At 67.9% G+C, this 54495-nt stretch carries 56 protein-coding genes (1 of these 56 only partly in view); 39 read left to right on the forward strand and 17 right to left on the reverse strand.

Going from position 1 to position 54495, the window contains the following annotated elements; translation table 11 throughout:
* The first annotated feature begins 195 nt into the window (after positions 1-195).
* From HPA01S_RS16140 to HPA01S_RS16165, 6 genes are all read left to right on the forward strand, one after another.
* Positions 196-1236, forward strand: a complete 1041-nt coding sequence (locus HPA01S_RS16140) for a methionine ABC transporter ATP-binding protein (RefSeq protein ID WP_066271796.1) — start codon at positions 196-198, stop codon at positions 1234-1236.
* Positions 1229-1906 carry a methionine ABC transporter permease gene (locus HPA01S_RS16145; RefSeq protein WP_066271797.1) on the forward strand — a complete coding sequence of 226 codons (678 nt, stop codon included), beginning with the start codon at positions 1229-1231 and terminating at the stop codon, positions 1904-1906. The genes HPA01S_RS16140 and HPA01S_RS16145 overlap by 8 nt, the downstream gene beginning before the upstream one ends.
* A 165-nt stretch (positions 1907-2071) precedes the next feature.
* Complete coding sequence (locus HPA01S_RS16150; RefSeq protein ID WP_066271798.1) at positions 2072-2869, forward strand: MetQ/NlpA family ABC transporter substrate-binding protein; 798 nt, start codon at positions 2072-2074, stop codon at positions 2867-2869.
* Between the two features lie 115 nt (positions 2870-2984).
* The gene (locus HPA01S_RS16155) at positions 2985-4352 is read left to right on the forward strand and encodes an LLM class flavin-dependent oxidoreductase (protein ID WP_066271799.1); all 1368 of its coding nucleotides are present in this window, start codon (positions 2985-2987) and stop codon (positions 4350-4352) included.
* A 19-nt stretch (positions 4353-4371) separates the two neighbouring features.
* Positions 4372-5667 (forward strand): O-acetylhomoserine aminocarboxypropyltransferase/cysteine synthase family protein, encoded by a 1296-nt coding sequence (locus HPA01S_RS16160; RefSeq protein ID WP_066271800.1) that lies wholly within the window; start codon positions 4372-4374, stop codon positions 5665-5667.
* A gap of 19 nt (positions 5668-5686) precedes the next feature.
* A complete protein-coding gene (locus HPA01S_RS16165) occupies positions 5687-6625 on the forward strand; it encodes a CysB family HTH-type transcriptional regulator (RefSeq protein ID WP_066271801.1) in 939 nt (312 codons plus the stop codon).
* A gap of 342 nt (positions 6626-6967) precedes the next feature.
* Here HPA01S_RS16165 and HPA01S_RS16170 read toward each other — a convergent pair whose 3' ends face one another.
* The 5 genes from HPA01S_RS16170 to HPA01S_RS16190 all read right to left on the reverse strand — a co-directional run bounded on the left by HPA01S_RS16170 (position 6968) and on the right by HPA01S_RS16190 (position 12365).
* Entirely contained in the window at positions 6968-7927 is a 960-nt protein-coding gene (locus HPA01S_RS16170; RefSeq protein ID WP_245638674.1) for a M14 family metallopeptidase, read from the reverse strand.
* A gap of 8 nt (positions 7928-7935) precedes the next feature.
* Entirely contained in the window at positions 7936-8916 is a 981-nt protein-coding gene (locus HPA01S_RS16175; protein WP_066271803.1) for a Bug family tripartite tricarboxylate transporter substrate binding protein, read from the reverse strand.
* Positions 8917-9015: 99 nt separating this feature from the next.
* On the reverse strand, positions 9016-9909 hold the full coding sequence (locus HPA01S_RS16180; RefSeq protein ID WP_066271804.1) for a LysR family transcriptional regulator: 894 nt from the start codon (positions 9907-9909) through the stop codon (positions 9016-9018).
* A 217-nt stretch (positions 9910-10126) separates the two neighbouring features.
* Positions 10127-11137, reverse strand: coding sequence for an AraC family transcriptional regulator (locus HPA01S_RS16185; protein WP_066271805.1), 1011 nt, complete (start codon positions 11135-11137; stop codon positions 10127-10129).
* Positions 11138-11177: 40 nt separating this feature from the next.
* Positions 11178-12365, reverse strand: coding sequence for a serine hydrolase domain-containing protein (locus tag HPA01S_RS16190; RefSeq protein ID WP_066271806.1), 1188 nt, complete (start codon positions 12363-12365; stop codon positions 11178-11180).
* A 274-nt stretch (positions 12366-12639) separates the two neighbouring features.
* On the opposite strand from HPA01S_RS16190, the gene HPA01S_RS16195 reads away from it, so the two are divergent.
* The 7 genes from HPA01S_RS16195 (at position 12640) to HPA01S_RS16225 (ending at position 19278) form a co-directional block, all read left to right on the forward strand.
* Entirely contained in the window at positions 12640-12930 is a 291-nt protein-coding gene (locus HPA01S_RS16195; protein ID WP_066271807.1) for a DUF1330 domain-containing protein, read from the forward strand.
* 97 nt (positions 12931-13027) lie between these two features.
* Positions 13028-13882, forward strand: a complete 855-nt coding sequence (locus tag HPA01S_RS16200) for an alpha/beta fold hydrolase (protein ID WP_066271808.1) — start codon at positions 13028-13030, stop codon at positions 13880-13882.
* A 96-nt stretch (positions 13883-13978) separates the two neighbouring features.
* Entirely contained in the window at positions 13979-14860 is an 882-nt protein-coding gene (locus tag HPA01S_RS16205) for a TauD/TfdA dioxygenase family protein (RefSeq protein WP_084360751.1), read from the forward strand.
* 49 nt (positions 14861-14909) lie between these two features.
* Entirely contained in the window at positions 14910-15929 is a 1020-nt protein-coding gene (locus tag HPA01S_RS16210) for an ABC transporter substrate-binding protein (RefSeq protein ID WP_066271810.1), read from the forward strand.
* Positions 15929-16825 (forward strand): ABC transporter ATP-binding protein, encoded by an 897-nt coding sequence (locus tag HPA01S_RS16215; RefSeq protein ID WP_245638675.1) that lies wholly within the window; start codon positions 15929-15931, stop codon positions 16823-16825. The genes HPA01S_RS16210 and HPA01S_RS16215 overlap by 1 nt, the downstream gene beginning before the upstream one ends.
* On the forward strand, positions 16822-17697 hold the full coding sequence (locus HPA01S_RS16220) for an ABC transporter permease (RefSeq protein WP_066271811.1): 876 nt from the start codon (positions 16822-16824) through the stop codon (positions 17695-17697). The genes HPA01S_RS16215 and HPA01S_RS16220 overlap by 4 nt, the downstream gene beginning before the upstream one ends.
* A 60-nt stretch (positions 17698-17757) precedes the next feature.
* A complete protein-coding gene (locus tag HPA01S_RS16225) occupies positions 17758-19278 on the forward strand; it encodes an FAD/NAD(P)-binding protein (RefSeq protein WP_066271812.1) in 1521 nt (506 codons plus the stop codon).
* On the opposite strand, the gene HPA01S_RS16230 is transcribed toward HPA01S_RS16225, so the two are convergent.
* Entirely contained in the window at positions 19275-20288 is a 1014-nt protein-coding gene (locus tag HPA01S_RS16230; protein ID WP_157085067.1) for a LysR family transcriptional regulator, read from the reverse strand. The genes HPA01S_RS16225 and HPA01S_RS16230 overlap by 4 nt on opposite strands.
* A 137-nt stretch (positions 20289-20425) precedes the next feature.
* Here HPA01S_RS16230 and HPA01S_RS16235 point away from each other — a divergent pair, with 137 nt between their 5' ends.
* Positions 20426-22321 carry an amidohydrolase gene (locus HPA01S_RS16235; RefSeq protein WP_218005354.1) on the forward strand — a complete coding sequence of 632 codons (1896 nt, stop codon included), beginning with the start codon at positions 20426-20428 and terminating at the stop codon, positions 22319-22321.
* 55 nt (positions 22322-22376) lie between these two features.
* Here HPA01S_RS16235 and HPA01S_RS16240 read toward each other — a convergent pair whose 3' ends face one another.
* The 4 genes from HPA01S_RS16240 to HPA01S_RS16255 form a co-directional block, all read right to left on the reverse strand.
* Positions 22377-22835 (reverse strand): tetratricopeptide repeat protein, encoded by a 459-nt coding sequence (locus HPA01S_RS16240; protein ID WP_218005355.1) that lies wholly within the window; start codon positions 22833-22835, stop codon positions 22377-22379.
* Positions 22836-22837: 2 nt separating this feature from the next.
* Positions 22838-23641, reverse strand: a complete 804-nt coding sequence (locus HPA01S_RS16245; protein WP_066271814.1) for an ABC transporter ATP-binding protein — start codon at positions 23639-23641, stop codon at positions 22838-22840.
* A gap of 137 nt (positions 23642-23778) precedes the next feature.
* Positions 23779-24621 (reverse strand): ABC transporter permease, encoded by an 843-nt coding sequence (locus tag HPA01S_RS16250; protein WP_084360747.1) that lies wholly within the window; start codon positions 24619-24621, stop codon positions 23779-23781.
* 92 nt (positions 24622-24713) lie between these two features.
* Positions 24714-25808: an ABC transporter substrate-binding protein gene (locus HPA01S_RS16255; RefSeq protein ID WP_066271815.1), complete on the reverse strand. Its 1095-nt coding sequence runs from the start codon at positions 25806-25808 to the stop codon at positions 24714-24716.
* Between the two features lie 222 nt (positions 25809-26030).
* On the opposite strand from HPA01S_RS16255, the gene HPA01S_RS23185 reads away from it, so the two are divergent.
* From HPA01S_RS23185 to HPA01S_RS16280, 5 genes are all read left to right on the forward strand, one after another.
* A complete protein-coding gene (locus tag HPA01S_RS23185; RefSeq protein ID WP_169801546.1) occupies positions 26031-26876 on the forward strand; it encodes a transporter substrate-binding domain-containing protein in 846 nt (281 codons plus the stop codon).
* A gap of 8 nt (positions 26877-26884) precedes the next feature.
* Positions 26885-27955 carry a cytochrome-c peroxidase gene (locus tag HPA01S_RS16265; protein WP_066271817.1) on the forward strand — a complete coding sequence of 357 codons (1071 nt, stop codon included), beginning with the start codon at positions 26885-26887 and terminating at the stop codon, positions 27953-27955.
* Between the two features lie 144 nt (positions 27956-28099).
* Entirely contained in the window at positions 28100-28873 is a 774-nt protein-coding gene (locus tag HPA01S_RS16270) for an SDR family oxidoreductase (protein WP_066271818.1), read from the forward strand.
* Between the two features lie 10 nt (positions 28874-28883).
* Entirely contained in the window at positions 28884-29153 is a 270-nt protein-coding gene (locus HPA01S_RS16275) for a hypothetical protein (protein WP_066271819.1), read from the forward strand.
* 35 nt (positions 29154-29188) lie between these two features.
* The gene (locus HPA01S_RS16280; protein WP_066271820.1) at positions 29189-30097 is read left to right on the forward strand and encodes a LysR family transcriptional regulator; all 909 of its coding nucleotides are present in this window, start codon (positions 29189-29191) and stop codon (positions 30095-30097) included.
* Between the two features lie 36 nt (positions 30098-30133).
* On the opposite strand, the gene HPA01S_RS16285 is transcribed toward HPA01S_RS16280, so the two are convergent.
* Positions 30134-31486, reverse strand: coding sequence for an LLM class flavin-dependent oxidoreductase (locus HPA01S_RS16285; RefSeq protein ID WP_066271821.1), 1353 nt, complete (start codon positions 31484-31486; stop codon positions 30134-30136).
* Between the two features lie 376 nt (positions 31487-31862).
* On the opposite strand from HPA01S_RS16285, the gene HPA01S_RS16290 reads away from it, so the two are divergent.
* The 5 genes from HPA01S_RS16290 (at position 31863) to tam (ending at position 37100) form a co-directional block, all read left to right on the forward strand.
* Positions 31863-32330, forward strand: coding sequence for a rhodanese-like domain-containing protein (locus HPA01S_RS16290; protein ID WP_066271822.1), 468 nt, complete (start codon positions 31863-31865; stop codon positions 32328-32330).
* Between the two features lie 10 nt (positions 32331-32340).
* Positions 32341-33288: a serine O-acetyltransferase EpsC gene (gene epsC, locus HPA01S_RS16295; protein WP_066271823.1), complete on the forward strand. Its 948-nt coding sequence runs from the start codon at positions 32341-32343 to the stop codon at positions 33286-33288.
* Between the two features lie 117 nt (positions 33289-33405).
* Positions 33406-34335 (forward strand): family 2A encapsulin nanocompartment shell protein, encoded by a 930-nt coding sequence (locus HPA01S_RS16300; RefSeq protein ID WP_066271824.1) that lies wholly within the window; start codon positions 33406-33408, stop codon positions 34333-34335.
* Entirely contained in the window at positions 34310-36178 is a 1869-nt protein-coding gene (locus tag HPA01S_RS16305; RefSeq protein ID WP_066271825.1) for a family 2A encapsulin nanocompartment cargo protein cysteine desulfurase, read from the forward strand. The genes HPA01S_RS16300 and HPA01S_RS16305 overlap by 26 nt, the downstream gene beginning before the upstream one ends.
* A gap of 157 nt (positions 36179-36335) precedes the next feature.
* Positions 36336-37100, forward strand: a complete 765-nt coding sequence (gene tam / locus HPA01S_RS16310; protein WP_066271826.1) for a trans-aconitate 2-methyltransferase — start codon at positions 36336-36338, stop codon at positions 37098-37100.
* A 28-nt stretch (positions 37101-37128) separates the two neighbouring features.
* Here tam and HPA01S_RS16315 read toward each other — a convergent pair whose 3' ends face one another.
* Entirely contained in the window at positions 37129-37698 is a 570-nt protein-coding gene (locus HPA01S_RS16315; RefSeq protein ID WP_157085068.1) for a cupin domain-containing protein, read from the reverse strand.
* Between the two features lie 203 nt (positions 37699-37901).
* On the opposite strand from HPA01S_RS16315, the gene HPA01S_RS16320 reads away from it, so the two are divergent.
* The 6 genes from HPA01S_RS16320 (at position 37902) to HPA01S_RS16345 (ending at position 43275) form a co-directional block, all read left to right on the forward strand.
* A complete protein-coding gene (locus HPA01S_RS16320; protein WP_066271828.1) occupies positions 37902-38543 on the forward strand; it encodes a peroxiredoxin in 642 nt (213 codons plus the stop codon).
* 13 nt (positions 38544-38556) lie between these two features.
* Positions 38557-39144 carry an RBBP9/YdeN family alpha/beta hydrolase gene (locus tag HPA01S_RS16325; protein WP_066271829.1) on the forward strand — a complete coding sequence of 196 codons (588 nt, stop codon included), beginning with the start codon at positions 38557-38559 and terminating at the stop codon, positions 39142-39144.
* A gap of 82 nt (positions 39145-39226) precedes the next feature.
* Entirely contained in the window at positions 39227-40222 is a 996-nt protein-coding gene (locus tag HPA01S_RS16330) for a sulfate ABC transporter substrate-binding protein (RefSeq protein ID WP_066271830.1), read from the forward strand.
* Positions 40223-40350: 128 nt separating this feature from the next.
* Positions 40351-41232: a sulfate ABC transporter permease subunit CysT gene (gene cysT / locus HPA01S_RS16335; RefSeq protein WP_066271831.1), complete on the forward strand. Its 882-nt coding sequence runs from the start codon at positions 40351-40353 to the stop codon at positions 41230-41232.
* On the forward strand, positions 41229-42155 hold the full coding sequence (cysW, locus tag HPA01S_RS16340; RefSeq protein ID WP_066271832.1) for a sulfate ABC transporter permease subunit CysW: 927 nt from the start codon (positions 41229-41231) through the stop codon (positions 42153-42155). Before cysT ends, cysW begins: the two co-directional genes overlap by 4 nt.
* Positions 42156-42186: 31 nt before the next feature.
* Complete coding sequence (locus HPA01S_RS16345) at positions 42187-43275, forward strand: sulfate/molybdate ABC transporter ATP-binding protein (protein ID WP_066271833.1); 1089 nt, start codon at positions 42187-42189, stop codon at positions 43273-43275.
* Between the two features lie 116 nt (positions 43276-43391).
* Here HPA01S_RS16345 and HPA01S_RS16350 read toward each other — a convergent pair whose 3' ends face one another.
* Together HPA01S_RS16350 and HPA01S_RS16355 are read right to left on the reverse strand one after the other, a co-directional pair.
* Positions 43392-43604 (reverse strand): hypothetical protein, encoded by a 213-nt coding sequence (locus tag HPA01S_RS16350; RefSeq protein WP_066271834.1) that lies wholly within the window; start codon positions 43602-43604, stop codon positions 43392-43394.
* A gap of 77 nt (positions 43605-43681) precedes the next feature.
* Positions 43682-44113 (reverse strand): Cd(II)/Pb(II)-responsive transcriptional regulator, encoded by a 432-nt coding sequence (locus HPA01S_RS16355; protein ID WP_066271835.1) that lies wholly within the window; start codon positions 44111-44113, stop codon positions 43682-43684.
* Between the two features lie 116 nt (positions 44114-44229).
* Here HPA01S_RS16355 and HPA01S_RS16360 point away from each other — a divergent pair, with 116 nt between their 5' ends.
* The 3 genes from HPA01S_RS16360 to HPA01S_RS16370 all read left to right on the forward strand — a co-directional run bounded on the left by HPA01S_RS16360 (position 44230) and on the right by HPA01S_RS16370 (position 45913).
* Complete coding sequence (locus tag HPA01S_RS16360; protein ID WP_066271836.1) at positions 44230-44595, forward strand: hypothetical protein; 366 nt, start codon at positions 44230-44232, stop codon at positions 44593-44595.
* Between the two features lie 242 nt (positions 44596-44837).
* On the forward strand, positions 44838-45254 hold the full coding sequence (locus tag HPA01S_RS16365) for a disulfide bond formation protein B (protein ID WP_066271837.1): 417 nt from the start codon (positions 44838-44840) through the stop codon (positions 45252-45254).
* The gene (locus HPA01S_RS16370) at positions 45251-45913 is read left to right on the forward strand and encodes a DsbA family protein (RefSeq protein WP_066271838.1); all 663 of its coding nucleotides are present in this window, start codon (positions 45251-45253) and stop codon (positions 45911-45913) included. Before HPA01S_RS16365 ends, HPA01S_RS16370 begins: the two co-directional genes overlap by 4 nt.
* 22 nt (positions 45914-45935) lie before the next feature.
* Here HPA01S_RS16370 and HPA01S_RS16375 read toward each other — a convergent pair whose 3' ends face one another.
* On the reverse strand, positions 45936-46262 hold the full coding sequence (locus HPA01S_RS16375; protein WP_066271839.1) for a high-potential iron-sulfur protein: 327 nt from the start codon (positions 46260-46262) through the stop codon (positions 45936-45938).
* A 96-nt stretch (positions 46263-46358) separates the two neighbouring features.
* Between HPA01S_RS16375 and hpnD the strand changes: the two genes are divergently transcribed.
* From hpnD to HPA01S_RS16390, 3 genes are all read left to right on the forward strand, one after another.
* Positions 46359-47225 carry a presqualene diphosphate synthase HpnD gene (gene hpnD / locus HPA01S_RS16380; RefSeq protein ID WP_066271840.1) on the forward strand — a complete coding sequence of 289 codons (867 nt, stop codon included), beginning with the start codon at positions 46359-46361 and terminating at the stop codon, positions 47223-47225.
* Positions 47226-47274: 49 nt separating this feature from the next.
* The gene (hpnE, locus tag HPA01S_RS16385) at positions 47275-48651 is read left to right on the forward strand and encodes a hydroxysqualene dehydroxylase HpnE (RefSeq protein ID WP_066271841.1); all 1377 of its coding nucleotides are present in this window, start codon (positions 47275-47277) and stop codon (positions 48649-48651) included.
* Positions 48652-48739: 88 nt separating this feature from the next.
* A complete protein-coding gene (locus HPA01S_RS16390; RefSeq protein WP_066271842.1) occupies positions 48740-49201 on the forward strand; it encodes an SH3 domain-containing protein in 462 nt (153 codons plus the stop codon).
* Between the two features lie 83 nt (positions 49202-49284).
* On the opposite strand, the gene HPA01S_RS16395 is transcribed toward HPA01S_RS16390, so the two are convergent.
* Positions 49285-49965 carry a Fe2+-dependent dioxygenase gene (locus HPA01S_RS16395; protein WP_066271843.1) on the reverse strand — a complete coding sequence of 227 codons (681 nt, stop codon included), beginning with the start codon at positions 49963-49965 and terminating at the stop codon, positions 49285-49287.
* Between the two features lie 200 nt (positions 49966-50165).
* Between HPA01S_RS16395 and HPA01S_RS16400 the strand changes: the two genes are divergently transcribed.
* Complete coding sequence (locus HPA01S_RS16400; RefSeq protein WP_066271844.1) at positions 50166-52457, forward strand: TonB-dependent receptor; 2292 nt, start codon at positions 50166-50168, stop codon at positions 52455-52457.
* A gap of 77 nt (positions 52458-52534) precedes the next feature.
* Here the strand turns inward: HPA01S_RS16400 and HPA01S_RS16405 are convergent, their stop codons facing one another.
* Positions 52535-53251: an HAD family hydrolase gene (locus tag HPA01S_RS16405; RefSeq protein ID WP_066271845.1), complete on the reverse strand. Its 717-nt coding sequence runs from the start codon at positions 53249-53251 to the stop codon at positions 52535-52537.
* Positions 53252-53270: 19 nt separating this feature from the next.
* On the opposite strand from HPA01S_RS16405, the gene hemH reads away from it, so the two are divergent.
* Both hemH and HPA01S_RS16415 read left to right on the forward strand, forming a co-directional pair.
* Entirely contained in the window at positions 53271-54365 is a 1095-nt protein-coding gene (gene hemH / locus HPA01S_RS16410) for a ferrochelatase (RefSeq protein WP_066271846.1), read from the forward strand.
* Positions 54366-54449: 84 nt separating this feature from the next.
* Positions 54450-54495, forward strand: the 5' end (the start) of a protein-coding gene (locus tag HPA01S_RS16415; RefSeq protein WP_066271847.1) for a ParD-like family protein. The gene runs 209 nt beyond the window's last position; the window shows 46 of its 255 coding nt (coding positions 1-46); its start codon is at positions 54450-54452; its stop codon lies off the right edge, out of view.

A 54495-nucleotide genomic window follows, 5' to 3' on the forward strand; every position in this document is an offset into this window, starting at 1 on the left:
GCCTTCGGCGCTGGGAGGGGGGACGGCATCTCGGGCCGGCATAGCCGGACCCTGGATGCCTCTGGATCGCTGCACGCGCTCCGGCCAGCGTGGCCTCGGCTCCCTCTCCCGCTTGCGGGAGAGGGTTGGGGTGAGGGACCGGCATGCAAAAGCCAGCCCCTTCTAAACCACCAAGTCTTCTCTCTTAAGTTCTCCGTGATCCTTCTCGACAACATCCACCAGACCTACCGCGGCCCGAAAGGCCCGGTGCATGCCTTGCGTGGCGTGAACCTGCAGATCCGCGCTGGCGAGGTCTTCGGCGTGATCGGGCGCAGCGGTGCGGGCAAGAGCTCGCTGGTGCGCACCATCAACCTGCTCAACCGCCCGAGCCAGGGCACGGTGACGGTGGCCGGGCGCTCGCTCACCACGCTGAACACCGCCGGCCTGCGCGAAGCGCGGCGCGACATCGGCATGGTCTTCCAGCACTTCAACCTGCTGACCTCGCGCACGGTCTACGACAACGTGGCGCTGCCGCTGGAGCTCGCCGGCCTGTCGCGCCAGCAGATCAAAACCCGCGTCAACCCGCTGCTCGAACTGGTGGGGCTGGGCGCACTGGCCGACCGTTACCCGGCGCAGATCAGCGGCGGACAGAAACAGCGCGTGGGCATTGCGCGCGCGCTGGCCAGCCAGCCCAAGGTGCTGCTGTCGGACGAAGCCACCTCGGCGCTCGACCCCGAAACCACGCGCGCCATCCTCGCGTTGCTGCAGCAGATCAACCGCGAGCTCGGTCTCACCATCGTGCTCATCACGCACCAGATGCAGGTCATCAAACAGGTGGCGCACCGCCTGGCGGTGATGGAGGCGGGCCAGATCGTCGAACAGGGCGAGGCCCTGCAGGTCTTCAGCCACCCGCAGAACGAAACCACGCGCAGCCTGCTCGACGACGTGGTGCCGCGTGAACTGCCGGCCAATGTGCTGGAGCGTGTGCGCGCCCTGCTCGGCGTGCCGGGCCAGCCGCCGGCCAGCCTGTTGCGCCTGGTGTTTGCGGGCGTCGAGTCGGACCGGCCGCTGCTGTCCGACCTGGTGCGCCGTTTCGGGCTCGACCTGAACATCGTGCACGGCCAGATCGACGAGGTGCAGGGCCACCCGTTCGGCACGCTGGCCGTGCTGGCGCGCGGCGCACAAGACCAGCTCAACGCCGCCATCGGCCACCTGCGTGGCGCCGGCGTGCAGGTGCAGGAGGTGGCCCATGCTTGAGCAACTGCAAAGCTGGTTCCCGCCCGCGCTCATCGACCTGTTCGTGCTCTCGTTCTGGGAGACGCTGGTGATGGTCGGCATCTCGGGCTTCGTGGGTGCGCTCATCGGCGTGCCGCTGGGTGTGCTGCTGCGCCTCACCGACCACGGCGGTGTGCTGCAGAACGCGGCCTTCAACCGCAGCGTGGGCGGCATCGTCAACGCGGTGCGCTCCACCCCTTTCATCATCCTGCTGGTCGCGATCATTCCGTTCACGCGCTTCATCACCGGCTCGTCCATCGGCACCGCCGCCGCCGTGGTGCCGCTCACCATCGCCGCCGCGCCCTTCATTGCGCGCCTGGTGGAAACCTCGCTGCGCGAGGTGGACAGCGGCCTGATCGAAGCCGCGCAGGCCATGGGCGCCACCACTTCGCAGATCGTCTTCAAGGTGCTGCTGCCCGAGGCCGTGCCCGGCATCGTGGCCGGTTTCACCATCACCCTGGTGAGCCTCACCGGTTATTCGGCCATGGCCGGCGCCATCGGCGGCGGTGGCCTGGGCGACCTCGGCATCCGCTACGGCTACCAGCGTTTCCTGCCCGAGGTGATGGTGGCCGTGGTGCTGCTGCTCATCGTGTTCGTGCAGGCCGTGCAAAGCCTGGGCGACTGGCTGGTGCGCCGCTTGAACAAGAAATGAAACACCCCCCTGCGCCGCTGCGCGGCTTCCCCCCTCACTTGCGCGCCTTCGGCGCTTGGAGGGGGGACGGCATCTTGGGCCGGCGAAGCCGTCCCTTGATGCCTCTGGATCAAGACACGCGCTCCGGCGCGGTAAACACTTTTATCAACCACAAGGAACCCTGAAATGATCAAACGGCAACTGCTCCAATCCACCCTGGCCCTCGCCCTGGCCGCCACCTTCACCACGCCCCTGCTCGCGCAGGACAAGCCGATCAAGATCGGCGTCACCGCCGGCCCGCATGCGCAGATCTTCGAACAGGTGAAGAAGATCGCCGAGAAGGACGGCCTGAAGATCCAGATCGTCGAGTTCAGCGACTACGTGCAGCCCAACGCTGCCCTGGCCGCCGGCGACCTCGACGCCAACAGCTACCAGCACAAGCCGTATCTGGACAACCAGATCAAGGACCGTGGCTACAAGTTCGTCTCGGTCGGCTACACGGTGAACTTCCCCATCGGCATCTACAGCAAGAAGGTCAAGCACCTGAAGGACCTGCCCGAAGGCGCCAAGTTCGGCATTCCGAACGACCCCACCAACGGCGGCCGCGTGCTGCTGGTGCTGCAAGACCAGGGCCTCATCAAGCTCAAGCCCGAAGCCGGCCTGAAGGCCACGCCGCTGGACGTGATCAGCAACCCGAAGAAGATCCGCTTCGTCGAACTCGACGCCGCCCAGCTGCCGCGTTCGCTCGACGACCTGGACGCCTCGGCCATCAACACCAACTACGCACTGTCGGCCGGCCTGACTCCCGCCAAGGACGCGATTGCGCAGGAAAGCGCGAAGAGCCCCTACGTGAACCTGATCGCGGTGCGCGAAGCCGACAAGGACAAGCCCTGGGTCGCCAAGCTGGTGAAGGCCTACCAGTCGGCCGAGACCAAGCAGTTCATCCAGACCGAGTTCAAGGGCGCGGTCCTGGCGGGGTTCTGAGAGAGCCCCCCCGCCGCGCTTCGCGCGACCCCCTCAAGGGGGCGACACCTGCGGCCCGGCAGAGCCGGTTCCGCGGTGTCTCTGAAAACACAAGCAACACCGTCTTCCACACAACATGACCACCCCTCGCCAGATGCACCTCGGTGCTTTCTTCTTCGGCGCCGGCCACCACCTGGCCGCCTGGCGGCACCCGGACGTGGTGCCCTCGGCGGGCGGGCAGATTGCCGCGCTCACCGAATGGACCCAACTGGCCGAGGCGGCCAGGTTCGACGCCATCTTCTTCGCCGACAACGTGGGCCTGCCCGGCCCGCCCGACGAAGCGGTGGCAAAGAACGCGCTCTGGTATCCGCTGGACCCGCTGCTCACGCTGGCCGCGTTGTCGCAGCACACCAGCCACATCGGCCTGGTGGCCACAGTCTCCAGCACCTACCTTCCGCCCTACCACCTGGCGCGCAAGTACGCCTCGCTCGACCAGTTGAGCGGTGGCCGCGCGGGCTGGAACCTGGTCACCTCGGGCAGCGACTTCGAGGCCCGCAGCTTCGGCCTGGACCAGCAGATCCAGCACGCCCAGCGTTATGAGCGTGCGCGGGAATACGTGCAGGTGGTCAAAGGGCTGTGGGACACCTGGGAAGACGACGCCTTCATTGAAGACAAGGCCAACAACCGCTTCTTCGACCCCGCCAAGCTGCACCGCGTGGCACACGAGGGCACGCACTACAAGGTGCACGGCGGCCTGCAGACGCGCCGTTCGCCGCAGGGCCATCCGGTGCTGGTGCAGGCCGGGTCTTCCAGCGACGGGCAGGACCTCGCCGCCGCCAGCGCCGAGGTGGTGTTCACCGCACAGCAGACCGTCGAAGGAGCACGCCAGTTCTACAGCAGCCTCAAGGGCCAGCTGGCGGCCTACGGCCGTTCCACCGATTCACTCAAGATCCTGCCCGGCATCTCGCCCTTCGTCGGCCGCAGCGAAGCCGAGGCGCGCGAGAAATTCGAGCGACTGCAGTCGCTCATCGACCCGGTGCTCGGCGTCGGCCTGCTCTCCACCTTCCTCGGCAACGTGGACTTGTCCAAGTACCCGGTGGACGGGCCGTTCCCGCAAGACCTGCCGGTCACCGAAGGCTGGCAGAGCCGCCAGGAACTGTTCGCCAATCTCGCGCGCCGCGAAGGCCTGACGATCCGCCAGCTCTACGAACGCGTGGCCGGCGCGCGCGGCCACTGGACGGTGGTGGGCACGCCCGAGTCCATCGCCGACCAGCTTGAACACTGGTTCACCACCGGCGCGGCCGACGGCTTCAACGTGCTCGCGCCCACGCTGCCACACGGCCTGAAAGACTTCGCGCAGCTCGTCGTACCCGAGCTGCAGCGCCGCGGCCTGTTCCGCACCGAATACACCGGCCGCACCCTGCGCGAGCACCTCGGCCTGCAGCGCCCCGCGCACCCGGCCACAATGCAAGCCGCGCACGAACCCGTGTTGCTTGATTTTTGAATTACAAGGAGCCTCTCTCATGTCCAACCAATGGAAGTTCGAAACCCGCTCGGTTCACGCTGGCTACAAACCCGACCCCACCACCAAGGCCGTCGCCGTTCCGATCTACCAGACCGCTGCCTACGCCTTCGACAGTGCGCAACACGGCGCCGACCTGTTCGACCTGAAGGTGCCGGGCAACATCTACACCCGCATCATGAACCCGACCAACGATGTGCTGGAGCAGCGCATCGCTTCGCTCGAAGGCGGCATTGCCGCGCTGGCGCTGGCCTCGGGCCAGGCCGCGGTGACCTACGCCATCCAGACCATCACCGAAGCCGGTGACAACATCGTCTCCAGCACCGCGCTGTACGGCGGCACCTACAACCTGCTCGCGCACACGCTGCCGCAGTACGGCATCACCACCCGCTTCGCCGACCACCGCGACCCGGCCAGCTTCGAGCCGCTGATCGACGAGCGCACCAAGGCGATCTTTGTCGAGTCCATCGGCAACCCGCAGGGCAACATCACCGACATCGCGGCCGTCGCCGCCATCGCGCACAAGCATGGCATTCCGCTGATCGTCGACAACACGGTCGCATCGCCCTACCTGCTGCGCCCGATCGAACACGGTGCCGACATCGTGGTGCAGTCGCTCACCAAGTACCTGGGCGGCCATGGCACCAGCATCGGCGGCGCCATCATCGATTCCGGCAAGTTCCCGTGGGCCGAACACAAGGCCCGCTTCAAGCGCCTGAACGAACCCGACCCGAGCTACCACGGCGTGGTCTACACCGAAGCGCTCGGCCCGGCGGCCTACATCGGCCGTGCACGCGTGGTGCCGCTGCGCAACACCGGCGCGGCCATCTCGCCCTTCAACGCCTTCCTGATCCTGCAAGGCATCGAGACGCTCTCGCTGCGCATGGACCGCATCAACGCCAACACGCTGCGCGTGGCGCAACACCTGGCGCAACACGCCAAGGTCGGCTGGGTCAACTACGCCGGCCTGCCCAACCACCCCGACCACGCCCTGGCGCAGAAGTACATGGGCGGCCACGCCTCGGGCCTGATGACCTTCGGCGTGAAGGCCGCGGCCGGTGAAGGCCGTGCCGCCGGTGCGCGCTTCCTCGACGCGCTGCAGCTCTTTACGCGCCTGGTGAACATCGGCGACGCGAAATCGCTGGCCACGCACCCGGCCTCCACCACCCACCGCCAGCTCTCGCCCGAAGAACTGGCCAAGTCGGGCGTGTCGGAAGACGCAGTGCGCCTGTCCATCGGCATCGAACACATCGACGACCTGCTGGCCGACCTCGAGCAAGCCCTGGCCGCCGTCTGACATCGGACCCCTCACGCCCATGAACTTCCAACAGCTCCGGTCGGTGCGCGAAACCGCGCGGCATGGCTTCAACCTCACCGAAGTCGCCGCCATGCTCTACACGTCGCAACCCGGCGTGAGCCGCCAGATCCGCGAGCTGGAGGAAGAACTGGGCGTGACCATCTTCGCCCGCGCGGGCAAGCGCCTCACCGGCCTCACCGGGCCGGGCCAGACGTTGCTGCCCATCGTGGAACGCCTGCTGCAGGAGGCCGACAACCTGCGGCAGGCCGGCAAGGATTTCGTCTCGCGTCTCGAAGGCGGCCTGTCCATCGCGGCCACCCACTCGCAGGCGCGGTACGCCCTGCCACACGCGGTGCGCGACTTCCGTGCGCTGTTCCCGCAAGTCACGCTCAACCTGCACCAGGGCTCACCCAAGCAGGTGGCCGAGATGCTGATCGCGGGCGAGGCCGACATCGGCATCGCCACCGAAGCACTGGCCAGCTACCCGCAACTGGTCACCCTGCCCTGCTACCGCTGGACGCACAGCATCGTGGTGCCACCGGGCCACCCGCTGTTGCGCGTGGAAGGCCCGCTGAGCCTGCAGCAGCTGGCCGAGCATCCCATCATCACCTACGACCAGGGCTACACCGGCCGCTCGCACATCGACAGCGCGTTCGACAAACAGGGCCTGCAACCCAACGTGGTCATCACCGCGATGGACGCCGACGTGATCAAGACCTACGTGGAGCTGGGCATGGGCGTGGGCATCGTCGCCTCGATCGCCATCGACAGCGAGCGCGACCGCCACCTTCACGCACTGGACGCACGGCACCTGTTCGAGATCAACGTCACCCGCCTCGCGGTGCGCCGCGGCACCTGGCTGCGCGGCTACGCCTACAGCTTCATCGAGAACTTCGCCCCCAGCCTCACGCGGCAGGTGGTGGAAGAGGCGTTGAACGACGAGATCGTGACGGTCTGAATTTCCGGTGGCGCCGCGTTCGCGGCAAATCTGACGGCAATTGCATCTGTTGCGTCGGCGTGCAACCCAAAGCGCTCATTTAGAGGCCGCTGTGCATCGCCGATTCGAGCCACCACGGCCCGCTCAAGCAACAGCGTCGCACCATGCGCGTCACGGTACTGAGGTGGGTCATCAGAATGGGGATGGCACCGCGACCCAATCGTGAAAAAAATCGCTCCTCGGGATGAGGGCTGGGTCCCGCATGCAGGCGTTCTGGTCGCTGTGCCGGGCGCCGGGTGAGTACGTGTTGCAGCCTTGAAGGGGATCAGCGCGCCGCAACACTCACGCGCTCCCCGAGGCGGCTTACCTCAACAGTTCACGGCGCGCGAAGCGCACCACGGTCACGCCTTGGCGTGCCTGGCGGGTTGAGGGCATCACGAGCACGCAGTCGTCGTACGGCGTCTTCACTGGTTCGCCGTCGTTGTCACCGATCACCGTGCCGGCCTTGGCAATCACTTCCAGGCCCTGGAATGCCTGGCTGAAGGTGAAGCCCTCGCTGCGTGCCACCACCGCGTCTGTCACGTGCAAGGCCCATTGCGTGGCGGCGTCGGGCATTTGCCAGCCGGGCAGGCTGCGTTGTGCGGTGGCTTCCGTGAGCGTGCCCGCCGTCACCAGAAAACGCGCGCACTGGTCGCGCGCCACGTCGAGGCTGGCAAGGTCACCGTGGTACCCGCACTCCACCAGCAGCGAGCGGGTGTCGGGCTGGTCTGCGTCGGGCTCGTTGAAACGGCCGTAGTCGCGCATGCGCACGCCGTCCCGGTGGCCGGCGTCCACTACCACGTGCGCCGGGGCGCGCAACTGGCGAGCCAGCTCCAGGTTGCGCGGGTGCATGCCCACCAGCAACAGCGGCAGACCGGGTTCGTGCATCGAATGCAGATCGAGCAGCCAGTCGGCGCCTTGCACGAACGGCGCCAGCGCGGCTGCGCGCCGGCGTTCGCGCGTGCCGGCCTGGGCCAGGCGCGCCGGCACCCACTGCCGGTTCATGTCTTCATCGACGAAACGCGAGGCGTCGCCGTTGTTGGCGTCAAAGTGGTCGAAGGCGTCGAGGTTGCAGAACGCCAGGGTGAGAGAACCGCAAGCCGGCCGGACACCGGCCTCCAGCAGTTCCTTCAGAGCCCATGCGCCGCACAGCTCGTTGCCGTGCACCAGCGCGCTCAGCATGACGCGGCGCCCCGGCACATCGGCGTCGAAGTGCCACACGCCTTCAACACCGGTGTTGCCGGCGCGCCATGGGCCGAGATCGGGAGGGGTCAACGAAAACACGATGCCGCTCACTCCTTGATGTTCGCGAACTCGACGATCTTCTGGTACTTCGCGGTCTCGTCCACCAGGAACTTGCCCATGTCGACATTAAGCGGAGCAACGACGGAGCCGGTGTCTTCCAGCTTCTTGCGGAAATCCGGCGTCTGCAGGATCTCGGCAAGCGCCTTGCGCAGGCGGGTGGCGACGGCCTCGGGCAGGTTGGGCGGCGCCATGAGGGCGGACCAGACACCGATGTCCATGTTGGAGAGCGCCGGGTGGTCGGCCAGCGGCGCGATGTCCGGAGCCACAGCCGAGCGTTTCTTCTCGGTGATGCCCAGCGCCACCAACTTGCCGCTGCGGATGTGCGGCAACCCGCTGGACAGCACGAACACGCCGAAATCGACGGTGCCGCTGTACAGGTCTGTCGTCAGCGGACCGACGCCGCGGTAGGGAATGTGTGACATGAAAAGGCCGGCCTGCTGCTTGGCCATTTCGGCGGAAAGATGCAACGCCGTGCCCACGCCCGAACTGCCGTAGGTGTACTTGCCGGGACTGGCCTTGACCGCGCTGACGAATTGGTCCGCCGTCTTGATGCCGCTCTGGGTGGAGGCCACCAGCACCATGGGCGTGGACGCGACCAGCCCGATGGGCGTGAAGTCCTTGTAGCTGTACTTCACCGAGGGCGACACGAGCCGGTTGATCGCGATCTCGTTGTTGGCGCCGAGCAGCAGCGTGTAGCCGTCGGGTGCCGAGCGCGAGACCCGGTGCGCGCCAATGGCACCGCCGGCACCACCCACGTTCTCCACGACCACCGCCACGCCCAGCTTCTTCGCCAACTGGTCGGCCACGGCCCGGCCGGCCAGGTCGGTGCTGCCGCCGGCGGGATAGCCGACCACGACCGTGATCGGACGGTCCGGGTAGGTGCCGGCCTGCGCATGTGCCGCGGGCATCAGGCCGGTGGCCAGCACCAGCGACAGGACCGAAGAAAGGCTTGTGGGGATGAATCGCATGGGGGTCTCCTGTTTTTAGTGCTTGCCATTCTTGGTTCGATGTTTTCCGGTTGATGTGCCAAAACGGCACCGGCCCGTGCTTTTGTCGAATGGGTGTTGTCAACGGGACGTGGACTGCTCCCACAAGGTCTCCGCCAGCGGCGACAGGCGCCGCTTGGAGCGAACCATGCGCACCTCGAAGGCGACTTCCAGCGCCTTGCCCGCCAGCGGCGCGAGCTTGCCTTCCTTGTACGCGCCCACCGCCAATGACCACGGCAGCCAGGCCACACCCAGGCCTTTGAGCACGTACTCCAGCAAGGCATCGGCTGAGTCGCATTGCAGGATGGGTTTCAGGCGCGGTGCCTGCGCATGGTTCGAGAGGTGGTCGGACACCAGTTGCCCCAGCGCCAGGGTGTTGGCGTAGGCCAGGTAGGGCACGGGCTTGCTGGTGGAGAAACGGAAAAGCGTCTTGCCTCCGGCATTGGCGCGCGACACCGGCACCAGCCGGTCGTGCGCCATGGTGTGCTGGAGATACAGGGACGGTTTCAACCGCGTGGTGACCGCGGGGTGGTAGTAGGTCAACATGAAGTCGACCTCGCCGCGCTCGAAGCGTTGCAACGTCTCCGCCATGGAGCCGGTTCGCACCTGCACGCGCGCCGCGGTGGTGTGCGCCCGCATGCGCCACAGCCAATCCGCGGCAATGGTTCTTGCCAGGGTGCGGCCGGTGGCCAGCGTGAGCACGCCCTGCCCCGGCAAGGCGTTGTCCTGGAATTCGCTGCGCGCGGAGGCGAGCGCCTCCACCGCCTGGCGTGCGTGCTGCAGCAAGGTCTCTCCCGCCGCGGTGAGCGTCACCGGGCCCGCCTCCCTCAGCACCAGCTCGACGCCGGCCCATTCTTCAAGGCTCTTGATCCGCCGGCCAAAAGCCGGGTGCGTCACATGGCGCTGTGCGGCAGCCCGCACAAAGCTTCGCGCCTCGGACAAGGCTATGAGGTCTTCCAACCATTTGATCTGCATCGTGCATCCTTCGTTGAGCAGAGACACCTGTGCGGCTGCACGGCAAACGCGCGACAGGGTGGCCTGCGGCGACTTTATCCGGGGCAGAAGGCGCGGCCTTGCCGCTCAGGAATGCGGGCGCGATGTTGTTGGCGAAGCAGTGCAAATTGCACTCGCTCCGAATTCAGGCGCACCCGCTCACGCCATGGCGCGTGATGGCGGCCGGGCGCAACAAACGTCAGTGCCGCCCCAGCGTCGCCGAAGGCGATTCCCCGAAGCGCTGGCGGTACGCCGCGGCGAACATGCCCAGGTTGGCGTAGCCCCAGGCTTCGGCAACGTCCCGGACCTTGGCGCCGGCCAGTGCCACCAGCAGTTCCCCACGCACGCCGTTCAGGCGTGCTTCGCGCATCGCCTGCATGGGCGTGCAGCCGCGGTAGTCGCGGAACGCGGCGTTCAGCGTGCGCACGCTCACGCCGGCGCTGCGGGCGAGCTCACTGAGGGTGGGCGCTTCGCGGGCGTGATCGCGGATGTGTTGCTCTGCCAGCAGCACATGGCGCGGCGCGAGACGGTGCAGCGTGGGCGTCTGCGGGCTGTCGAGCTGCTGGCGCCACAGCGTGAGCAGGTGCACGCCGATCATTTCTTCGAGATGCCGGCCGAGGGGTCCGTGCTCCACGGCGTCCGGCATTTCGGTGATGCAGCGGCACACGTAGGACAGCAGGCTGATCCAGCTCGACTGCGAGCCGCCGAAGCGGAACTTGCGAACCCACATGCGTTCGTCGGCCGGCGCGCCGAACCAGCGCTCGTGCAGCGCGGCCATGGCGTCGTGCTGGAAGGTGAGGTTGAGCTGGAGGTGCTCCGCGTCGGCGTCCAGCCAGTAATGGGTGCGCGAGTTGTCGACCAGGAAGGCTTCGCCCACGCCGGTGTCGCTGTGCTCGCGACCGCTGGACCAGTGACGTATGGCACCGCGCAGCGTGGTCAGCACGATGCCGGTGCCCGCCTCGGCCGAGAAGCCGTTGAGGTGCACCGGCACGCCGTAGCTGAACCGGCTGAGGGTGAAGTGCCCGATGCGGATCGCGTCCAGGATGGAGTTCGGCTGGCGCACGCTCCCGGCAGGGGTGACGTCGAACGGCATGTAGATCTGCCGGCACCAATGCTGGGTCTCCTCCCAGTCGGTCGACGTCATGAGGCGGTGCCGTGTGCTCGGCGCGCCATGGACGTCGGTGACCAGGACGTTGCGGATCGCTTCCATGCCGGTGTCTCCTTGCGCGGCACGCCTCGGGGTGGGCGGCTCAGCGGTGATGGTATACGGCCGTCTCGAATTCCACGAAAGCGGGGTACGACACCGCGTCCTGGAACGGCAGGATCTGCGTTCCCCAGTAACCACCGATGCCGGCCTCGCGGTCGATCCAGTAGAAGCAGTTGGCCAGGCCCGCCCACATGAGCGAGTTGGCAGACCGGCCCGATGGCGCACGCTCGCGGTTGGTCATGAAGGTGTAGGCCCAGCCCTTGTCCGTGCCGGGCATGAACTCACCGGTGTTGCTGAGCGAAGGAATGGAGGTTGCCCAGCCACCGACAGACAGGCCCATGGCGGGCAGCCCGTCACGGCTCATGGCGTTCACCGTTTCGGGCTTGAGCACGCGGCCGTGCGGCCCGGCGCCGTCGTTGAGGATCATGCGGATGAACTTCATGTACTCGCCCACCGTGGCGTACAGGCCGTGCCCGCCCATGTCCATCGGCGGCGGGTCGGGCAAGGCCAGGTCGGGCAAGGGGGTGAGCTTGCCGTCGGCGGCGCGGTCGTGGATGGTCACGCGGCGCTGGCGCATGGACTCGCTCAGGCCGAAGCCGATGTCTTTCATGCCCAGGGGGCCGAAGATGCGCTCGGCCATGACAGCGCCCAGGCGTTTGCCGCGCCGCTCTTCCACGATGAGGCCGAGCCAGTCGATGTTGGCGCCATAACTCCAGGCGGCGCCGGGTTCGTGCACCAGCACGGTCCGGATCGATTCATAGCTGCAGCCGACCACGGTGGGGATGCCCATGGCGGTGCGGTACTTCAAATCGTCGGTGCTGAAGAACTCGTAAGACAGGCCCGAGGTGTGCAGCATCAGGTCGTTGATGGTGATGCGGCGCCGTGGTGCGCGGGTGCGCGGCTGGCCGTCTGCATCGAAGCCGTCGAGCACCTGGATGCGGTCGATGTCGGGCACGTACTTGCCGGCGGGTTCATCGAGCCGGATCAGGCCTTCTTCCACCAGCTGCATCACGCACACGCCGGTGATGGCCTTGGTGGTGGAGAAGATGGCGAACACCGCGTCGGTGTCCATGGGCCGGTCCTGGCCGAGTTCGCGGGTGCCTGCGGCGCCTTCGTAGAAGTTGCCGTTGCGGTCGGTGGCCATGGCCACGACGCCGGGCACGCCGCCGTGGCGTTGCGCGGTCTGGGTCAGGATGGCGTCGAGCGCGGCCTGGGTCTTCGGGTTCGTCATGCAATGTCTCCTGGGTGTTGTGATACGCCAGGAGGCCGGCCGGGTGCCGGTCTCGCTGGCTGGCACCAATCTAGGTTGTCGGCCGAAAAAGGGCTGTCCGGTTCTGGCAAACCGCTGTCTGGATCTGGCAGGAATTGCGCGGCCCCAACGCCTGCCGCGGCAAACGGCTGGCGTCGGGCGTGCATGGCGCTGCATGGCCCTGCCCGCCCGGCGCGGCGGCAGGGCTTGTACAGTGCGGGCTCTTTCTTTCAACCCATTGCCGGAGAACACGAACATGGCCAAGGCCTACTGGATTGCTACCTACCGCTCGATCAGCGACCCCGCCGCCCTCGCCGCCTACGCCACCCTCGCCGGCCCGGCGATCCAGGCCGCGGGCGGCCGCTTCCTGGCGCGAGGCCTGCCCGCCAAGGTGTACGAAGCGGCGGTGCACGAGCGCGCCGTGCTGATCGAATTCGACAGCGTGGCCCACGCCACCGGCGCCCACGACAGCCCGGCCTACCAGGAAGCGCTGAAGGCGCTGGGCCAGGGTGCGGTGCGCGACATCCGCATCATCGAAGCCGCCTGAGACTACACGCCCGCCAGGGCGTAGGACGCGTCCGATAGCCCTGGCACGGGCTTTCTGGACCAATGGGACGTTGCTTCACCACCACCGGAGAAACACCATGCCCCTGTTCCAGATTCCCTCGTCCAGCACCGGCAACAGAACACCCGGCAACACGCCGATCCACCTGCACTACCAGGATGTAGGCCAGGGCAAACCGGTGGTGCTGATCCACGGCTGGCCGCTCAGCGGCCGCTCCTGGGAGGCCCAGGTGCCGGCGCTGGTCGACGCCGGCCACCGCGTGATCGCCTACGACCGCCGCGGCTTCGGCCAGTCGTCCCAACCCTGGGACGGCTACGACTACGACACCTTCGCCAGCGACCTCAACGCCCTGCTCAACGGGCTCGACCTGAAAGACGCCACCCTGGTCGGTTTCTCCATGGGCGGCGGCGAGCTGGCGCGTTACGTCGGCACCTATGGCAGCCAGCGCATCGCCAAACTGGTGTTCGCCGGTGCCGTGCCGCCCTACCTGTACAAGAGCGCCGACAACCCCGAGGGTGGCCTGGACGACGCCACCATCCAGCAGTTTCAGGACGGTGTGAAGAAAGACCGCATGGCCTTCCTGGAAGACTTCACCCACACCTTCTTCAGCGTCGGCAAGTCGCTGAAAGTGAGCGAGCCGCAGCGCCAGTACGCGCGCGACATCGCCGCCATGGCCTCGCCCAAGGGCACGCTGGACTGCATCACCGCCTTCGGCCGGACCGACTTCCGCGAAGACCTGAAGAAGATCACCGTGCCCACGCTGGTGCTGCACGGAGACGCCGACAGCATCGTGCCGCTGGAGGTGAGCGGCGCGCGCACCCACAAGGCCATTCCGGGCAGCCAGCTGAAAGTGATCAAGGGCGCGCCGCACGGCTTCAACCTCAGCCACGCGGACGAGTTCAACCAGGCACTGCTGGAGTTCCTGAAGGGCTGACGCGGCCGTTGCCGGGCCGTGCTTAGTCGGTTTTCGCATATGCCTGCTCGGTATTGATCGTTCCCTGCGCGGGCAGCCCTGCCTAGCATGGCCGGCATGACCCTTGTCGCGTCCCCTCCGGTCCAGCAGGACTTTCTGATCCGCCCCTTGAGCAGCGCCCTTGGCGCCGAGGTGGTCGGCCTCGATCTCACCCGGCCGCTCGCCGACAGCGACTTCGCGCGCCTGCACCGCGCCCACCTGGAGCACCACGTGCTGGTGTTCCGCGATCAGCGCATCACGCCGGCACAGCAGGTGGCCTTCAGCGAACGCTGGGGGCCGCTGCAGCGCCATGTGTTGCACCAGTTTGCCCTGCCCGAACAGCCGGCCGTACTCATCGTCAGCAACATCCTGGAGGACGGTAAGCCGATCGGCCTGGGTGACGCCGGCGTGTTCTGGCACTCCGACCTGTCGTACAAGGAAAAGCCCAGCCTGGGCTCTTTCCTGCACGCGCAGGAATTGCCGGCCGACGGCGGCGACACCTTGTTCGCCAACCAGCACAGCGCCTGGGACGAACTGCCGGCCGACTTGCGTCAGGCGGTGCAGGGCCGGCGCGCCGAACACAGTTACCTCAAGGTCTACGGCGAGTTGCAGCGGCGCAACCCGTGGCGCCCCGACCTCTCGCCGGCGCAGATCGCCGCCGTGCCCACGGTCAGCCAGCCCATCGTGCGCACGCACCCGGAAAACGGCCGCCAGGCGCTGTTCGTCAGCGAGCACTTCACCACCCGCATCGAGGGCCTGCCCGACGATGAGAGCGAAGCCCTGCTGCAGGCCCTGTACGCGCACAGCACGCAGGAGCGTTACGTCTACCGCCACCGCTGGCAGGCCGGCGACATGGTGTTCTGGGACAACCGCTCGGTGCTGCACCTGGCGGCGGGCTGCCCGCCCGAACAACGCCGCCGCCTGTACCGCACCACCATCGAAGGTGATGTGCCGGTCTGACCGGCACCACCGCTGTTTCCGTTTCTCCCTTCCTTCACCAAAGCCCTTCATGAAAAAACGCTCCTTCGTCCAAGGCCTGCTGGCCTCCGCCCTGACGGCTTCGACCCTGCTGGCCGCGCCGCTGGTGGCACACGCCGAAGGGCAGATCCGCATCGCGCAGCAGTTCGGCGTGGTCTACCTGCTGCTCAATGTGGCCGAAGACCAGAAGCTGATCGAAAAACACGGCAAGGCCGCCGGTGTGGACGTGAAGGTGGAGTTCGTGCGCCTCTCGGGCGGCAGTGCCGTCAACGACGCGCTGCTGGCGGGCCAGATCGACATCGCCGGCGCCGGCGTCGGCCCGCTGCTGACCATCTGGGACCGCACCAAGGACAAGCAGAACGTGCGCGGCGTGGCCTCGCTGGGCAACTTCCCCTACTACCTGGTGACCAACAACCCGGCGGTGAAAACCATCGCCGACTTCGGCGACAAGGACCGCATCGCCCTGCCCGCGGTGGGCGTGTCGGTGCAGTCGCGTGTGCTGCAGCTGGCCTCGGCCCAGCTCTGGGGCCAGGACCAGTACAACCGCCTCGACAAGCTGCAGGTGGCGGTGCCGCACCCGGACGCGACCGCGGCCATCATCAAGGGCGGCACCGAGATCACCGGCCACTTCGGCAACCCGCCGTTCCAGAACCAGGCCCTGGCCGGCAACCCCAAGGCGCGCATCGTGCTCAACAGCTACGACGTGCTGGGCGGCCCCTCCTCGGCCACGGTGCTGTACGCGACGGAAAAATTCCGCACCGACAACCCCAAGACCTACCGCGCCTTCACCGCCGCGCTGCAGGAAGCCGCGCAGTACATCACCGCCAACCCCGAGGGTGCGGCCGACATCTACCTGCGCACCGGCCAGGGCGCGATCGACCGCAACCTGCTGCTGTCCATCATCAAGAACCCGGAAGTGCAGTTCAAGCTGACGCCGCAGAACACCTTCAAGCTGGCCAGCTTCATGCACAGCGTGGGCGCGATCAAGAACAAGCCCGCCTCGGCCAAAGACTACTTCTTCGACGACGCCCACAGCCAGGCAGCCAACTGATGAACCTCGCGCACGCCCAGGTGCTGCACCGGCACGCCATCGGCACGCCGATGCAGGACCTGCTGCGCGCCACGCGCGAGCAGGAAGGCGGCGCGGTGGCCGGCACGGCGCAGCCGCCCACCGCGGCCCTGCCCCGACCGCTGCTCGACTTTGACCAGGTGTCGCTGGAGTACGCCACCGACCAGCAGGTGGTGCGCGCCACGCACCGCGTGAGCCTGTCGGTGTTCGAGTCCGAACGTTATGTGCTGCTCGGCCCCTCGGGCTGCGGCAAGAGCACGCTGCTGAAGGCGGCGGCCGGCTTCATCGCGCCGCGCGAGGGCCAGATCCGGCTCGACGGCCAGACCATCCAGGGCCCGGGGCCCGACCGCATCGTGGTGTTCCAGGAATTCGACCAGCTGCCGCCCTGGAAGACGGTGCTGGGCAATGTGATGTTTCCGCTGCTCGCCACGCGCCGCCTGGCGCGCGCTGATGCGCTGGAACGCGCGCACGCGGTGCTGAAACAGGTGGGCCTGGCAGACTTCGCCAACGCCTACCCGCACCAGCTCTCGGGCGGCATGAAGCAGCGTGTGGCGATTGCCCGCGCGCTGGCCATGCAGCCGCGCGTGCTGCTGATGGACGAGCCCTTTGCCTCGCTCGACGCGCTGACGCGCCGGCGCATGCAGGAAGAGCTGCTCGCGTTGTGGGACGAGGTGCGCTTCACCCTGCTGTTCGTCACCCATTCGATTGAAGAGGCGCTGGTGGTGGGCAGCCGCATCGGCGTGCTCACACCGCACCCGGGCCGGCTGCGCGCCGAAATCCAGGCCCACGAATTCGGTCTGGCCAGCAGCGGCGGCCCCGCGTTCCAGGCCGCCACCCAGCGCATCCACGGACTGCTGTTCGACGAGGCGGCCCCATGAGCGCGAGCGACGCCCTGCCCCCGATCCGGCCCGAGGCCGAATACCGCCTGCCCGCGCTGACCGACACGCCAGCCGAACGCCCGCTGCCCTGGGCGCGCCGCGTCTGGCAACAGGCCTGGCTGCGCAAGAGCGTGATCCTGCTAGTGCTCGCGGTGTTGTGGGAAATCATCGCGCGCTGGCAGAACAACGACCTGCTGCTGCCGACCTTCCTGCAGACCGCCAACGCCTTCGTCAACGGCCTGCTCGACGGCGAGCTGCTGCTCCGCGCGCGCGCATCGCTGGTGGTGCTGCTGCAGGGTTACCTGCTCGGCATCCTGGCGGCCTTCGTGCTGACCACGCTGGCGGTGTCGACCCAGATCGGGCGCGACCTGTTGGCCACGCTCACCTCCATGTTCAACCCGCTGCCGGCCATCGCGCTGCTGCCACTGGCCCTGCTGTGGTTCGGTCTCGGCACCGGCAGCCTGGTGTTCGTGCTGGTGCATTCGGTGCTGTGGCCGCTGGCCCTGGCCACCTTCTCTGGCTTCCAGGCGGTGCCCGAAACCCTGCGCATGGCCGGGCGCAACTACGGCCTGCGTGGCGTGCGCTACGTGCTGCTGATCCTGGTGCCCTCGGCCCTGCCGGCCATCCTCTCCGGCCTGAAGATCGGCTGGGCCTTCGCCTGGCGCACCCTGATCGCCGCCGAGCTGGTGTTCGGCGTGTCCTCCGGCAAGGGCGGGCTGGGCTGGTATATCTTCCAGAACCGCAACGAGCTCTACACCGACAAGGTGTTCGCCGGCCTGGTGATGGTCATCCTGATCGGCCTGCTGGTCGAAAACGTGGTGTTCCAGACGGTCGAAAAACTCACCGTGCGGCGCTGGGGCGTGACCCGCTGACCGTCCCACGCCGTACCGCATCCGCATTGCATTGCCCCTGAGGCGTTCCACAGGAATCTTGTGTCGTCCGAAACCGCTCCTTCCACCCCACGCCGCGTCACCATCGTCGGCGGGGGCTTCTCCGGCGTCAGCGCCGCCGTGCAACTGGTGCGCCACAGCCCGGTGCCGCTGGCGATCACGCTGATCGAATCGCGCGACCGCGTTGGCCCCGGCCTGGCCTACGCCACCCACGATCCCGACCACCGCCTCAACGCCCCAACCTGGGCGCACGCCGTGGACCCGGTGGACGGCGAACATTTCACGCACTGGTGCCAGGCACGCGGTGTGTTTGAAGCCGACCCGGAGGCCATGCAGCCCAGCGGCTCGGCCTTCGTGCGCCGCGCCGTGTTCGGCGCCTACCTGGAATACATGGTGCACAGCCACGCCAGCGGGGCCGCCACCGGCTCCACCATCCGCACCCTGCAAGACCGTGCGCTGCACGCCACCCAGGTCGGCGATACCGTGAACACCGTCACCGAACGCGGCCAGACGCTGACCGCCGACCTGCTGCTGCTGGCCACCGGCAACGCCGAGCCGCGCCTGCAGGCGCCGCTGGACCCGGCGCTGGCACAACATCCCGGCGTGATCGAGAACCCGCTGGTGACGGCGCGCCTGCTCGGCATCCCGCGCGACGCGCGCGTGCTCATCATCGGCAGCGGCCTCACTTCGCTCGACGTGGTCTCCACCCTGCAACGCCAGGGCCACACCGGCGGCATCACCGTGGTCTCGCGGCGCGGCCTGCGTCCGCGTGCGCAACCACAAGCCAGCGGCCCGGTCGAGCCTCCGGTGGGCCGCCAGAACCTGGACCGCCTGCTGGCCCCCGCCCCGGCCTTCCTCACCGGCGTGCAGCCCGAGCTGCGCACCTGGGTGCGCACGCTGCGCGCCCAGATCCGCGCCAGCGTGGCGCGCGGCGAGACCTGGAACCTGCCCTTTGACGAACTGCGCGATTCGGTCTGGCAACTCTGGCCCACGCTGCCGGCCGCACAGCAACGCCGCTTCCTGCGCGTGCTGCGCCCCTGGTACGACGTGCACCGCTTCCGCTCGCCACCACAAACGGAAGCCATCAACCGCGAGGCACTGGCCACCGGCCGTGTGGTGCACATCGCCGCGCGTCTGCGCTCACTGGCCGCGCCGTCCCACGCCCACCGCATCGAGGCCTTGCTGCAACCCGCGGGTGGCGGCACGCCGATCACCGACAGTTTCGACGTGGTGGTCAACTGCACCGGCCTCGACGCCACCGCACGCACCGCCGGCAACCCCTTGCTGAAAGCCCTGGTGGACCAGGGCACCCTGCGCGCCGACGCCTGCGGCATCGGTTACGCGGTGGATCCGCACTGCCGGGTGATCAATGCCCAGGGCGAGGCCCTGTCGCGCATCCGCCTGATCGGCCCGCCGACCCTGGGCACTTTCGGCGACCCGGGCGGGGCCATGTTCATCGCGGCGCAGATCCATCGCATGCTGCCGGATGTGTTGCGTTTTCTCGGTGAGCGGGCACCGCTGCCGGGTCTTGCCGACCAGGCCGCTTCGCTGAGCGCCGCCTAGGTTTCGTTCGCGGGTGCGTCGGCCCCGTCAGTGTCAGCGCCAGGCGCCAGATCCTCGATCCATCGGATCAGGCACCGGATGAGCGGGGCCACATTGCCGGCGTGGCAGGTCAGCACGATGTCCTGCTGGTACGACACCCGGCCCGGGCACACCGAACGCAGCGCACTCAATGCCCGCGTCTCCTGCACCACGTGGTCGGGCAGGTAACCCGCGAACCGCCCGGTGGAGACGAGCAAGGCCACACCCTCGATGCTGTCGGCGCGGATGCGGGCGTTGGCGGCGAACAGCGTTGCCAGGCCGGGCAGCGGTATCGAGTCGAAGTATGGGTCGGTGACCAGGGCGAGCTGGCGAAAACCGTCCTCATCCAGCTCACGCTCCGGATCGGCGTGACAGGGATGCCCGGGCGCCACGTACAGGCTGCTGCGCTCTGAATAGAGCCGGTACTGGGCCAGCCCCGCGGCGGGTGGCCGCGCGGCGAGAATGCCGCCGTCCAGGCTGCCGGCCAGCACCTCGCGTTCGATGTCAACCGGCCGCATCGTGCGCAGGTTCAGGCGCACACCGGGCTCGGCATCGATCAGCCGTGCCAGCAGACGGGGCACATGCCCAGCCCCCGCGCAGCCCTGGGCGGTGACGAGTGCGTCCACCACGCCAAGCCGCAGCAAGGGCCTGCTCGCGGCGCCCAGTGCCGTCAGGTTGTCGGCAAAGTCGGACGTGGTGCCAAACCATTCGCGGGTCAGCACATGCAGCTGTTCGCCCGCCGGGGTGAGGCTGAAACCGCTGCGCCCGCGCCGCGCCAGTGGCACACCGAGCCAGGCCTCCAGTTCGCGGAACTGCCGGCTCACGGTGGAGAGGTCGATCTGCAGCTCCACCGCCGCGGCGGACAGGCCGCCGGCCTCGACGGCGGCGAGGAACGCGCGCAAGAGCCGCAACTCCGCTTCGCCAATGCCTTGCGTGAGCAAGCGCTGCGCGGGCCCGCCGAAGCTGGCACGCCGTGCAAGTGAACTCGACATCTTGCGCAATCCGACCCCCTTGAACTTCCCCTAGTCTGGCGGCGTGACAGCCGCGGCCCATTCTGCACCGGCCGGCCACGCCGCCGCCCACGGCCTCGACTGCCTGGGTACACCTCATCACAACCCAAGGACTCCCCATGCTGCCTTCCTTACTCGCCGCTGTCCGCCACAGCACCACCCATGAACGGCTCGGCGCCATCGCCCTGCTGGGGCTGAGCGCGATGGTCGTGCTCGCCAGTTGTGGCGGCGGCGGCCATGGCGCGCCGGCGGCCGACGTGGTGCTGCGCAACGGCTACGTCTACACCGTCGACGGCCAGGACCGCGTGGCCCAGGCCGTGGCCGTGCGCGACGGCCACATCGTTTACGTCGGCAGCAACGAGGGCGCTGCAGTACACCTGGGCCACAAGACCCGCATCGTCGACCTGGAGGGCCGCATGGTCATGCCCGGCATGATCGACGGCCATGTGCACCCTCTCTCCGGCGCGGCCTCCACGCTCAAGTGCAGCCTGGAGTTCCAGCCGCTGACGATTGCCCAGATGCAGGCGCGGCTGCAAGCCTGCCTGAGCGCCAGCACCAACGCATCCGCCGACACCTGGCTCGAAGTCGTCAACTGGGACCGCCAGGCCATGAACACCGCCGACCGCGACCCCACCCGCCTTGATCTGGACGCGCTGAACACGCCGCGGCCGATCATGGTTTCGTCAATCGACCACCACAGCTTGCTGGTCAACACGCGGGCGCTGCAGATCGCTCAGATCACGGCCACCACACCGGACCCGGCCGGGGGCCGCATCGGCCACGATGCGAACGGTGAACCGAACGGCCTGCTGGAAGACGGTGCTTCACTGCTGGTGGAATCCAGATTGCCGCCCCTGACGGACGAGGAACGCCTGAAGCACGCGCGCATCGCACTGGACCTGTTCCGGCGCAACGGCGTCACCGGTTTCATGGCGGCGCTGAGCGACGAAAACGAAGTCAAGGCGTTCTCCACCTTGTCCAGATCCGGCGAGCTGACCGCACGCGCCGAGTTCGCAATGTTGATCGACCCGGGCGCCGCCGCCGCAGACCCGGCCGGCGCGGTGGCCGGCGTCAAGGCGGTCGCGCAGCGCTACGGCCAGCCGGCGAACTCGGCCACGCCGGTGGTGGAAGTGCGGCACGTGAAGTTCCCGGCGGACGGTGTGCTGCAGGCACCGGCGCAGACGGCGCGCCTGCTCGAACCCTACAACGTCAACACCGGCACGCCGCAGGCGCCCGTCTGGACGCCTGGCACGCAGTACGGCGAGGTGTACTACAGCCAGCCCGTGCTCAATGCCGTCACGCTGGAGGCGGCGAAGGCCGGCTTCGACACCCACCTGCACGCGATTGGCGACGCCACGGTGCGCATGGGTTTGAACGCGGCAGAGAACGCACGCGCTCAAGGTGCGCCGGCCGACTGGCGGCCGAGCATCGCCCACGTTGAACTGGTTGACCCGCAGGACTACGGCCGCTTCAAGGCCGCCAACGTGGTGGCCAACATGCAGTTCCAGTGGGCGCAGCGCGCACCCTACTCGGTGGACGCCGTGCAGCAACAGCTCGGCCCGACCCGCTTCGAACGCATGGAGCCGGAAGGCAGCCTGATGGGGGCCGGCGCACGCATCGCCTACGGCAGTGACTGGCCTGTGGACCCGATGGGCTACTTCTACAACCTGCGCGTCGGCGTCACCCGCAGCAGCGACCCGAACCACCCCGCCAGCTTCGGGCCGGCCTACGCCGGGCGGCTCAATTCAGACCCCCTGCTGTCCCGTGCCGATGTCCTGCGTGCCATTACCGCCAACTCGGCCTACCAGCTGCGCCTGGACGCCAAGGCCGGCTCCATCGAACAGGGCAAGTGGGCCGACCTCATCGTGCTCGACCGCAACTTCATGACGGCGCCCGAAACGGAAATGGCCTTCACCGGTGTGCTGTTGACCATGGTGGGCGGCAAGGTGGTCTGGGCCACCGCACCGTTTGCCACCGCCTTCCCCGAGGCACCGGCCAGTGCGCCCGCGCGTTGAACCCCGCGATTGCCCGCACTGCCGCACCCCGGGCGGCAGGCGTGCCGGGCCGCCCTCAGCGCGCAGCGCTGCTGGCGGTTTTCGGCGCGGCAATGGCCTTCTTCAGCAACTCGTACTCCGCACACGGCCTGGCGGTGCACAGCAGCTCCAGATAACGCAGGTTCTTGCGCGCCTTGTCCACCTGGCCCAGGGCCAGGAACAGCTCACCCTGGTACTCCAGCGCGGGGCGGTGCTCGGGGTCGTACAACAAGGCCTGCTCGTACCAGCGCCCGGCTTCGTCGTAGCGCTTGAGCTGGCGCAGGCTGTAGCCCAGCAGGTTGTAGACCTCGGCGTGCTCCACCGTGCGCGACAGCTCGGTGAGCCGCTGCACCGCCTTCTCGTACTGCCCCGCGTACACCTGGGCGCGCACCGCCGACAGGTCGGGCAGATCGGACGACGGCGGCGCACTCGCCGCACCCAGCACCATATGAGCGGAGCACAGGGCCAGCGCCAGCGCGGCGCGGTGCCAGAGCACGCTCAGGCCTCCACCGGCAGCGCGGGCGCTGCCGGGTGTTGTGCCACGGTCTCGCCCATGGCCTCCAGGATCTCGCGCTTGAGCGCGGCGAACCCGGTGCTCACGCGGTCGCGCGGGCCGGGTGGCAAATCCACGCGGATCTGCTTGACGATGCGGCCCGGGTTGGCGTTCATCACCACCACGGTGTCGCTCAGGAAGATGGCCTCGTCCACATCGTGCGTCACCAGAATCATGGTCACGCCTTCAACGCGCCAGATGCGTTGCAACTCTTCCTGCAGGCGCACGCGGGTGAGCGCATCGAGCGCGCCCAGCGGTTCGTCCAGCAGCAGGATCTCGGGCTGGCCCACCAGGCCACGCGCAATCGCGCCGCGCTGCGCCATGCCGCCCGAGAGCTCGTGCGGGTAGGCCTTCTCGAAGCCCTGCAGGCCCACCAGCGCGATGTGCTCGCGGATGGTCTGGGCCTTGCGCTCGGGCGACCAGTCGGCATTGGCCAGGGCCAGGCCGATGTTCTGCTCCAGCGTCAGCCAGGGCAGCAGGCGGTGGTCCTGGAACACGATGCCGCGCGTGAGGCTGGTGCCGGCAATGCGTTCGCCGTGCAGCAGGATGTCGCCCTCGTAGTCCTTGTCCAGGCCGACGATCAGCCGCAGCAGCGTGGACTTGCCGCAGCCGCTCGGGCCGACCAGCGAGACGAAGGCGCCGGGTGCAACGTCGAAGCTGGCGTTGACCAGCGCATCCAGGCGCGCACGGCCCGGCACGGAATAGCTCTTGGAAACGGCCTTGACTTCAAGGCGACCGGGTTCAGCCATGGTGGGGCTCCTAAAAGATTTGATCGAAGCGAAGTGCCTGGTCCAGCAGACACCGTGGATCGGGCTCGGCCCGTTCACGGGTGTCGCCCCCTTTGAGGGGGTGACACGCCGCAGGCGTGGCGCGGGGGTGGGTCTGTCTAGCCCTCATAGCCTTGTTTCCAGCGCAGCACGCGGCGCTGGGCGTGGTACATCAGGCGGTCGATGCCGAAGCCCACCAGGCCAATGATCACCATGCAGACCAGCAACTGGTCGGTCAGCAGCAGGCCCTGGGCGCGGAAGATCAGGAAGCCCAGGCCTTCGAGCCCGCTCAGGCCCTCGGCCACCACCACCAGCGCCCAGGCCAGGCCGGCCGCGTAACGCAGCGAGACCATGATGGTCGGCGTGGCCGCCGGCAGGATGATCTTGCGCACCAGCTGCCAGCGCGTGAGCGTCAGCACGTCGGCGAGTTCGATGTAGCTCTTGTCCACGCTGCGAATGCCTTGCAGCGTGTTGAGGAAGACCGGAAAAAACACCGTCTTGGCGATCACCAGGATCTTGGCCGGTGCACCCAGGCCCAGCCACAACACGATCAGCGGAAACCAGGCAATGCCGGGGATGTGGCGGATGGTGTCGAAGGTGGGCGAGAGAAACTGCTCGAACCGCCGCGACAGGCCAGCGGCCACGCCCAGCACCACCGCCGCGGTGGCTCCGTAGAGGAAGCCTTGCGAGACCAGCGCCAGGCTGACGCCGAAGTCGGTCAGCAGCCGCTGCTCGGTCAGCATCTTGAAGAAGGCCTCGACCACCTTGATCGGCGCGGGCAGGAACACGGGGTCGATCCACGCGAGGCTGGCCGCCGTCTGCCACAGCGCCAACACGCCGGCCGGCAACAGGAAGCCGATGGCGCGGCTGGGCACCAGCCATTGCCGGAGCGTGGCGGTGAAAGTGGGCGCGTCGGACTCGGGGGCGGTCGCCGCGGGCAGGTTGTGCGTCAGGGTGTTCATGGCGGGCGTGAGAGACAGCGTGAGAGACAAAGAGGAAACAACCGGCCGGGCGGTCCGTGGACCGCGCCGGCCAGCGCGGAGGGCATGGGCGCTCAGCGGTAGATCGAGTGCGAGCCACCGGCGAAGAAGCGGCCGTCCACGAAGGCGTCCACCTGCGCGTCGGTCAGGCTGCGTTCACCCAGGATGTCGTCGCCCTGCTTCGTGTAGTAGCTGATGAAGGTCTTGATCGAGTTGCGGGCGCGCGCGGCGTTGGGCTCACCGGCCATGAACTCCCATTGGCCCAGGTGGGTGATCTGGAACTTGGCCACTTCCACCGGCACCCGCGTTTCGCGAGCGACGATCTTGGCGGCCTCGTCCACGTTGTCCAGCGTCCAGGCCATGGCGCGTTCGCGCGAGGCCAGGAAGGCCTGCACCGCCTCGGGGTACTTGTTGACGAACTCGCGCTTGGCGAAATACGTCACGCGGCCCGCGTGGTTCACGTACACGCCGTCGTCCGGCACGTGGCCGATCACCTTGAGCTTGCCCGTGAGCCAGGCGCCGGTGGCGTTGCCGGCGGCCAGGTGGGTGGTGGTGGCATCGAGCGCACCCGAGAGCACCGCGGCAATGGCCACGGTGGGGTTGTCGATCGACTCGTAACGCACCCGGCCCTTGGTCTGGCGCGTGTCCAGCGGCAGGCCGACCGAATTCAGCGCCTCGGTGGGGGCCGACCAGTAGCAGCTGATGCGGCTGCTGCCGAACTTCTTGCCGTCCAGGTCGGCCAGCGTGTTCACCGACTTGTTCGACACCGCGGCCAGCACAGGCGCGCGGTAGCGGTTGGAGGTTTCAGAGGCCCAGATGATCACGCCGTCCAGGCCGTTGGCGCGGTGCACCGTGGCCGGGTAGATCATGCGCTGCGCGATCGAGATCGCGCCCTTGCTGAGCGCACCGGTTTCGGCGCCGACCAGCTCCGCACCACCCGAAGCGATGAGGTTCACTTCCTTGGTGCCGACCTTGTTGAACTCTTCCTTGAAGATGCCTTTTTCACGCGCGATCACCGTCCAGGGCGTGAGCTGCAGGTTGATCGCGGGCAGCACTTCGGCGGCGGCCATGCCAGGTTGCGCCAGCAGGCCGGCCACGATGGCAGCCGCCGCGCCGAGGGCATGCAGGCGTTTTCGTGTGCGGGTTGGGGTGGGAATGAAAGTGGTCATCGGGTTCTCCAGGGTTTGACGACGGTGTTGTGGATGAAGCGGAACGCGCCGATTCTTGAACCGGATGCGGCCCGCACCAACGAAGGAATTCGGCGCCCCATATGCAGCCCCAAATCGCGCAGATGCATATGCGCATTTCGCGCCACGGCGCTGCGCATCGCCGCCCAGAATCAGCGGCTTGTTCGCCCCCGCCACCGCCCCCATCACCACCCGATGCCTGCCATGCGCCCTGCCCCCGCCCCAACCGAACGCGCGCTGCGCAAGACCCTGCTCCTGACCGCGCTGGGCATCGGCGCGTTGTGCGCCGCGGTGTTCGTGACGATGCAGTCGCGCGCTGCCACGGCCGCGCCGCTGGCCCTCGGTGAACTGCGCATCGGCGTGGCGCCCGCCACCCTGCCGGTGAGCACCGGCGAGCGCGACTACACCAACGGCGGCTTCGAAGCCGTGTACGCGCAGGAGCTGGCGCGCCACCTGGGCGTGCCGGTGCGCCTGGTGACGCTGCCACACGAAACCCAGGCCCAAGCCTTGCGCCATGGCGAGGTGGACCTGGTGCTGGCACGCGCCAGCAAAAGCGCCACCGCCGAACCCGGCCTGCGCGCCATCGACACCGGCTACCGCTCGGGCGTGAGCGTGGCCATGCGCGCTGACACGAAGGTGCGCCGCTGGGACCAGCTCGCGGGGCAACTGCTCTGCACCTCGGCCGACAACCTGGGCGCACAAGCACAGGCGCGCCAGGTGAAGGGCCAACTCAAGGTGTTCGACGCACCCGCGCAGGCGCTGCTGCACGTGCGCACCGGCGAGTGCGCGGCGGCACTGCTCGACCGCTCGCAACTCGAGACCTTGCTGGCGCAGAAGGAGTGGGCCAAGTTCTCCGCCACCCTGCCCGCCACCGAAGCCACGGCCCTGCAGGCCTGGCTGCCCGAAGCGCGCGCAGATCTTGCGACGCCCTTGCAGGCCGCCGTGCGCGAGATCGGCAGCGCCACGCACTGGGCGCAGCGGCGCCAGACCTGGGCCTCCAACGTGGCCTTCGAGGTCTACTTCGACCAGACCGGCCCGGATTGCCATTGAGGCAACCCATGCGGCTGCTCGCGCTGGCGCTGACGCTGTGTGGCGCGGCCGCGCTTGCCACACCGCAGACAGCCCATACCGACCAGGCACTGCGCCAGGCCTACGAGCGGCCACCGGCCGAATGGCCCGCCGCCACCACGGACCCGGGCGTGGCCTTCGTGGAGCTGGGCGCGCTGGCCGCCGCACCCGCGCCCGCCACGGCACACGAAGCCCAACTGGCACGGTTGGGCCGACAACTCTTCTTCGACCCGCGCCTCTCGGCCGATGGCCGCGTGTCCTGCGCCAGCTGCCACCGCCCCGACCAGGGCTGGACCGTGCACGGCCCCACGGCCACCGGCGTGGCAGGCCAGGCCGGCCGGCGCAACCCACCCGGCTTGCAGGACGTGGCCAGCCGCCCGCACTGGGCCTGGGACGGCGCCAGCGGCTCGCTGGCCTCGCAATCGCTGCGCCCGCTGACCGACCCGCGCGAGATGGGCAACCCCTCGCTGGCGGCGGTGTGGACGCGCATCTCGCAGGCACCCGAATACGCCACGCTCGCACGCGGCGCCAACGCCTCACCCGCGCGGCTGGGCGAAGCCCTGGCGGCGTTCCAGCGCACGCTGCACACACGCAGCCGCTTCGACCGTTTCGTGCAGGGCGACCACCGCGCCCTCAGCGACCAGGCGGTGCGTGGCCTGCACCTGTTCCGCACCCAGGCACGTTGTGCCAACTGCCACTTCGGCCCGACGTTCAGCGACGGCCGCTTCCACAACCTGGGCATCGCCTTTTTCGGCGAACCCTCGCAAGACCTGGGGCGCTACGCCGTCAGCGGGCAGTGCGAGGACGTGGGGCGCTTCCGCACCCCCAGCCTGCGCCAGGTGGCGCGCACCGCGCCCTACATGCACCACGGCCTGTTCGATTCCCTGGCCGGTGTGCTCCAGCTCTACCAGCGCGGCGGCGGCGACCCGCGCAACAGCCGCGCCGGCGTGCGCGAACACCCGCTGTACCGCTGCGCCACACAGGTCTCGCCGCACCTGCAGCCGCTGCATTTGAAGGCCGAAGACATCGCGGCACTGCTCGTTTTCCTGCAGGCGCTGTGAGGGCGCCGCACCGCACGGCGGCGGTGGTGGCGAAGGCGCATTGGATGGCATTTTCTGAACAATGAATCCCGCCCGCGAGGGCTGACCGCGCGTGTGCCGCTGCCTAGACTGGCTGCTCCTTCCATCACATTCAGAGAGAAACACATGGCAGACCATTCCATCAAGGGCAAAGTGGTGCTCATCGCCGGCGGTGCCAAGAACCTGGGCGGCCTGCTGGCCCGGGACTTCGCCCAACACGGCGCCAAGGCCGTGGCCATCCACTACAACAGCGCGGCCACCAAAGCCGACGCCGACGCCACCGTGGCCGCCGTCAAGGCCGCTGGTGCGCAGGCCGCGGCCATCCAGGCCGACCTCACCACCGCCGGCGCGGTCGAGCGCCTGTTCAACGACACCATCGCCCTCGTGGGCCGGCCCGACATCGCCATCAACACCGTGGGCAAGGTGCTCAAGAAGCCGATGGCCGACATCAGCGAAGCCGAGTACGACGAGATGACGAACGTGAACGCCAAGTCGGCCTTCTTCTTCATCAAGGAAGCGGGCAAACACGTCAACGACAACGGCAAGGTCTGCACGCTGGTGACCTCACTGCTCGGCGCCTTCACGCCCTTCTACGCCGCCTACGCCGGCACCAAGGCGCCGGTGGAGCACTACACGCGTGCCGCGGCCAAGGAGTTCGGCGCGCGCGGCATCTCGGTGACCGCCGTCGGCCCGGGTCCGATGGACACGCCCTTCTTCTACGGCCAGGAAAGCACCGACGCCCAGGCGTACCACAAGAGCGCGGCCGCACTCTCGCCCAGCTCCAAGACCGGCCTGACCGACATCGAGGATGTGGTGCCCTTCATCCGCCACCTGGTGAGCGACGGCTGGTGGATCACCGGCCAGACCATCCTCATCAACGGCGGCTACACCACCAAGTGAGGGCTGCGCGATGCACATGGCCCTGGTGATCGTCGCCGGCCTGCTCCTGCTGGCCGTGTTCCTCATGTTCGGCTGGCTGTGGGGCGCGAGCGCAGCGGGCGTGGCGCTGGCGGGCAAGGTGTTCGTGCCCGTCTGGTTGCTGGTGGCGGCAGCCAACCTGTGGGTGGGCGTGGCGCACGCGGGCTACACCGTGCGGGAGGAACTGCCCATTCTGCTGCTGGTGTTCGCCGTGCCGGCCATTGCGGCCGGCGTGGCCGTCTGGCAACTCAGCCGCGCCTGATACCGGGAACGCAAGCCATGGGCTAAATTCCGCCCATGGACAAGATCGACCAGTACCGGGTGTTCGTTCAGGTGGCCGAGATGCACAGCTTCATCAAGGCTGCACACGCGCTGGACCTGCCACGCGCCTCGGTATCGGCCGCCATCCAGCAGCTCGAATCCAGCCTGGGCACGCGCCTGCTGCACCGCACCACCCGCCAGGTGCAGCCCACCGCCGACGGCCTGCAACTGCTGGAACGCGTGCGCGCCTTGCTGGCCGACGCCGAAGACATCGAGCAACTGTTCCTCACCAGCCAGCGCAAGGTGTCGGGCCGCCTCAAGGTGGACATGCCCAGCCGCATTGCCCGGCGCCTGGTGGCACCGGCCCTGCCGGGTTTTCTGCGCCGTTTTCCACGCCTGCAGGTGTCGCTCGGCTCCTCCGACCGCACCATCGACCTGGTGCAAGACGGTGTGGATTGCGCAGTGCGCTTCGGCAACCTGCATGACAGCAGCATGATCCTGCGCCCGCTCGGGCACGTGGCGCTGATCAACTGCGCCAGCCCCGACTACCTGAAGGAACACGGCGTGCCCGTGCACCCGGACGGGCTGGCGCAACGGCACTGGGCGGTGGGTTATGCCTCGCCCTCCACCGGCCGGGAGCTGCCCTGGGAACAACCGGCAGCCGCCGGCCAGGCCAATGCGTTCCTGATGCCCAGCCGTGTGCTGGTCAACAACGCAGAGAGCTACATCGCCTGCTGCGCCGCCGGCATGGGCCTGATCCAGATTCCCCGCTTCGACGTGCAGCACCTGCTGGACCGCGGGCAACTGGTCGAGGTCATGCCGGGGTTTCGTGCCGCCAGCATGCCGGTGTCGCTGATCTACCCGCACCGCAAACAGCGTTCACGGCGACTGGCCGCCTTTGTCGACTGGTTCGAGGCCCTGATGCAGCCGCATCTGGAGCCCTGACACCCAGCGCGCCCAGACGCCCAGACGCCCAGGCGTTCAGGCAGCGAGCCGCGCGCCGCTGGCGTGGCGGCTGACCGGGCGCTCCAGCCCGAGGTTCTCGCGCAGCGTCGTGCCCTCGTAGGCGGTGCGGAACAGGCCACGCCGTTGCAGCTCGGGAACCACCAGATCAACAAACTCGTTGAGCGAAGCCGGCAGCACCGGCGGCATCACGTTGAAGCCGTCGGCAGCACCGTTTTCAAACCACTCCTGCATGCGGTCGGCAATCGTCTGCGGCGTGCCGATTACCACCCAGTGCCCGCGCGCGCCGGCCAGGTACTCGTACAACTGGCGCACCGTGAAGCGCTCGCGCCGCGCCAGTTCGATCACCACGTGCGCGCGGCTGTTGATGCCCTTGGGCGGCTCGGGGTAGTACGGCGGCGGCGCATCCAGGTTCCAGCGGTGCAGGTCTTCGTCGGGCCAGTACGGCACCAGGGTGCTCAGGCCCACCGAGGGGTGGATCAGCGCCTGCAGCTCGGCCCACTTGGCCTGCGCTTCTTCTTCCGTGCGGCCGATCACCGGCGAGATGCCGGGCAGCACCAGCAGTTGCTCGGGGCGGCGGCCGTATTTGGCCATGCGGTCCTTCACGTCCTTGTAGAAAGCCTGCGCCTCGCCCAGGCTGGTCCAGGCGGTGAAGATCGCCTCGGCGGTGGCGGCCGCCAGCTCCTTGCCGTCTTCCGACGAACCGGCCTGCACGATCACCGGGTGGCCCTGGCGCGAACGCTCCAGGTTCAGCGGCCCCTTCACCTTCAGGTATTTGCCGATGTGGTTGAGCTCGTGCAGCTTCGACGGGTGGAAATACACGCCGCTCTCGCGGTCGCGCACGAAGGCGTCGTCGTCGAAGCTGTCCCACAGGCCTTTGACCACGTCGACGAACTCGGTCGCCTTGGCGTAGCGCTCGCCCGGCGAGGGGTGCGCGTCGAGGCCGAAGTTGCCGTGCACGCTGTCGTTGCTGGTGGTCACCACGTTCCAGGCCGCACGCCCCTTGCTGATGTGGTCGAGCGAGGCGAACTTGCGCGCCAGCAGGTAGGGGTCTTCGTAGGTGGTGGAGGCGGTGGCGACGAAGCCGATGTGTTTTGTCACCGCCGACAGCGCGGCCCACAGCGTGACCGGCTCGAAGTGCGAGATGCGGCCCTGGCGGCTGAACGACTCGTCGTCGCCCGTGCCCCAGATGCCCGGGCTGTCGGCCACGAAGACCTGGTCGAACAGGCCGCGTTCGGCGGTCTGCGCGACCTCGATGTAGTGGTCGATGTTGGTGCCCGAGTCGATCTGCGAACCCGGGTGCCGCCAGGCCGCCACGTGGTGGCCGGTGGCCATGATGAAGGCGCCGAGGCGCAGTTGTTTGTTGCCCATGAAGGTGTGCTTACGGTTGGATGGAAGCACGCAATTTAGAAGCGGGCACGCGATGCGCCAACGAAACAAAGCGCATATCCATAGCCGTTCTGCTTCGTTGCCGCCGTGTGGCGCGGTGCCTAGCATCGGTGCACCAGTGTTTGAAAAAAACGGACTGGTCCGGCCGATGCGGGGGCATGTTGAGAACCCTGGTTGTCTCCTGGGGGGGAGGATTGCATCGGCCGGTTTTTTTTTGGACTCGTGATGGTGCGCCCACGGATGAGTTCGTAATGAAGAAACAAATAAACAATGGTTTGTGTGTGGAGGAAGCGCTTTTAGAGTGCTTTGCATGCCCGGCGCAACCGGCGCGGGCTTCACACACGAAAGGTTTATCCAGATGACGGTCGCCACCGAATCCCCCGCCTCGCTCGACGCCCTGGCGGGCATTGAACAGGCCGCACGCGCCGCCGGGCAGAAATACGCCGGCAGCGTGCCACCCCAGCTGGCGTGGTCCCTGTTTGCAGCCGGCGACGCCAGGCTGGTGGACGTGCGCAGCGCCGAGGAGCGCAAGTTCGTCGGCCATGTGCCCGACAGCATCCACGTGCCCTGGGCCACCGGCACCAGCCTCACCCGCAACCCGCGTTTCGTGCGCGAGCTTGAAGCCAAGACCGGCAAGGACGCGCGCATCCTGCTGCTGTGCCGCAGCGGCAAGCGCTCGGCCCTGGCGGCCGAAGCGGCGGCCGCGGCCGGCTTCACGCAGGTGTTCAACGTGCTCGAAGGTTTTGAGGGCGAGATCGACGCACACCACCACCGCGGCGACCAGGACGGCTGGCGCTTCCACGGACTGCCGTGGCAACAAGATTGACGAGCCCGCCATGTCCGATTCCCTGGAACGAACCGGCGAGCCCCGCGCCTCGCTGTTTGACCTGCAACAGGTGGTGCGCGGCCTGGCCGATGTGCGCCAGCGCTGGCGCATCGCGCAGAAACGCTCGCGCGAACCCGGTGGGCGCGAGCTGCCGTCGCGCGATGCGCTGTCGGCCATCGTGGACGGCCTGCGTGGCGCGCTGTTTCCCATGCGCCTGGGCCCGCTGGACTTGCGCCAGGAGAGCGAAGACTTCTACATCGGCCACACGCTCGACGCCGCGCTGCACGCCCTGTTCGGCCAGGTGCGGCTGGAGCTGCGGCACCAGCAGCGCCACACCGGTGCCGCCGACGAAGCGGCCATCGAACAACAGGCACGCACCCTGGTGCGCGACTTCGCGCACAGCCTGCCCGCCATCCGCGAGTTGCTCGACAGCGACGTGGTGGCGGCCTTCGAAGGCGACCCCGCCGCGCGCAGTGTGGACGAGGTGCTGCTCTGCTACCCCGGCATCCAGGCCATGATCCACCACCGCGTGGCGCACCGCCTGTACGAACTGGGTGCGCCGCTGCTCGCGCGCATCGTGGCCGAGCTGGCACACGGCGCGACCGGCATCGACATCCACCCGGGCGCCTCCATCGGCGCGGGCTTCTTCATCGACCACGGCACCGGCGTGGTGATCGGCGAGACCGCGGTGATCGGCCAGCGCGTGCGCGTGTACCAGGCCGTCACGCTCGGTGCCAAACGTTTCCCCACCGACGAGAACGGCCACCTCAGCAAGGGGCTGGCGCGGCATCCGCTGGTGGAAGACGACGTGGTGATCTACGCCGGTGCCACCGTGCTCGGGCGCGTGACCATCGGGCGCGGCGCCACCATCGGCGGCAACCTCTGGGTCACGCACGACGTGGCACCCGGCGCCAACCTGAGCCAGGCTCGATCCAGGGAGGTCAACACCAACCCCTGATCGACCGCCGCACCCCGCCCCACCCCTTCACCCATCCCTTTTTTCGCGTCGCTCGCAGCGCACGCGCCGGGTTTCCTTTGCCTCTCGTTTTCAACCCATCCCTGTTCCGGAGTCTTCATGTCTGACCACACCCCCTCTCAGCTTGCGCTGAGCGACAACGCCGCACGGCAACTGGCGAACGCCACCAAGACCGCACCCGTGCTGTCCACCATCAGCCCGCGCTGGCTGACCCACCTGCTGCAATGGCAGCCGGTGGAAGCCGGCATCTACCGCCTGAACAAGGTGAAGAACCCGCAAGACGTGGAAGTGCTGTGCGCCAAACGCGACGAGAGCGAACTGCCCTCCACCTTCGTGGACTACGAAGAAGCCCCGCGCGAGTACTTCCTGAACGCGGTGTCCACCGTGCTGGACGTGCACACCCGCGTGTCCGACCTGTACAGCAGCCCGCACGACCAGATCAAGGAACAGCTGCGCCTGACGATCGAGACGATCAAGGAGAAGCAGGAAAGCGAGCTGATCAACAACGCCGACTACGGCCTGCTCGCCAGCGTGCACCCCGACCAGATCGTCTACCCGCTCACCGGCGCGCCCACGCCCGACGACCTCGACGAGTTGCTCACCAAGGTGTGGAAAGAACCCGCCTTCTTCCTGACCCACCCGCTGGCCATCGCCGCCTTTGGCCGTGAGTGCACGCGCCGTGGCGTGCCGCCGCCGACCGTGAGCCTGTTCGGCTCCCAGTTCCTGACCTGGCGCGGCATCCCGCTGATTCCCAGCGACAAGGTGCCGGTGGCCGATGGCAAGACCAAGATCATCCTGCTGCGCGTGGGCGACAAGCGCCAGGGCGTGGTCGGCCTCTACCAGCCCGGTCTGGCGGGTGAACAGAGCCCGGGCCTGTCGGTGCGCTTCATGGGCATCAACCGCAGTGCCATCGCCTCGTACCTGATCTCGCTGTACTGCTCGCTGGCGGTGCAGACCGAAGACGCGCTGGCGGTGCTGGAAGACGTTGAAGTGGGCAAGTTCCATGACTATCCAGACACCTACAAGTGAGGCGCCGGGCGCCGCAGCGCCCGCCGGGTTTCCCGACCTCGCCGCACTGAACCAGCTGGCGGGCGCGTTCTTCGCCGCCCTGCCCGGTTCGCCGCCCACACTGCCGACCACGGCACTCGGTGGCGTGCCCGCCCCGGTGAACGTGTTGCCCGGTGGCAGCTCGCTCGGGCCGTTCGGGCAGGGCCCGCAACTGCCCGGCACGCTGGTGCCCGGTGCGGGCCTCACGCCGACCTCGCCACAGAGCGTGCTCTCATTGGGCGCGTCCGCACCTTCGCTGGTGCCGCACTCGACCGCGCCCAACGGCCTGCCGGACAACGCGGCCATCGTGCCGCCCGCGCTGGACAGCCGCTTCGGCGGCCAGGCACTCGGTGTGCCACAGGCCGGCCCTGCGCCGGGCACCGACCGCCTGAGCGCACAGTCTTTCGGCCTGCCGGGTGCGGACGCCCTGCGTGAGCTGCTGAACACGCCGCCGCGCCACAGTGGTACGCCGTCCACGCCGGGCAGCCCCGGCGCCGTGCCGGTGTCGGCCCCGCCCGCCAGCGCCTACTACTTCGCGCAGGACCGGCAGGCGCCGCAGGGTTTCGCCACCCAGGTGCCGCAGGCCGATGCCGCACGCCACCCTCCGTTTGACGTCAACGCCGTGCGGCGCGATTTCCCCATCCTGCAGGAGCGCGTGAACGGCCGGCAGTTGGTGTGGTTCGACAACGCGGCCACGACGCACAAGCCGCAATCGGTGATCGACCGCATCTCGTACTTCTACGAGCACGAGAACTCGAACATCCACCGCGCCGCGCACGCCCTGGCCGCGCGCGCGACCGATGCCTACGAGAGCGCGCGCGAGAAGGTGCGCAACTTTCTGGGCGCGTCGTCGGTGGACGAGATCATCTTCGTGCGCGGCGCAACCGAAGCAATCAACCTGGTGGCCAAGACCTGGGGCGCGCAGAACGTGGGCCAGGGTGACGAGATCATCGTCTCCCACCTCGAGCACCACGCCAACATCGTGCCCTGGCAACAGCTCGCGGCCGAAAAAGGCGCGGTGATCCGCGTGATCCCGGTGGACGACAGCGGTCAGGTGCAACTCGACGAGTACCGAAAGCTGCTCAACAGCCGCACGAAGATCGTCGCCGTCACGCAGGTGTCGAACGCGCTGGGCACGGTGGTGCCGGTGAAGGCCATCGTCGAAATGGCGCACCGGGCCGGCGCGAAGGCGCTGGTGGACGGCGCGCAGTCGGTCAGCCACCTGCGGGTGGACGTGCAGGCCATCGACGCCGACTTCTTCGTCTTCTCCGGCCACAAGATCTTCGGCCCGACCGGCATCGGCGTGGTCTACGGCAAGCGCGCGCTGCTCGACGACATGCCTCCCTGGCAAGGCGGCGGCAACATGATTGCCGACGTGACCTTCGAGCGCACCGTGTTCCAGCCGCCGCCGAACAAGTTCGAGGCCGGCACCGGCAACATCGCGGACGCGGTGGGTCTGGGCGCCGCCATCGACTACGTGCAGCGCATCGGCCTGGAGAACATCGCGCAATACGAGCACGACCTGCTGGCCTACGCCACGCACCACCTCAAGCCCATTCCCGGTGTGCGCCTGATCGGCACCGCGCAAGAAAAAGCCAGCGTGTTGTCCTTCGTGCTGAAGGGCTACACCACGGAAGAAGTGGGCAAGGCGCTGAACGAAGAAGGCATTGCGGTGCGCTCCGGCCACCACTGCGCGCAGCCGATCCTGCGCCGCTTCGGTGTCGAGGCCACGGTGCGCCCTTCGCTCGCGTTCTACAACACCTGCGAAGAAGTCGACCGCTTCATCGCAGTGGTGCGCAAGCTGAGCTCGGCGCGCCAGCACTGAGCGGCTGCAGTACCGCAAGCCAGGGTTCGACCACGGTCGGGCCCTGGCTTTCTTTTTTTGTGATGGCAGGGTGCACCGGCGATGTTCCCCGATGGCTCACTCAGCAAACCACTCGCCCGCACAATCAACGCCGTCACAGCCCCGGAGAAACCACACCATGACATGGTCAGCCCGCACGTACTCGGTGTTTGAACAGGAACGCACGCGCCCGGTGCGAGATCTGGTCGCCGCCATCCCCACGCAGACCACACGCACCGCCGTTGACCTCGGTTGCGGCCCGGGCAACTCCACCGAGGTGCTGGCCGCGCGTTACCCGCAGGCCGAGGTGAGCGGTGTGGACAGCTCCGACGACATGGTGGCCGCTGCGCGCCAGCGTTTGCCCGGCCTGGCCTTTGAGCTGGCCGACATCGCCACATGGCACGCCACCCGGCCGTGTGACGTGATCCTGGCCAATGCCTCACTGCAGTGGCTGCCCGACCACGCCACGCTCTACCCGCGCCTGGTGGCGCAACTGGCCGAGGGCGGCAGCCTCGCCGTGCAGACGCCGGACAACCTGGAAGAGCCCGCGCACCGGCTCGCGCGCGAGGTCGCGGCCAGCGGCCCCTGGGCACACAAGATCGCCGGCGTGCGCCACCCGCCGCGGCACGAAGCGGCGTTTTACTACCAGCTGCTGCAGCCGCACTGCAGCACGGTGGACGTCTGGCGCACCACCTACTTTCACCCCCTGGCCGGCGGGCCGGCGGCGGTGGTGGAGTGGTTCAAGGGATCGGCGCTGCGGCCCTTCATGGCGCCGCTGGACGAGACCGAAAAGGCCGCTTTCCTGGAGCGTTATCTGGCGGCCGTCACCGAGGCCTATCCCGCGTTGCCGAATGGCACGGTGCTGCTGCCCTTCCCCCGGCTGTTCATCGTGGCCACGCGCTGAGCGCCCGGGCGCCTGAAGCGCTCTGGCCTCACGGCCCCTCGATGTCCTCGCCCAGTGCGTGCAGCAGTTGCGCGATGAAGGCGTCCATGCCGGGCAGCGTCGGCGGCAGCGGCTTGCCCGTGTGCAGCGGGAACCAGCCGCGTGTGCCTTCGCTCAGGCGCAGAAAGCTGAGGTCGGGCGAAGCTCCGGCGTCGAACACGTGTGGCATGCCCGCCGGCAGCAGCACCCAGTCGCCCGCCTCGCACAACAGGCCGGTGAAACCGGAGGGCGTGCGCAGGTAGATCAGGGCCGTGCCTTGCAGGAACGCGCAGGCCACGCCACCGTCGCTGCGGAGCTCCAGCGGACGCGAGGCCTCCAACACCTCAGCCTGCGGCACACACTGCACCCGCTCGGCCACGTGCAGGCCGAGATGGCGCCGCAGCGCGACCAGGGCCCTGGACTGGCCGACCTCGGCTTCGTCGGTATCGACGGCCGGGTGGCCGTCCACCCAACGGCCCCAGCGCATCCCCGCCGACGCGGCCACGGGGCAGCTCGCCCCTTCACACACCGAGGTGGATAGCCAGAGACCGTGCCGATCGAATGTCGCGAGCGCTGCCATGCGGATCAGTGTGGAGCGCCGGGCCTCAAGGCACAACGACGCATTGCGGCTGAGCTCATGCGTTGAGCGAGTAAGGGCAGCAAGAGCTGCAAGGGCCGTAAGGGCCATATGCCTCAAGCCCATAAACAAACTACTTCATAGTCGTTTGCTTCTCAGGGCGGCCTTCGCAGAATGCAGTTTTGCATTTTCAAAGGAGCCCTTTCATGAGCACGCTGCGCCTTGGCGACACCGCACCCGATTTCACGCAAGACTCCACCGCGGGGCCGATCAGCTTCCACGCCTGGGCGGGCGACTCCTGGGTGGTGCTGTTCTCGCACCCCGCCGATTTCACGCCAGTCTGCACCACCGAATTGGGCAAGACGGCCGCGCTCTCGGGCGAGTTCGCCAAGCGCAATGTGAAGCCCATCGCGGTCAGCGTCGACCCGTTGGACTCGCACGGCAAATGGGTGCTCGACATCAACGAGACCCAGAACACCACGGTGAACTTCCCCATCCTGGCCGACGCCGACAAGAAGGTCGCCACCCTCTACGACATGATCCACCCGAACGCCTCGGCCACCGCCACGGTGCGCAGCGTGTTCATCATCGACCCGAAGAAGGCGATCCGCACCACGCTGACCTACCCCGCCAGCACCGGCCGCAACTTCGACGAGATCCTGCGCGTGATCGACTCGCTGCAACTCACCGACAGCCACAAGGTGGCCACGCCCGCCAACTGGCAAGACGGCGACGACGTGGTGATCGTGCCCAGCCTGCAAGACCCGGCCGAGATCGCCCAGCGTTTTCCCAAGGGCTACAAGGCCGTGCGTCCCTACCTGCGCCTGACGCCACAACCGAACCGCTGAGCCGGCCCACTGCATGAGCGCACCCACCGTCATCATCATTCCCGGCTGGCGCAATTCCGGCCCCGGTCACTGGCAGACGCTGTGGTCCGACGCCCTGCCCTCGGTGCTGCGGGTCGAGCAGGACGACTGGGTCGCGCCGCTGCGCAAGTCCTGGGTGGCGCGCCTGAGCGAGACCATCGCACGCGCGCCCGGCCCGGTGATCGTGGTCGCCCACAGCCTGGGCTGCATCACGGCCACCCACCTGCCACCCGAGGTGGCGCAGCGCATCCAGGGTGCGCTGCTGGTGGCACCGGCCGATCCTGAGCGCCGCGGCGTGCTGGCCGACTTCGCCCCCGTGCCCCACCAGCGCCTGCCCTACCGCAGCATCCTGGTGGCCAGCGGCAACGACCCCTACTGCCCGGTGCGCACCGCCGGTGCCTACGCGCGCGCCTGGGGCAGCGAGTTCGTGCGCCTCAACGACGCCGGCCACATCAACGTCGAATCCGGCCACGGCAACTGGCCGCTCGGCCTGGCCTTGCTGCAGTCGCTGGGCGCCGAGGTGCCGTCCTCCTTGCGCCTGGCAGAGCCCGTGGTGGCGCCTGCTTATGCCCAAGTGGAATAACGAAACAAAAACAAAGTCGTTTGGTTTCTCAGGGTCGCCGCCCAGAATTCGTCACATCCTGTTTCCTTCCCTGGAGTCCTTCATGAAAAACACCTTGCGCGCGGTCATCGCCGCCGTCGCCCTGTCCACCTCCGCCCTGGCGGGCGCACAGACCTCGCTGCTCAACGTCTCGTATGACGTGGCACGCGAGTTCTACAAGGACATCAACGTCGCCTTCGCGGCGAGCTACAAGAAGTCCACCGGCAAGGACATCAAGGTGGATCAGTCGCACGCCGGCTCCAGCGCACAAGCCCGCGCCGTGGCCGATGGCCTGGACGCCGACGTCGTCACCTTCAACACCACGACCGACGTGCAGTTCCTCGCCGACAAGGGCGTGGTCGCCGCCGACTGGGCCAAGCGCTTCCCGTACGGCGCCGCACCCACCACCTCCACCATGCTGTTCCTGGTGCGCAATGGCAACCCGAAGAACATCAAGGACTGGGACGACCTGATCAAGCCCGGCGTGCAAGTCGTGGTGGTCAACCCCAAGACCGGTGGCAACGGCCGCCTGGCCTACCTGGCCGCGTGGGGCTATGTGCGCAGCAAGGGCGGCAGCGATGCGGACGCGGCCGAGTTCGTGGGCAAGCTCTACAAGAACGTGCCGGTGCTGGCGCGTGGTGGCCGTGACGCCACTGGCGTCTTCCTGCAACGCAACATCGGCGACGTGCTGATCACCTTCGAATCCGAAGTGGTGTCGGTCAACAACGAGTTCGGCGCCGGCAAGGTCGATGCCGTGCACCCGAGCGCCTCCATCGTGGCCGAGAACCCGGTGGCCATCGTCGAACGCACGGTGAACAAGAAGGGCACCGCCGCCGAAGCCAAGGCCTACCTCGACTTCCTCTACAGCCCTGAAGGCCAGGAAATCGCCGCCAAGCACAACATCCGTCCGCGCAACGAAGCCGTGTTGAAGAAGTACGCCGACGCCTTCAAGCCGATCAAGTTCTTCACCGTCGCCGACTACTTCGGCTCGCTGTCCGAAGCGCAGAAGGTGCACTTCAACGACGGCGGCCAGTTCGACAAGCTGTACACCGTCAAGTAAAGAGGCACCCCCCGCCGCGCTTCGCGCGTCCCCCCTCAAGGGGGGCGGCGCCTGAGGCCCGGCGGAGCCGGTTCCTCGGCACCTCTTGATAGAGCCATCTCTCGCGCACAGCGATCTGGACACACGACATGACCACCGCGACGCTGCCCCATGCAGCCCTTCCCGAAACCGGCCGCCGGCGCGCCAGGCGCCGTGTGCTGCCGGGCTTCAACATCACGTTGGGCTTCACGATCTTCTACCTGAGCCTGATCGTGCTGATCCCGCTCTCGGCGTTGATCTTCAAGACCTTCACGCTGACCTGGCCGCAGTTCTGGGAAGCGGTCTCCGCTCCGCGCGTGGTGGCTTCCTACAAGCTCACCTTCGGCGCCTCGCTCATCGCCGCCACCGTCAACGCCGTGTTCGGCTTGCTGGTGGCCTGGGTGCTGGTGCGCTACAGCTTCCCCGGCAAGAAGATCGTCGACGCGCTGGTGGATCTGCCCTTTGCGCTGCCCACCGCCGTGGCCGGCATCTCGCTCACCGCCATCCTCGCGGGCAACGGCTGGATCGGCCAGTACACCGAACCGCTGGGCCTGCAACTCGCCTTCAACCCCAACGGGGTGGTGATCGCGCTGATCTTCATCGGCCTGCCCTTCGTGGTGCGCACGGTGCAGCCGGTGCTGGAAGACACCGAGAAGGAACTCGAAGAAGCCGCCACCTGCCTGGGCGCCACGCGCTGGCAGACCTTCAGCCGCGTGATCTTCCCCAGCATCGCCCCCGCCCTGCTCACCGGCTTCGCCATGGCCTTCGCCCGTGCCGTCGGTGAATACGGCTCGGTGATCTTCATCGCCGGCAACATGCCCATGATTTCCGAGATCACGCCGCTCATCATCATCAGCAAGCTCGAGCAGTACGACTACGCCGGCGCCACCGCGGTGGCGCTGGTCATGCTGATCTTCTCCTTCGTGCTGCTGCTGCTCATCAACGGCCTGCAAACCTGGCAACGCAAACGCTCGGGAGGGAACCTGCAATGAGCGCCGTCAACTCCGTGCGCACTGCACACAAAGGCACCACCGAATCGGCGTGGGTGCGCCGCACCCTGATCGGCATCGCGCTGGCCTTCATGTTCCTGTTCCTGGTGCTGCCGCTGGCCGCGGTGGCCACCGAAGCGCTGCGCAAGGGCTCCGAGGCCTACTTTGAAGCGCTGAAGGAACCCGATGCCTGGGCGGCCATTCGCCTGACCTTCCTCACCGCGGCCATCACCGTGCCGCTGAACCTGGTGTTCGGTGTGGCCGCCGCCTGGGCCGTGGCGAAGTACGAGTTCCGTGGCAAGTCCTTCCTGACCACGCTGATCGACCTGCCGTTCTCGGTCTCGCCCGTGGTCGCCGGCCTGATCTACGTGCTGGTGTTCGGCGCGCAAGGCTGGTTCGGCCCCTGGCTGGCCGAGCACGACATCAAGATCGTGTTCGCCGTGCCCGGCATCATCCTGGCCACCATCTTCGTCACCTTCCCCTTCATTGCGCGCGAGCTGATCCCGCTGATGCAGGCGCAGGGCAACGACGAGGAACAGGCCGCCATCGTGCTCGGCGCCTCGGGCTGGCAGACCTTCTGGTACGTCACCCTGCCCAACATCAAGTGGGGCCTGATCTACGGCGTGATCCTGTGCAACGCACGCGCCATGGGCGAGTTCGGCGCGGTCTCGGTGGTCTCGGGCCACATCCGCGGCCAGACCAACACCATGCCGCTGCACGTGGAGATTCTGTACAACGAGTACCAGTCGGTCGCTGCCTTTGCCGTCGCGTCGCTGCTGGCCCTGCTGGCCCTGGTCACGCTGGTGATCAAGTCGATTGCCGAATGGCAGATGGAGCGCGAGATGAAGGCACTCGCCGAGCTGCCACCGGAACGCCCCACGCCGGCCGCCGCCGGAACGCCCACGCTGGCGACGCAGACCCCATGAGCGCCGCCACGCGCCGCACCAAGGACATCCCATGAGCATCGAAATCCGCAACATCAACAAGCAGTTCGGCAGCTTCCAGGCGCTGAAGAACGTCAACCTCGACATCCACTCGGGCGAGCTGCTGGCCCTGCTCGGCCCGTCGGGCTGCGGCAAGACCACGCTGCTGCGCATCATCGCCGGCCTGGAAACGCCGGACACCGGCAACATCCTGTTCAGCGGTGAAGACACCACCGACGTGCACGTGCGCGAGCGCAACGTGGGCTTCGTGTTCCAGCACTACGCGCTGTTCCGCCACATGACCGTGCTGGAGAACGTGGCCTTCGGCCTGCGCGTGAAGCCGCGCGGCCAACGCCCGAGCGACGCGCAGATCAAGGCCAAGGTGCTCGACCTGCTCAAGCTGGTGCAGCTCGACTGGCTGGCCGACCGTTACCCCTCGCAGCTCTCGGGCGGCCAGCGCCAGCGCATTGCCCTGGCGCGTGCGCTCGCGGTGGAGCCCAAGGTGCTGCTGCTCGACGAGCCCTTCGGCGCGCTCGATGCCAAGGTGCGCAAGGAACTGCGCCGCTGGCTGCGCCGCCTGCACGACGAGCTGCACGTGACCAGCGTCTTCGTCACCCACGACCAGGAAGAAGCCCTGGAAGTGGCCGACCGCGTGGTGCTGATGAACCAGGGCCAGGTCGAGCAGGTCGGTGCACCGCAAGAGGTGTGGGAGCACCCCGCCAGCCCCTTCGTCTACGGCTTCCTAGGCGACGTGAACATGTTCCATGGCCGCGCCAACGAAGGCCAGCTGCACCTGGACGGCGTGTCCATTGCCTCCCCCGAACACGCGGCGGCGCAGGATGCCAAGGCCTTTGCCTATGTGCGCCCGCACGACATCGAAGTGCAGCGCTACGCCGCGGGCCTGCCCGGCATCGTCGCCAGGCTCGACCGTGCCGTGGTGGTGGGCCCCATCGCACGGCTCGAACTGCTGCCGACCGAGCCGGGTGCACAAGCCGGACAGGACACGCTGATCGAAGCACGCCTGCCGGCCGACCGTTTCCAGGAACTCGGTTTCAAGGAAGGCGACATCCTCGTGGTGTCGCCGAAGAAGGCCCGCGTCTTCCTGCAACCGCAGGCGGCCTGATCGCCTTCAACTGAAGCCCGCAGCGCGGGCCCCTGCAGCCCAAGCAGCGGCGGCTGCGCGTTCTACACGCGCAGCCGCCGTTTTGTTTTTTCAGGCGCGGCGTTGCATGCGCGGCGTCATGCGCCGAGTTCGATCTTGCCCTCGGCCACGTAGCGCTTGAAATCGACCAGGGGCATGGCGGTGGAGCCTCGCACCTCTTCGTCCACCCAGCTCAGGGTGACGTCGTTCAATCCGGTCTCGACCTTCACCGGACCCGGGCGGATCACGATGTTCGGACCATCCCCCTCGCGGTATTCGACCTTGCCGACGATCTGCGCGGTTTGTGACATGCGTGTACTCCTTGAACAGTGCCTGCAGCATGGCTGCGGAACAGGGATCGGTCTGTGTGTTGAGGCACAGACCGGCTTCAGGTCGCGGCGTGGCAGGCGCAGGCCTCGCCATGCGCGGCCGAGACCAGTTCGGTGAGGATGCCGCAGGGCTCGCCGTCGCCGTGTTCGCCATCGCAGCGCGAACGCAGCTGCAGCAATTGCTTCTCCAACGCGCGCATGCTCTTGAGGCGCGCACGCACGCGGCTCAGTTGTTCGTCCACCAGCTCGTCCACGTTCACGGAATGCCCTTGGGGGTCGTCGACGAAACCCAGCAGGCGCTGCACGTCGGCCAGCGGCATGTCGAGCGCCCGGCAATGGCGGATGAACGACAGCCGCTCCAGGTGCGCCTGGGCGTAGTTGCGGTAGCCGTTGTCCAGCCGCGCCGGCGCCGGCAACAGGCCTTGCTTTTCGTAGAAGCGGATGGTCTCGATGTCCACGCCGGTGGCGCGGGCCAGTGCATTGATCTGCATGCGGTGCTCCTTGAGTCCCCGGCCGCTGTCCGCGGCCAGTGTTCAAACACTGTAGCCACTTCACGGTTTCCCGGGCGTCGGCCGGGCAAAGACCCTGGCGCTCCTACAATCGCGCCATGCGTTACCGGCTTGCCGCCTGTTGGGTGTTTCTGCTGCTCCTGCTGCCTCTGCAAATGGGCTGGGCGGGCATGCACGTGCCCGCGGCACAGCAGAGCACACAGGCCGGCATGGGCCTGGCCGCATCACATTGCCGCCACGTGTTGACTGCCGACCGGGCGGACTCATCACTGGTGCAGGCTCCGATGCAGATGCAGGCCGATCACGGCCACTGCGGCAGTTGCCACGGCGCCATCGCCCTGCTGGCCGAAGCGCCCCGCCGCTTCGCGGGCGCACCCTTCGCCCCCGTGCCGGCTGCGGCCCGTTGGCCGGCGTCCCAGCCGGCCGGGCTGCCCGACCGCCCGCAGTGGGCCGCCCGGGGCTGACCCGGGCAGGCACCCTCGTCCCCGCCTGACGCGCCACGGCGCGTCGCACCGGCGGTCTTGATGCCGCCATGGCCTGGCGCCCGGTGCGCCCTGTCCTCCTGACCAAACCATCCGACGCAGGTTGCGCCGTACCGCGCCAACGCGCGTCGTCCACCCTCTCCTGCCTTTCCTGTATTGACCCCTCGGAGATCCGAAACCATGTCACTCCCTGTTTACCGACGGCGCTGCCGTCGCACCCGGCCATGAAGCAGGCCTGGCCCCTGCTGCTCGGCGCCTGGCTGGTCGCCGTGATCGCCACCGCCGGCGCCCTGTTCATCGGCGAAATCATGTTGATGGTTCCGTGCCAGCTCTGCTGGTACCAGCGCATCTTCATGTTCCCGCTGGTGCTGGTGCTTGGCATGGCCTGCTACAGCCAGGACCGGCGCGGCGCCATCTATGCGCTGCCGCTCGCCCTGGGTGGTGCCGCGATTGCGGTGTACCACTGCCTGCTGCTGGTCGGCCTGATCCCCAAGGCCTGGATTCCCTGCGGTGCCGGCGTTTCCTGCGCCGACCAGAAGCTGGAAATCCTCAACGGCATTCCCATTCCCTGGCTCTCGCTGGCGGCCTTCGCTGCCATCGCCGTGCTGCTCCTGATGTTTCTGCGAAAGACTTCCCGATGACCGCCCAACAACGCACCGTCTCCCTCATCGTCGCCCTCGTGGTGGCGGCCTTCGCGCTCGGCGCCTTCCTGTACCAGAAGCAGGTGCGGGATTCGCAGATGGAAAAAGTGGCCCAGCAGGACGGCCGGCTGGTGCGCATGCACTCGCCGGTGTTCGGCCCGCAAGGCGCGCCGGTGACCCTGGTGGAGTTCTTCGATCCCGCCTGCGAAACCTGCCGCGCCTTCTACCCGGTGGTGAAAGACCTGCTGGCGAAGTACCCGAACGACCTGCGTCTGGTGATCCGCTACGCGCCGTTCCACCAGGGTTCGGACCACGTGGTGAAGCTGCTGGAAGCGTCCAAGCGGCAGAACAAGTACACCGAGGTGCTCGAAGCCGTGCTGGCCGCGCAGCCCCAGTGGGCCGACCACGGTCGTCCCGACATCGCCCTGGCGTTCAATGCGGCCAAGGCGGCCGGGCTGGACATCGAGCAGGCGATTGCCGACGCCCAGCGGCCCGAGGTGGCGGCCGTGCTGCAGCAGGACGTGGAAGACCTCACCGCACTGGAAGTGACCCGGACCCCGACCTTCTTCGTCAATGGCCGCGGCCTGCCGAGCTTCGGCCGGGAGCAACTCAACGCCCTGGTGGCGGAAGAAGTCGCCAAGGCCCGACAACAGAACTGAGGTGGAACCGGCCGCAGCGCCCTCAGGCCTTGGGCACGTAGGCGCTGCACCAACCCTGGGCCGCCACGCTCTTGCCCGGAAAGATGCCGCAGGCGCCAGCCCCGTCGCCGGCGCGCCCGCTGTAGAGATGGCAACCGGCGCAACGCTGGCGGGGGTTGTGCTGCGGGAACTTGCGGGCGTCCACCTTCTGGGTGTCGGCGATGTAGCCCAGGGCGGCGGCGGTGGCGTCTTTCTCGCTCACCATCACCACCTGGGCCGACGCGCCCCCGGCCCACAGCAGCGCGCTGCCGGTGGCGGCCGCAGCAGCGGCGTGGCGCAGGAATTCACGGCGGTCGGTGGGCTTGTTCATGGGGCGCTCTCGTGGGCACTTCGTGGGGGAAAGCATCCTACACCCGGGCACCGGCGCGCGGTGCGTACACTCACCCCCCATACCGTTTCTCCCCGCATGAGCCCACAAGACTACGTCCAGCAAAAGGCCGCCGCCTCGGGCAGCAGCTTCTACTACGCTTTCCTCTTCCTGCCCGCCGAGCGCCGCGCCGCCATCACCGCCTTCTACGCCTTCTGCCGCGAGGTCGACGATGTGGTGGACGAGGTCAGCGACCCGGCCGTGGCGCAGAGCAAGCTCGCCTGGTGGCGCCGCGAGGTGGTGCAGTCGTACGCGGGCGAAGCCAGCCACCCCGTGATGCGTGCGCTGATGCCGCTTGCCGGCACCTACGGCATCGAATCGCGCCACCTCACCGCCGTCATCGACGGCTGCCAGATGGATCTGGAGCAGAACCGGTACCTCGATTTCGCCAACCTGCAGCGCTACTGCCACCTGGTGGCCGGCGTAGTGGGCGAGGTGGCCGCGCGCATCTTCGGTCAGACACAGGTTGCCACCACCCAGTACGCGCACCACCTGGGCCTGGCGTTCCAGCTCACCAACATCATTCGCGACGTCGGGGAAGACGCCACGCGCGGGCGCATCTACCTGCCGGTCAACGAGCTGCAGAGCTTCAACGTCAAGGCCCATGAGCTGCTGCAGCGCGGTGCCGCACCGGGCACCGACACGGCCGATTTCCAGCGCCGCTTCACCGCCCTCATGCAGTTCCAGTGCACCCGCGCACTGCAGACCTACGACGAAGCCCTGGCCCTGCTGCCCGACGCCGACCGGCGCGCACAGAAACCCGGCCTGATGATGGCCAGCATCTACCGCACACTACTGCAGGAAATTGCGGACGACCCGCTGGCGGTGCTCACGCAGCGCGTGAGCCTGACGCCGTTGCGCAAGTTCTGGCTGGCCTGGAAGGTCCAGGCCCTGGGCCGCCTGTGAGCCCGCTGGCACACCCCAGCCGCGCCCTGCGTCTGCACCGGAGCCGCCCATGCTGAAGCTGGCCGTGGTCGGCGCCGGCTGGGCCGGCATGGCCGCCGCAGTGGAAGCCGCCTCGCGCGGTGCCGAGGTCACGGTGTTCGAGGCCGCGCGCACGCTGGGTGGCCGCGCCCGCGCCCTGCCCGCCATCCTGCCGGACGGCTCCACCGCTGCGCTGGACAACGGCCAGCACATCCTGATCGGCGCCTACGCCAACTGCCTGGCCTTGATGCAGAAGGTCGGCATCGACCTGTCGCAAGCCCTGCTCAGCCTGCCCCTGTCACTGCCCCATGCGGACGGCTCCGGCCTGCACACACCTTCCTGGGCCATCGGCTGGCCCGCGCCGCTGGACGCGCTTGCCGCCATCGCCACCACACGCGGCTGGCGCTGGCGCGAGCGGCTGGCGCTGGTGGGCACTTCGTTGCGCTGGCGCCGGCAAGGCTTCAACTGCGACCCGCAGTTCACGGTGGCCGAGCTGTGCGCAGACCTGCCGGTGCGCGTGCAGCAGGAGCTGATCGAGCCCCTGTGCGTATCGGCCCTGAACACGCCGATGGTGAACGCCAGTGCGGCGGTGTTCCTGACCGTGCTGCGCGACGCGCTGTTCGGCCCCGGGGTGGCCGGCTTCAGCGGCTCCAGCCTGCTGCTGCCACGCACCGACCTGTCACAGCTGTTCCCCGACGCCGCCGCGCGCTGGCTGCAGCAACAGGACGGCAGTACCGGCACGAGCCGTTTGCGCATCGGCACCCGCGTGAGCATGCTGCGGCCGCAGGGCGCGCAATGGGTGCTGGGGCACGAAGACGGCGAAGACGTGTTTGACGCCGTGATCTGGGCCACCGCCGCGAGCCCGGCCGAAAAGACCGTGCGCCAGGCCGCCGACGCCTGCGACGACGCCACCGGCGCGGTGCTCATGGCCTGGGCCCGTTCGGCACGGGCCCTGAACCACACCGCCATCAGCACCGTGTACGCCTGGTCGGCCGACGCCCGCCTGCCTGCTCCCATGCTGGCACTGCGCGCCGAACCCGCAGGCGGTGCCCCGGCACCCGCCCAGTTCGTGTTCGACCGCGGCCAGCTCAACCCGCTGGACCGCTCCGCGCAAGGCCTGCTGGCCTTCGTGATCAGCGCCAGCAGCGACGACCGCGACACGCTGCAGGCGCAGGTGCTGGAGCAGGCCGCCCGCCAGCTCGGGCTGCACGGCCTGCAGCCGGTGCAGACCGTGGTGGAAAAGCGCGCCACCTTTGCCTGCACCCCCGGCCTGGTGCGGCCCGCGCAGGCCATCACCCAAGGCCTGTGGGCCGCCGGCGACTACGTGGAAGGCCCCTACCCCGCCACGCTCGAAGGCGCGGTGCGCAGTGGCCTGGCGGCGGCGCGCAGCGCCACCCCCGCACCCTGATCTCACATTGGGCGGAACCTCTGGGGCCCGGGGTGTTCACACGGGGTGACATTTGTTTCACCCCTCAGAAAAGAAGGAGCCTTTGCGGATGAACGCCACCCACCCCGCCCGACAACTCATCGCTGCCGTCGGCCTGTGCCTGCTGGCACTGGGCAGCAGCGCGGCGCAAGCGCAGAACATGGTCAGCGTCAGCGGCAGCACGCTCAACATGCGCGACGGCCCGGGCACCAACGCGGCCGTGCTGTGGGAACTCAAGCGCGGTTACCCGCTGCAGATCACCGAGCGCCGCGGCAGCTGGGTCAAGGTGCGTGACTTCGAGGGCGACACCGGCTGGGTGGCGCGCTCGCTCACCGGCAACGCGCCGCACCATGTGGTCAAGTCCAAGGTCGCCAACATCCGCAGCGGCCCGGGCACGCAGCACCGTGTGGTCGGCAAGGCCGAATACGGTGACCTGCTGCGCACGCGCGAAAAACGCGCCGACTGGGTGCGTGTGGAGCGCGAAGGCGGCGTGGGCGGCTGGATCTCCAGGCAGCTGCTCTGGGGCTGGTGAGCACGGCAACCCCGGGCTGAAAAAGCCTCTTCAACCACACCGCGGAGCCCCCTACGGGAGGAACGCGAAACGCTGCGGCAGAGTCAGGTCTGCGACCACTGCCGCAGCAGGTTGTGGTACACACCCGTCAAACGCTTGAGTGACGGATGCCCCGGCGTGTCCAGCGCCAGTTGCTGGATCGCGCCATCAAGCTCCAGCATCAAAGCGCGCTGGGCATCGTCACGCACCAGGCTCTGCACCCAGAAGAACGAGGCCAGCCGCACGCCGCGCGTGACCGGTGTGACGTGGTGCAGGCTGCTGCCCGGGTACACGACCATGTCGCCGGCCGGCAGCTTCACGCTGTGTTCGCCGTAGGTGTCCTCCACCGTGAGCTCACCGCCGTCGTATTCATCTGGATCGCTCAGGAACAGCGTGGCCGAGAGGTCGCTGCGCACGCGGTGCGGCGTGCCGGGCACGCTGAACACGGCCGCGTCCACGTGCGGGCCATAGGTGCCGCCGCCCTCGTAGCGGTTGAAGCGCGGTGGCAGCACCTTCAGCGGCAAGGCGCCCGAGAGAAACAGCGGGTGGCGTCCCAGCGCCTGCAGCACCAGATCGCCCAACTCCCTGGAGGCGGGTGCGTCTTCAGACAGCTGCAGGTTGTTCTTCACCTGCGAGGCCAGATGCCCGGCGGTGGCGCGGCCGTCGGTCCAGTCGGCCTGGGCCAGCCGTTCGCGGAAGTGCCGCACCTGTTCGGCGGTCAGAACCTGGGGAATGGTGATCATCATGTCGGGGGCTTTCCTGTGGCTGGGTGGCGGCAACCGCAAGTCTATGCCCTGCAAAACACAAAGGTTTACGTGGTTTACAAGGCAAATGAGATTGATTAACATCCGTCTTAAGGTTTCCGTAATTATCAGGAAACCGTCATGTCACGGTGGCCCTGTCAGGCCGCCGTTTTTTTGCCCCAAACCTCCAGGAAACCTTTTCCATGTCCGCTCCAGACCGTCGTCGCCTGCGCCTGACCCCCCTTTCCACCGCGCTCTGTGGCGCCCTGGTGGCACTGGCAGCGGCACCCGTTCATGCACAAGGCACCTCCCCTGCCGCCACCCTGTCGACCGTCACCGTGACCGCGTCGCCCGAGGGCGAGGTGTCGTCGCCCAAGGCCACCTCGGCCGCCATCGACACGCCGCAGACGATCAACGTCATCCCGCAAGAGGTGTTCAACGAACAGGGCGCCCGCAACCTCACCGATGTGCTGCGCAACACGCCCGGCATCAGCTTCAATGCGGGTGAGAACGGCTTCGGCTCCAACAACAACAACTTCAGCCTGCGCGGCTTCGACACCAGCGGCAGCGTGTTCGTCGACGGCGTGCGCGATTCCGGCAACTTCGCGCGCGACTCGTTCAACCTGGAGCAGGTGGAAGTGATCAAGGGCCCATCGGCCGACAACGGCCGCGGCGGTGCAGGTGGCTACGTCAACCTGGAAACCAAGACACCCAAGGCCGAGAACTTCACCACCGGCAGCGTGGGCCTGGGCATTGACCAGTACGACTCGAAGAACCGCCTGCGCGGCACGCTGGACCTGAACCGCCAGTTCTCCGAAAGCGGCGCGGTGCGCCTGAACCTGCTGGTGGAAGACAGCGGTGTCGCCGGCCGCCAGCACGCCAAACAAAGCAGCATCGGCCTGGCGCCCTCGGTGGCGTTCGGCCTGAACACGCCCACGCAGGTTTCGCTCTCGTGGCAACACATCAAGCAGGACGACCGGCCCGACTGGGGCGTGCCGGCTGCCATGGTGAAGGGCACGGCGCGTTACGACCCGTCCTTGGCCGGCATCAAGCGCGACACCTACTTCGGCGTGCTGGGCGACAGCGACAAGGTGACATCCGACGCCCTGACGGCGCGCGTCGAACACCGCTTCTCGCCCACGCTCAAGCTCACCAACCAGACCCGCTGGTCGCTCACCGACCGCGAGGCCTACTTCACGCTGCCGCACACCTACACGCCTGCAACGCAGATGCTGCGCACGGACCGCGCGGGTTACTCACGCAAGAACACCTCGCTGACCAACCTGACCAACATCAGCAACCAGTTCACCACCGGCAGCCTGCGCCACAACCTGGCCACCGGCGTGGAGCTGACCTGGGAGGACGCGAAGAGCGGCCGCTACCCGGACGCCACCATCGGCAACATCAGCGTCTTCAACCCCGATCCCACCCGCCACCCGGGCGGCGCCATCGCGCCCACCCAGACCGGCCGGGTCAAGATCGACACCGTGGCGGTGTACGCCTATGACACGATCGAATTCGATCCGAAATGGCAGCTCACCGGCGGCTTGCGCGTGGAGCGCTACAAGGTCCAGATGTCGAGCCGCACGATTGCGGGCGCATCGCAGGGTGCCATGGACGGTTATGAGCGCAGCGAGACCTCGGTCGGCGGCAAGCTCGGCGTGGTCTACAAGCCGGTGCAGAACGCCAGCGTCTACGCCTCCTACGGCCAGTCGGCCGTGCCACCGGGCTCCTGGCTGTCCACCCCGGACAACAGCCGCGTTGGAGACAACGCCTTCCCGGGCTGGGACGGCCAGAACTACCAGAACGCCAAGGAACAGAAGCTGACCAACCTCGAACTCGGCACCAAGTGGGAGTTCTTCGACAACAAGCTGAGCACCACGGCAGCGATCTTCCGCACCGAGCGCAAGAACGTTGCGATGCGCTCGGCTGGAGGCGGTGTGCCCAGTGGTTATGGCGAGCAAACCGTGCAGGGTATCGAACTGGGTGTTTCGGGCAATGTGACCAGCGCCTGGGCCATCTACGGCGGCCTGGTGCTGCTCAACAGCGAACGCCGCCACAACGCGGCGGTGGACGCCGCCTTGAGCAGCGACTACGGCACCGGCGGTGCGGCGAACCCCGACTACACCGCAGTGACGTCCACCAACGGCGACGAGCTGGCGTTCACGCCCAAGGCCACGCTCAACCTCTGGACCACCTACCGCCTGAACAACGGCCTCACCCTGGGTGGTGGCCTGCAGCACGTGGGCAGTTCGTGGGTGGGCCGGCCCGACACCGCCGACCGTGTGATCCCCAACGGCAAGGGCGGCAAGGTGCCGAGCTACACCGTGTTCAACCTGATGGCCTCGTATGAGCTGACGCAGAACGTGCGCCTGCGCCTGAACATCGACAACGTCACCGACAAGACCTACGCCTCGTCGCTGAACTGGGGTGCCCAGCGCGCCTTCCTGGGTGCGCCCCGCACCTTCCTGGTCAGCGCGGACTTCCGTTTCTGATCGGCCTCTGACTGGCCTCTGACCCGCGCGCCTTCACACGAAGGCCGCGGGGCACGGTGCGCTCGGGTTCGCCGGCTTCAGCCGAGCTGACGGCGCAGCGTGTGCAGATCGGCCACGGTGGTGTGGGGCTGCAGCGGTGCAAGCTCCCACGCATCGCCGCTGCGGTTGAGCCAGGCGGCCTGCATGCCGGCACCGAGCGCGCCCACCACGTCCAGCTGGGCGTCGTCACCAATGTGCAGCACCTCGTGCGCACGCACACCCGCGGCCTCGGCGGCGGCGTGGAAGATGCGCGGATCGGGCTTGCCGACGCCAAACAGCTGCGCGCTCAACGCGCCCTTGAAGTGTTCGCCAATGCCCACTCGGTGCACATCGGCATTGCCGTTGGACAAGGCGATCACGGGGTAACGCTGCGCCAGCCATTCGAGCGTGGGCAAGGCGTCCTCGAACAGCTCGACGCGCTGGCGCTCGGCAAAGAACACATCAAACGCCGCTTCGGCCAGCGCCGGGTCGTCGCCCGCGCGCTGCAGGACCAGGCGGATCGATTCGCGCCGCAGCGCACTCAGGTCGTGCGCCAGATCGGGCCGCAGCGTGTGCATCTGGTTGCGCACCTCGCGCAGCGCCACCGGATCACCCCACTGCGCGGCAGTGGCCGGCGCGTGTGTCGCCAGCCAGGTGGACAGGGAGGCTTCGGCGCGCGCGATGATGGGCCAGATCGGCCACAGCGTGTCGTCCAGATCGATGGTGATGGCGCGGATGCGGGCCACATCCAGCGCCGTGGTGAGGGGGGTATTCATGTCTGCGGGAGAATAGCGCATGCCCTTTCGCCCCGAACCGACGATCCCCCATGGCCAGGCCGCGCGCACGGCCATCGTGTACTGCAACCTCGGCACACCCGACGAAGCCACCGCCCCGGCGTTGCGCCGCTACCTGGCCGAGTTCCTGGCCGATCCGCGTGTGGTGGAAATCCCGCGCCTGCTGTGGCTGCCGATCCTGCACGGCATCATCCTGCGCACGCGGCCGGCCAAGTCGGCCGCCAAGTACGCCAGCATCTGGACACCCGAAGGTTCGCCGCTGAAGGTGTGGACCGAGAAGCAGGCCACGCTGCTGCGCGGTTACCTGGGTGAGCGCGGGCACCAGGTCACGGTGCGCCACGCCATGCGTTATGGCAACCCCTCCATCGCAGCCGTGCTCGACGAACTCAAGGCCGAGGGCGTGACGCGCGTGCTGGTGCTGCCGGCCTACCCGCAGTACAGCGGCACCACCACAGCCAGCGTGATCGACGCGGTGACGGCCTGGTCACGCGACGTGCGCCACCTGCCCGAGTTCCGCTTCGTCAACCGCTACCACGACGACCCCGGCTACATCCAGGCGCTGGCGCGCCGGGTGCGCGCGCACTGGATGGCGCAAGGCGGCCCGGGCGAGCACCTGGTGATGAGTTTTCACGGCGTGCCCGAACGCACCCTGCACCTGGGCGACCCGTATCACTGCGAATGCCGCGTGACCGCCCGCCTGCTGGCGGAACAACTGGGACTGCCGGCGGAGCGCTACACCCTCACCTTCCAGTCGCGCTTCGGCAAGGCCAAGTGGCTTGAGCCCTACACCGAACCCACCCTGGTCGCCATGGCGAAAAGGGGCGTGAAGAGCGTGGATCTGCTGTGCCCCGGCTTCACCAGCGACTGCCTGGAAACGCTGGAAGAAATCAACATGGAAGCGCGTGAGGCTTTCCTGCATGCTGGCGGCGAGCGCTTCGAGTACATCCCCTGCGTGAACGACACGCCGGAATGGATCCGCGCCCTGACCGACCTGGCCGAGCGGCACCTGCAAGGCTGGCCGACGAAGCACGCCAACAACCCGATGGCCCTGCAGGCCAGCCGCGAACGCGCGCTGGCGCTGGGCGCGAAGCAGTAAGACCAAACCCGGCCTCGACCCGGGCAGAGCTCCGGCATATATGAAACGTATATACTTCGAATACGTTTCATACAGAGGTAAGCCATGGGCATTGTCAAGATTTCGGACCTGATGCACGAGAACCTGCGGG

The organism is Hydrogenophaga palleronii NBRC 102513 (genome assembly GCF_001571225.1).
GTDB lineage: Bacteria > Pseudomonadota > Gammaproteobacteria > Burkholderiales > Burkholderiaceae_C > Hydrogenophaga > Hydrogenophaga palleronii.

What these genes read in the sequence shown, in the direction of transcription:
- HPA01S_RS16145 (WP_066271797.1), top strand. Translation starts at nt 1,229, where the DNA reads ATGCTTGAGCAACTGCAAAGCTGGTTCCCGCCCGCGCTCATCGACCTG.
- HPA01S_RS16150 (WP_066271798.1), top strand. Translation starts at nt 2,072, where the DNA reads ATGATCAAACGGCAACTGCTCCAATCCACCCTGGCCCTCGCCCTGGCC.
- HPA01S_RS16155 (WP_066271799.1), top strand. Translation starts at nt 2,985, where the DNA reads ATGACCACCCCTCGCCAGATGCACCTCGGTGCTTTCTTCTTCGGCGCC.
- HPA01S_RS16160 (WP_066271800.1), top strand. Translation starts at nt 4,372, where the DNA reads ATGTCCAACCAATGGAAGTTCGAAACCCGCTCGGTTCACGCTGGCTAC.
- HPA01S_RS16165 (WP_066271801.1), top strand. Translation starts at nt 5,687, where the DNA reads ATGAACTTCCAACAGCTCCGGTCGGTGCGCGAAACCGCGCGGCATGGC.
- HPA01S_RS16175 (WP_066271803.1), bottom strand. Translation starts at nt 8,916, where the DNA reads ATGCGATTCATCCCCACAAGCCTTTCTTCGGTCCTGTCGCTGGTGCTG.
- HPA01S_RS16180 (WP_066271804.1), bottom strand. Translation starts at nt 9,909, where the DNA reads ATGCAGATCAAATGGTTGGAAGACCTCATAGCCTTGTCCGAGGCGCGA.
- HPA01S_RS16185 (WP_066271805.1), bottom strand. Translation starts at nt 11,137, where the DNA reads ATGGAAGCGATCCGCAACGTCCTGGTCACCGACGTCCATGGCGCGCCG.
- HPA01S_RS16190 (WP_066271806.1), bottom strand. Translation starts at nt 12,365, where the DNA reads ATGACGAACCCGAAGACCCAGGCCGCGCTCGACGCCATCCTGACCCAG.
- HPA01S_RS16195 (WP_066271807.1), top strand. Translation starts at nt 12,640, where the DNA reads ATGGCCAAGGCCTACTGGATTGCTACCTACCGCTCGATCAGCGACCCC.
- HPA01S_RS16200 (WP_066271808.1), top strand. Translation starts at nt 13,028, where the DNA reads ATGCCCCTGTTCCAGATTCCCTCGTCCAGCACCGGCAACAGAACACCC.
- HPA01S_RS16205 (WP_084360751.1), top strand. Translation starts at nt 13,979, where the DNA reads ATGACCCTTGTCGCGTCCCCTCCGGTCCAGCAGGACTTTCTGATCCGC.
- HPA01S_RS16210 (WP_066271810.1), top strand. Translation starts at nt 14,910, where the DNA reads ATGAAAAAACGCTCCTTCGTCCAAGGCCTGCTGGCCTCCGCCCTGACG.
- HPA01S_RS16215 (WP_245638675.1), top strand. Translation starts at nt 15,929, where the DNA reads ATGAACCTCGCGCACGCCCAGGTGCTGCACCGGCACGCCATCGGCACG.
- HPA01S_RS16220 (WP_066271811.1), top strand. Translation starts at nt 16,822, where the DNA reads ATGAGCGCGAGCGACGCCCTGCCCCCGATCCGGCCCGAGGCCGAATAC.
- HPA01S_RS16230 (WP_157085067.1), bottom strand. Translation starts at nt 20,288, where the DNA reads ATGTCGAGTTCACTTGCACGGCGTGCCAGCTTCGGCGGGCCCGCGCAG.
- HPA01S_RS16235 (WP_218005354.1), top strand. Translation starts at nt 20,426, where the DNA reads ATGCTGCCTTCCTTACTCGCCGCTGTCCGCCACAGCACCACCCATGAA.
- HPA01S_RS16245 (WP_066271814.1), bottom strand. Translation starts at nt 23,641, where the DNA reads ATGGCTGAACCCGGTCGCCTTGAAGTCAAGGCCGTTTCCAAGAGCTAT.
- HPA01S_RS16250 (WP_084360747.1), bottom strand. Translation starts at nt 24,621, where the DNA reads ATGAACACCCTGACGCACAACCTGCCCGCGGCGACCGCCCCCGAGTCC.
- HPA01S_RS16255 (WP_066271815.1), bottom strand. Translation starts at nt 25,808, where the DNA reads ATGACCACTTTCATTCCCACCCCAACCCGCACACGAAAACGCCTGCAT.
- HPA01S_RS23185 (WP_169801546.1), top strand. Translation starts at nt 26,031, where the DNA reads ATGCGCCCTGCCCCCGCCCCAACCGAACGCGCGCTGCGCAAGACCCTG.
- HPA01S_RS16265 (WP_066271817.1), top strand. Translation starts at nt 26,885, where the DNA reads ATGCGGCTGCTCGCGCTGGCGCTGACGCTGTGTGGCGCGGCCGCGCTT.
- HPA01S_RS16270 (WP_066271818.1), top strand. Translation starts at nt 28,100, where the DNA reads ATGGCAGACCATTCCATCAAGGGCAAAGTGGTGCTCATCGCCGGCGGT.
- HPA01S_RS16275 (WP_066271819.1), top strand. Translation starts at nt 28,884, where the DNA reads ATGCACATGGCCCTGGTGATCGTCGCCGGCCTGCTCCTGCTGGCCGTG.
- HPA01S_RS16280 (WP_066271820.1), top strand. Translation starts at nt 29,189, where the DNA reads ATGGACAAGATCGACCAGTACCGGGTGTTCGTTCAGGTGGCCGAGATG.
- HPA01S_RS16285 (WP_066271821.1), bottom strand. Translation starts at nt 31,486, where the DNA reads ATGGGCAACAAACAACTGCGCCTCGGCGCCTTCATCATGGCCACCGGC.
- HPA01S_RS16290 (WP_066271822.1), top strand. Translation starts at nt 31,863, where the DNA reads ATGACGGTCGCCACCGAATCCCCCGCCTCGCTCGACGCCCTGGCGGGC.
- epsC (WP_066271823.1), top strand. Translation starts at nt 32,341, where the DNA reads ATGTCCGATTCCCTGGAACGAACCGGCGAGCCCCGCGCCTCGCTGTTT.
- HPA01S_RS16300 (WP_066271824.1), top strand. Translation starts at nt 33,406, where the DNA reads ATGTCTGACCACACCCCCTCTCAGCTTGCGCTGAGCGACAACGCCGCA.
- HPA01S_RS16305 (WP_066271825.1), top strand. Translation starts at nt 34,310, where the DNA reads ATGACTATCCAGACACCTACAAGTGAGGCGCCGGGCGCCGCAGCGCCC.
- tam (WP_066271826.1), top strand. Translation starts at nt 36,336, where the DNA reads ATGACATGGTCAGCCCGCACGTACTCGGTGTTTGAACAGGAACGCACG.
- HPA01S_RS16315 (WP_157085068.1), bottom strand. Translation starts at nt 37,698, where the DNA reads ATGGCAGCGCTCGCGACATTCGATCGGCACGGTCTCTGGCTATCCACC.
- HPA01S_RS16320 (WP_066271828.1), top strand. Translation starts at nt 37,902, where the DNA reads ATGAGCACGCTGCGCCTTGGCGACACCGCACCCGATTTCACGCAAGAC.
- HPA01S_RS16325 (WP_066271829.1), top strand. Translation starts at nt 38,557, where the DNA reads ATGAGCGCACCCACCGTCATCATCATTCCCGGCTGGCGCAATTCCGGC.
- HPA01S_RS16330 (WP_066271830.1), top strand. Translation starts at nt 39,227, where the DNA reads ATGAAAAACACCTTGCGCGCGGTCATCGCCGCCGTCGCCCTGTCCACC.
- cysT (WP_066271831.1), top strand. Translation starts at nt 40,351, where the DNA reads ATGACCACCGCGACGCTGCCCCATGCAGCCCTTCCCGAAACCGGCCGC.
- cysW (WP_066271832.1), top strand. Translation starts at nt 41,229, where the DNA reads ATGAGCGCCGTCAACTCCGTGCGCACTGCACACAAAGGCACCACCGAA.
- HPA01S_RS16345 (WP_066271833.1), top strand. Translation starts at nt 42,187, where the DNA reads ATGAGCATCGAAATCCGCAACATCAACAAGCAGTTCGGCAGCTTCCAG.
- HPA01S_RS16350 (WP_066271834.1), bottom strand. Translation starts at nt 43,604, where the DNA reads ATGTCACAAACCGCGCAGATCGTCGGCAAGGTCGAATACCGCGAGGGG.
- HPA01S_RS16355 (WP_066271835.1), bottom strand. Translation starts at nt 44,113, where the DNA reads ATGCAGATCAATGCACTGGCCCGCGCCACCGGCGTGGACATCGAGACC.
- HPA01S_RS16360 (WP_066271836.1), top strand. Translation starts at nt 44,230, where the DNA reads ATGCGTTACCGGCTTGCCGCCTGTTGGGTGTTTCTGCTGCTCCTGCTG.
- HPA01S_RS16365 (WP_066271837.1), top strand. Translation starts at nt 44,838, where the DNA reads ATGAAGCAGGCCTGGCCCCTGCTGCTCGGCGCCTGGCTGGTCGCCGTG.
- HPA01S_RS16370 (WP_066271838.1), top strand. Translation starts at nt 45,251, where the DNA reads ATGACCGCCCAACAACGCACCGTCTCCCTCATCGTCGCCCTCGTGGTG.
- HPA01S_RS16375 (WP_066271839.1), bottom strand. Translation starts at nt 46,262, where the DNA reads ATGAACAAGCCCACCGACCGCCGTGAATTCCTGCGCCACGCCGCTGCT.
- hpnD (WP_066271840.1), top strand. Translation starts at nt 46,359, where the DNA reads ATGAGCCCACAAGACTACGTCCAGCAAAAGGCCGCCGCCTCGGGCAGC.
- hpnE (WP_066271841.1), top strand. Translation starts at nt 47,275, where the DNA reads ATGCTGAAGCTGGCCGTGGTCGGCGCCGGCTGGGCCGGCATGGCCGCC.
- HPA01S_RS16390 (WP_066271842.1), top strand. Translation starts at nt 48,740, where the DNA reads ATGAACGCCACCCACCCCGCCCGACAACTCATCGCTGCCGTCGGCCTG.
- HPA01S_RS16395 (WP_066271843.1), bottom strand. Translation starts at nt 49,965, where the DNA reads ATGATGATCACCATTCCCCAGGTTCTGACCGCCGAACAGGTGCGGCAC.
- HPA01S_RS16400 (WP_066271844.1), top strand. Translation starts at nt 50,166, where the DNA reads ATGTCCGCTCCAGACCGTCGTCGCCTGCGCCTGACCCCCCTTTCCACC.
- HPA01S_RS16405 (WP_066271845.1), bottom strand. Translation starts at nt 53,251, where the DNA reads ATGAATACCCCCCTCACCACGGCGCTGGATGTGGCCCGCATCCGCGCC.
- hemH (WP_066271846.1), top strand. Translation starts at nt 53,271, where the DNA reads ATGCCCTTTCGCCCCGAACCGACGATCCCCCATGGCCAGGCCGCGCGC.